The following is a 55,735-nucleotide window of genomic DNA, read 5'->3' on the forward strand; positions in this document are numbered from 1 at the left end:
ATTAAATTCCGAAACCCCTATCTGCGTATGCAGGTAGGGGTTTTGTTTTGTCCGGAATAAAAGCACGCTCTGGACGAGCACAAATTTGCACAGTTATTTTCGACTCATGACACTAGAATAGGTCCAACTTTTTCGGAGTCAGTGCCTTTATGCCAGATCCGGTTGACGCCCCCGGGCTGTCAGAATTACCGCTGGACGACTTGGTGGCGTGCCATGAGTGCGACTTGCTGATGCGCAAACCCGAACTCGCCCATGGTGAGAAAGCCCTGTGTCCGCGCTGCGGCTACGAGCTCTATGCCCATCGGCACAATGTTGTGCAACGCAGTCTCGCCTTGGTCATCGCCGCGCTGTTGTTGTACATTCCGGCGAACTTTTTACCCATCATGCAGCTCAATCTACTCGGGCAGTCGTCGCAAGATACTGTCTGGAACGGCGTTGTCGGCCTGTTCGATACCGGTATGCAAGGTGTCTCGGTGATTGTGTTTCTATGCAGCATGGGGATCCCGCTGCTTAAACTGCTTTGCCAATTGGCCGTGCTGTTGAGTATTCGTTTTGATATCGGCCGTAGTTACGGTTTGTTGCTCTATCGGATTTATCACCATCTACGCGATTGGGGAATGCTCGAGGTTTACCTCATGGGCGTACTGGTGGCGATCGTCAAACTGGCAGATATGGCAGCAATCACCGTCGGTCTCGGCCTGGCGTGTTTTATCAGTTTGTTGTTGGTCCAGGTCTGGTTGGAGGTTGTGATGTCGCCTCATCAGATCTGGCAGGCTTTATCAGGAGAGGATGCCCATGCGGGCGATTGATGCAGGCATTCTGATTTGCACCGAATGCCATGAATTGAACAAGCAGGAAGCTGACACCGACTCGCAGGTTTGCACCCGCTGCGGTGCGGTGGTTCACGCCCGCCGCCCGAACAGTCTCGTTCGTACCTGGGCCTTGCTGGTCACCGCCGCCATTCTCTACATTCCAGCCAACGTGCTGCCGATCATGACTGTCAGCTCTCTCGGTCAGGGTGATCCAAGCACCATCATGTCCGGTGTGATCCAGCTGGTTCAACACGGCATGATTCCCATCGCCGCCGTAGTTTTTATCGCCAGTATCCTTGTGCCCACTTTTAAATTGGTCGGCATCGCCTTGCTGCTGTTTTCGGTGCAGCGCCGCCAGCCGCTTTCGGCTCGCCAACGGATCTGGATGTACCGCTTTATAGAGTTTATCGGTCGCTGGTCAATGCTCGATATCTTTGTGATTGCCATCCTGGTGGCGGTTGTGAATTTTGGACGGCTTGCCAGTGTCGAAGCCAATCTTGGCGCCATCGCTTTCGCCAGTGTGGTGATTCTGACGATGCTTGCCGCAGTAACTTTCGATCCCCGACTGATTTGGGATAACACGGAGTCGGACGACGACCATGACTGATTTGCCTACAGCGAAAACCCGACCGGCCTCGAACTGGTCAGCCATTTGGGTGTTGCCCCTGATCGCCTTGATCATCGGTGGCTGGCTCGGCTGGCGTGCCTACAACGAGACTGGCATCGAGATTCAGGTGCGTTTCGAAAGCGGTGAAGGCATTCAGGCCAACAAGACCGAAGTCGTCTACAAAGGCATGTCGGTCGGCAAGGTGAAAACCCTCACGCTCGACGACGAAGGCGCCTCCAAAGGGGTGATTGCCACCGTCGAGATGAACAAGGACGTGGAGCCATACTTGCGTACCAGCACACGCTTCTGGCTCGTCAAGCCGAGCGTGACCCTGGCCGGTATCACGGGGCTGGAAACCCTGGTCTCCGGTAACTATGTCGCGATCAGTCCGGGGGAAGGCGAGCCCACACGCAAATTCAAGGCCCTGGCCGAAGAACCGCCGCTGTCGGATGCCAAACCCGGGTTGCACCTGACCATCAAGGCTGACCGTCTTGGGTCGCTGAACCGCGGCAGCCCAGTGTTCTACAAGCAGATCAAAGTCGGCCAGATCAAAAGTTACTTGCTGTCCGAAGACCAAAGTACGGTTGAGCTTAAAGTATTCATCGAACCCACCTACGCCAAGCTTGTGCGCAAACACACACGATTCTGGAATGCCAGCGGCATCAGCATCGACGCCAACCTGTCCGGTGTGAAAGTGCGCAGTGAGTCCCTGGCCAGCATCGTCGCCGGCGGCATCGCGTTTGCCACCCCGGAAAACCGCAAGGACAGCCCGCCCACCGACCCGAGCCTGCCGTTTCGTCTCTATGAAGACTTCGATGCGGCAGCCGCCGGTATTCGGGTCAAGGTCAAACTCAGCGATTTCGAAGGTCTGCAGGCCGGCCGCACGCCGGTCATGTACAAAGGCATTCAGGTCGGCAATCTGAAAGCCCTGAAGATCGATCCCGATCTGTCTGGTGCTACCGCTGAACTGACCCTTGATCCACTGGCCGAAGATTACCTGGTCGAAGGCACTCAGTTCTGGGTGGTCAAACCGTCGATCTCCCTCGCCGGTATCACCGGGCTTGAGGCGCTGGTCAAAGGCAACTACATCGCCGTGCGTCCCGGCGATAAAGGCGCTGCGCCGCAACGTGAGTTCGTGGCACGGCCCAAGGCGCCGCCGCTGGATTTGCGTTCGCCGGGCCTGCACCTGGTGTTGTTCACCGAAAATCTTGGTTCGCTGGAAGTCGGCAGCCCGATTCTCTACAAACAGGTCAAGGTCGGTTCGGTCCAGAGCTATCAGTTCTCGCGCACCAAAAAACAATTGGTGATTGGTGTACACATCGAGAAGGAATACGAAGGGCTGGTCAACGCCTCGACCCGATTCTGGAATGCCAGCGGCATTACGCTCACGGGCGGATTGACCGGCGGAATCCAGGTCAAGAGTGAATCGTTGCAAAGCCTGATGGCCGGCGGCATTGCCTTCGAAACCCCGGAAGCCAAAGCCCCGCTGCAAAAGAAAATCCCGCGTTTCCGTCTGTTCGCCAACCATGACGAGGCCAACCAGAAAGGCACTGTGGTCACGATCAAGGTCGATCGTGCCGATGGCTTGCGTAGCGGCACACCGGTGAGATTCAAAGGCCTGGATGTCGGCAAGATTGAAGACGTCGACCTCACGGATGACCTGCAATCGGTGATGCTCACCGCGCGGATCACCGAAGTGCCGGAGCGTATCGCCCGGGTCGGCAGTCAGTTCTGGGTGGTCAAACCCGAGCTGGGGCTGATCAAGACCTCGAACCTGGAAACCCTGGTGACCGGCCAATACATCGAAGTACAGCCGGCCGCGAAAAACCTCGGCGCGCAGAAGAACTTCGTAGCACTGGCCAATCCCCCGGAAACTGCCAAACAGGAAGCCGGTTTAAGTCTGGTGCTGAGCGCCGCTCGCCGCGGCTCGTTGAAAACCGGCGTGCCGGTGACGTACCGCGAAGTCACTGTGGGCAAGGTGACGGGCTATGAACTGGGCCAAACCGCTGACCGTGTGCTGATACACATCCTGATCGAACCAAAATATGCGCCATTGGTACGCAGCGGCACCCGGTTCTGGAACACCAGCGGTTTCGGGTTCGACTACGGTTTGTTCAAAGGTGCGACGGTGCGCACTGAGTCGCTGGAGACACTGATTCAGGGTGGTATCGCTTTCGCCACACCGGATGGGGACCGTATGGGTAGTTCGGCACGGCCCGAACAGACGTTCCCGTTGTTCGACAGGTTTGAAGATGAATGGCTGACCTGGGCGCCGAAGATTCCCCTCGGCAAATAGCTGGTACTTGATTGGGTGTCTGTGAGGACGCCTTCGCGGGCAAGCCCGCTCCCACGTTTGATCGCATTCCCATGAAAGAACGCGGTCACTGTGGGAGCGGGCTTGCCCGCGAAATGGCCCTAAAATTCACTAAAAATCCCACGCCATAAAAAAGGCCGCGATCCATTTGGATCGCGGCCTTTTTATTGCCTTCGATTAACGCCGATCAAACCGCATCCAGCTCCGGCTCATCCGCTTCAACGTTAACCACGGCCTTCACCTCATCGTGGCGACGGATGTATTTCCAGTCCGCCTCATCAATGTAGATCCCGTTCGGCCCACTGCCACCTTCCAGGTCAATCGCCACGCTGGCGCAGACCTGCGGCTTCACACTCGCCAGAATCGGCACGAAGCCCAGTTGCAGACTGGTTTCCAGCAGCGCTGCCTGGTTTTTTTCGTCGATGTCCGCCGCCTCGTCGAGGTAGTACGGCAGGCGCACGCGACCGGCCTGGTCGCGGTCCATCAAGTGCAGCAACAAGTACATGTTGGTCAGCGCCTTGATGGTCATGGTGGTGCCGTTGGAGGCTGCGCCGTCAATGTCGGTGTGGATCACCGGTTGACCATTGACCTTGGTGATCTCGAATGCCAGTTCGAACAAGTCCTTGAGGCCCAGCTGGTTGTGGTTCGCCGCTACCAGCCGCGCCAGGTATTCCTTGGCTTCTTCGTTCTTGTTGTCTTGATCGGCGCTTTGGCTCAGGTCGAATACGGAGAGGGTTTCACCTTCTTCGTACTGGCCGGCGCTGTGAATGATCTGGTCAATGTGCTTGAGCGCTTCCTTGTTCGGCGCCAGCACGATGCGGAAGCTCTGCAGGTTGGAGACCTGACGCTTGTTGATCTCGCGGTTGAACAGCGCCAGTTGATGTTCGAGGCTGTCGTAGTCGCTGCGGATGTTGCGCAGGGTCCGGGCGATGTCGGTAACCGCCGCACGACGTGCCTTGCCGAGGGTCAGCGCTTCATCGGTGCGGTGCGCGTACGCGTTGATCAGCAGTTGCAGGCGACGCTCCATATCGTCTTCGCTGTCGAACTTGGCGACGCCCTTGAGGCGTACCTGAGCGTACAACGCGTCGATCTGGCCATCGCTGCGCAGCAAACCCTGCCAGCTGTCCTGATAGTCATTGAGCAGCGGCAGCAGGTTGTCCATGGAATCGTCGATCGGGTCCATGAACGGTGTGCCGAACGGCATATCTGCCGGCAACAACTGGCGGCGGCGCAAGGCGTCGTCGAGGGTGCGTTGCTTGGCTTCCATGTCGCCGATCTGCCGGCCGACCAGTTGCAGCTTGGCCGACAGTTGCTGGACGCGTTCGGTGAAGGCGTCGCTGGAACGTTTCAATTCTTCCTGCGCCGCTTCCATTTGCGCCAGTTGCTCAAGCTTGTCGTCTTCCTCGGCGCTCAGGGTTTGCGCGCGACGGAAATCCTCCAGGGCTTTCTGCGCATCCAGCACTTGCTGGTAAAGCGCTTCGGTCTGGGTTTTGCTCGCCGCGCGGTCAGCGACCACGGCGGCCTGGGTTTTCAGTTGCTTGAGTTCTTTTTCCAGACGCTCTTTCTGATCGCGCAACGCGGCACGGTCGGCCAGAGCTTGCAGGGCTGGCGGCTCGATGTGGGAGATGTCGATCGACAACCCCGGCACGTCGAAACGTTCACCTTTGAAGCCATCGAGAATCAGCTCCAGAGATTTGACCCACTGGCCGTCCTCGTCCAGCGTGATGCCGTGTTCACCCAGTGGCAGGCTGAACAGCGCGCTGTTGAACAGACGCATCAGGCGCTCGACATCCTGCTGTGAAAATTCTTCGCGCAGGCGGGCGTAGCTGTTGTTGTCGGCGTGATCGAGTTGTTGTTTGACCGACTTCAGGCGTTTTTCCAGATCCCGCAGACGTTCTTCCAGGTCTTCGGCAGAGAACTGCCGCGACTGTGCCAACGCACCGGCCAGTTCATCGTGAGCATCCTTGGCCGCGAGCAGTTGCTGCTCCAGCACTTTGACGTCGGTGACCAACGCGAAGCGATGCTTGAGCACCGACAACTCGCCGAGCCAGCGCTGGATGCCGGTGATTTCCCGCTCCAGGCGCATCAGTTCCTGAGTACCGCCGCGCTGATCGTTTTGCAGCGCGTCCTGCTCGCTGCGGTAGTGCTCGGCCTGGATGGTCAGCTCTTCCTTGCGCGCACTGGCGTAGTCCGACCAGGTGCCTAGCAACGAGTCGAGCAGCGGCGAGATCCGGTGCAGTTTGCCGCGCAGAATATTGCGCTGAGCAACGCCAGAGGCCAGCGCTTCAACCAACGGGCCGGCGGTGACCAGTGAGTTGTAGTCCTGTTCCATGCGTCGTACATCGCGGAACGCTTCTTCGCACGCGGCGATGTAATCGACACTGCCGGAACGCAGGCTGTGTTCGAACGCATCAAGGAACAATTGCTTGAGCTTGGCCGCAGTGATTTCGCGCATGTGCAGCAGGTTGATAAACAATGCGCGGAAGGTCTTCAGGCTCTGCTCGCTGGTGGAGCGCAGCGGGATCAGCGTCAGGTCCAGGGGAATTGAGGTGTGGCCGCCGACCAGCAAGCGACGCAGTTCATCCGGCTTCAGTTCGTAGGCTTTCAGGCCTTCGCGCTCAAGGTTGGTGAACAGTTCTTTCTGGCGCAGGCAGGTGTCGTTCTTCTGGTAATGCGCCAGGTCCAGTTTGCCGGCGTAGGCAAAGAACTGGTGACCGAAACCACCGCCGGGGCCGCGACCGACCACGCCAATCACGTGCGGGCCGTGGGGCAGCGAGACTTCCACGAGGATGTAACTGGTGTCCGAGGCGAAGTAGAATCGCCGGGATTGTTCCAGGCTGTACTTGCCGAAACTCATGTCCGACATGCGCGCCAGAATCGGGAACTGCAAGGCGTTGATCGAGGCGGATTTGCCGAGGTTGTTCGCGCCGTAGACCGACAACGGTTCTTCCAGCGGAAACAGGCCGAGGCTGTAACCGGCGGTGTTCAATAGGGCAAAGCGGCGAATGCCGTAGCGTTCCTTGCTCATGCGTCGGTCTCCTGTTCTTCGGCAATGGCGCGCGCCATGGCGTCTTCTTCGCTTTCTTCTTCGAAGTCACTGAGGTCCAGCGGATCGTCGGTTTGCAGCAGTTTTTCGTCGCTATCGTCGTCGATCAACACTGGAACCGGCAGCGGCAACACGCTGTGCAGGCTGGCGGCCAGGTCGCGGTCCTGCTGAACCGACAGGCACACGTCGAGGAAACGGTGCATCGGCGGCAGGAAACGGTAGATGCCGTTTTCTTCACCGGCAAAACCGAGTTGAGTCATGCGGCGCATGATTTTTTCTTCGAGTTCTTCGACGGTCTGCACTTCGGCCTGGATGAACAGGTCGCGGTACTTCTCCAGCAACGACGGCAATTCATCGCGACCGAGGCTGCCGCCGTCGAGCACGGCAATCGGGTCACGGCCCTGATCGGCCAGATGCTCGACCAGGATGAAGGTGAACAGCGCCAGCCGCTGCGCGGTCTTGTTCACCGCAGCAGCGGCGAGGTCCGGCACAAAGTAATAGAAACCACGGGTGTCGCAGACCAGTTCAAAACCCAACGCCTTGAACAGCGTGCGGTACTGGTCCTGAAAGTTCGACAGTTGCGCGTACAGCTCCGGGTCACGGCGGCTGACGTGGTAACCCTTGAACAGCTCGCGAAAGATCGGCGCCAGCTGGGACAGTTCGGATAGATCAAGATGCATTTGGGATGCTCGCAGAATCCTCGGCGGCGGTGTCGCGGGCCGAGAGCAGGGCGAAGGAGCGCAGGCTGACCTGGTGCTCATGAGTGTGGTAATCGCGGCGTTCCAGACGCTCGCGTTTGAAGCGTTTCTCCCGCGACAGGCGCGAGAACCAATAAAGCAATTCGTCGGTGGCGCCGTCCGGTTCCTGCTCCAGCAGCCAGGTCATCAGGTCCGGCATCGGCAGGGCGTCTTCGCAGCGTTCGAGCATTTCCCGAACCGTGCGTGGCGCGCGCGGTGCTTCGCCTTTTTGGGTCTTGTGGGCCTTGGGGAAGCGTGCCGGTTTTGGCTCGAAACGGGCCAGGGCGTAAACGTAAGCTTCGACCTGACTGGCGCTGCCGAGGAAGGTGCTTTGCGGCCGGGTGAACATCGGCATTGCCGCTTGCGGCACCGCATCGATCCCTTTGCGACGGATGGCCGCCAAGGCCAGCGCCGCGCCACGGGTCACGGCGTTGTGGCGGCGGGCCTCTTCACGCAGCGGCAGGAGCAATTCGCGGGCATGACGCAAGGTCAGTTGGGCGCTGGTCTGCATTTCGAGGATGCGCGCGTGGGTGCGCAGCAGCATGTCGTCATCGACCAGGTGGCCGAGACGTTGCTGTTCGGTGAGCATCTTCAACAGAACGTTTTCGACCTTGCGCACGCCTTGCTCGAAGGCGCCGTCGGCGTTCACCAACTGAATCATCGGTTCGACGTATTCGTCCCAGGTCGCCAGTACTTCAGCGTAGCGCTGACGCAGCGGAATCTGCCGGTCGCTGGTCTTGGCGCGTTCGGCGACGGCCACCAGGGCCTGTTCGTCGTTGGCGAGTTTTTTCAATACATCGCGTACGCGCATGTCGAGCAGGCGCAATTGGCGCGCGAGGTCGTGGCCATCGCGAATGTCGAAGGCGTCCTGGATGTAACCGGCCAGGCGTTCGAGGTGGCGTAGATAGGCTTCGATTTCCAGGCACAGGCCCAGGCGGTGCTCACGGCGCAGGTAAGCGAGGAAGTCGTGGATCTGCGCGTTGAGCTCGAAACGGTTCGGGCTTTTCGCCACGGGAACCAGAATGTCGAGGCGGATCCACACGTCCAGCAGGCTGGTGATGTCCTGCGGCGTGCCGTCGAGTTGCTGGGCGGCCAGTTGCGTGCGCAGTTCGTTGAGGCTCAGGGTGCCTTGGTCGAAGTGCTCGCACAGTGGCTCCAGAAGTGCCCAGTGTTCAGCGAGGGCGCGCAAGACGCGCTTGGGTTCGATCATCGGAATGGCCGGCTGGTTGTCGAATAAAAGCAGCGATTGTACTGCATCACGCCCGTTGCGATTCACTCTCGGGACGGGCTGTCGCTGTTTCTATGGGGAAGAGTATCGATCAACAGCGGGCGATCTTGAGCGAAGGGCGGTAGAATCAGCGCACTTTAGTTATCCACAAGTGGCCGACCTTTGCTAATCGAGTCCCGTCGCCGCGCTTATTTGACCGCCATGCAGGTGGTCAACTGGCTGCCGCGCACCGAATTGCCCTTTGCCGCGCCTTCGCGGCCCGAACTGCTGGAGATGCCCGAGCCGTTGGTTGTCGCCCCGGTGGTGCCGGCGCCAGTGGTCGATGCGCCCGCAGAACCTGTGGTCAAACCGGCCGAACGGGTAAAAATCGAGGTGCCGCGGCCATCGTTGGCCAGTACGCGTACCAATGCCAAGGTCGAAGAAGTAGAGGCACCGGTCGCGGTCAAGGCGCCGGTCGTGCCTCCTCCGCGCTTCGCCCTGCAATTGCTGCGCGCCGGTCGTTGCCTGCTGCTGGTGGAGTTACCCACAGGCGAAACCTTCCAGACCCGCGATCCTGCCTATTTATTGCTCAAAGACATGCTGCGCGCCGCCGGTCTGCCGGACAGCCCGCAAATTGTCGGCGAACCGGTGCGCTGGCCGCTGCTGGCTCGCGGCACCATGGATCAAGGCCCGGAAGCGGCTCGTGACTTCGTACAAGGTTTTCTCTCGGCCCGACTGGAAGATGCACCGTGCGTCTGCGTGTGGTTGATCGGCCTGCCGGCAGTGCGTTTTGCCGGCGAGGCCAACGCCGAATCCTTCAACCGTGAACTCGAGGTCGAAGGCCTGGGCGCGGTCTGGGCCCTGCCGGGTCTGGAATTATTAATGGAAGAGCCACAGCGTAAGGCTGATGTCTGGCAAGCCATGCGTCGGCTGATGGCGCGCTGGAAAGAATCGAATGAGTGACGCTGTATCGTTTCGCCCGATGACCGAGGCGGACCTGGACGCTGTGCTGAAAATTGAATTCGCGGCGTACAGCCATCCCTGGACCCGCGGGATTTTTCTCGATGGGCTGGGCAAGTACCAGATCTGGCTGATGTTTGAAGGGTCGCAGCAGGTCGGGCACGGCGTGGTGCAGATTATTCTGGATGAAGCGCATTTGCTTAACATCACCGTCAAACCGGAAAATCAGGGCCGTGGCCTGGGTTTGACGTTGCTGGAACACTTGATGTCGATTGCCTATAAGGCCGAGGCGCGGGAGTGTTTTCTGGAAGTGCGCGACAGTAACCGGTCGGCGTTCCGGTTGTATGAGCGGTATGGGTTCAACGAGATTGGCCGGCGTCGGGATTATTATCCGGCGGTGGGTGGGCGCGAAGATGCGGTAGTCATGGCCTGCACTTTGGTGGATTGAGCCTTGAAAGCTTCGCGGGCAAGCCCGCTCCCACAGGGAGTCATGGCATTCACACATTTTGTGTATGACCTAATTCCTGTGGGAGCGGGCTTGCCCGCGAAAGCGTCCTGTCAGGCGCTACAAAATCACCGATTACCATCCATCGGATCCCGCCGCGCCAATTCCTCTTCATCCAGACCATTGCCCCCGCCGATGTCGTCTGCATCGACAACACTCAAATCCCAATCGGCCTGATTACCTTCCCCCGCCTCGTGCGCATCTCGCGCCCCGTCTTCATGGATCAACGTTTCCGGGCTCATGTCATCGTCTGTGGATTCATGGTCAGCGGTCGAGGCGCCGGTCTTGCCGGCTTCAAGCACGCGCTCGCGGGGCATCAGTCGCTCACGTTCTGCTTGCGTCAGCTCGTCGCCGATTTTCGCGCTGGGTTCTTCCTCGTCGAAATCCAGCTCATGCATCGAACCCATGCGGTCTTCGTTGTCGTCGATGGGCTCGGGTTGTGTAGCATCGTACGGGCGTCGTGAATCAGTCATGGCAATTCCTCATACTGTGGGCCTTACTAGGGTGGACCCACTGAGCTCCTCAGAATTCAGCCGGAATGGAACCCCGGTAATATGCATCAGCGGCAATCTGCATCTCGCGCGTGACCCCGACGGGCGGTTGTCTGTCAAAGCAGCGCATCATTCTCGAGGCTTCATTGCATGAACGACTTACAAGATCTGATTGATAACAACGAGCGCTGGGCTGACGCGATCACCAAAGAAGATCCTGATTTCTTCGCCAAACTGGCCCGTCAGCAAACGCCGGAATTCCTCTGGATCGGTTGCTCCGACGCCCGCGTGCCGGCAAACGAGATTGTCGGGATGCTGCCCGGCGACCTGTTCGTCCACCGCAACGTGGCCAACGTGGTGCTGCACACCGACCTCAACTGCCTGTCGGTGATTCAGTACGCGGTGGACGTGCTCAAGGTCAAACACATCCTCGTCACTGGCCACTACGGCTGCGGTGGTGTGCGAGCCTCGATGCAAGACCGCCAATTTGGCTTGATCGACGGCTGGCTGCGTTCTATTCGCGATCTTTATTACGAAAAGCGTGAAGAGCTCTCCAAACTGTCTACCGAGGAGGAGCAGGTTGATCGCCTCTGCGAACTCAACGTGATCCAGCAAGTGGCCAACGTCGGGCACACCAGCATTGTTCAAAACGCTTGGCACCGCGGGCAGAAACTGTCGATTCACGGCTGCATCTATGGCATCAAGGACGGTCGGTGGAAGAGCCTGAACGCCACCATCAGTGGTTTCGAGCAGTTGCCGCCGCAGTACCGCCTGCGTCCGTTCGAGCCGCTGTAAATAACATCAGCACAGGCGTCATCGACGCCAATTCTGGAAAAACAACTGGCCATCGACATTCGGTGCTTCGTCGTAGCCGGTGATCCAGCCTCGGCAGCAGGGACAGGCGCAGCGGCAGGCGAATTGCCGCTGCAGCTTGTCTTCGGTCATGGCTAAATCAATCGTTAGCCGATCGCCTTTCCTGATGTCCTTCAACGCCCACAACCACAACTCACTCATGTCGAGAAAGGTGTTGGGGTCGCAGGCGTGGCTGAGCAATCCGCAGAACCGTGGGTCGTACACATGAATGCCCGGCGCCAGTTGTCGGGTATGTCGACAGCGATAGGGCAATAGATGTCCGGAAACCCGGCAGATTCGACTCAGACGTGGAAACTCCCGTAGAGCGCAAACGGCTTTTGCCTTCGCCTGAGGGCTAGCGACGATCTGAAAATCTTCCATGGACGGGAATCCAAGGCTCAGTGGCAACTCGACAAACGGGTAGATGCCATTGGACGGTGGTGGGGATACTGCTTGTTCGGCGTGGGCTTTCATAACAATCCTTGTCAGCTGGGTGCTGCGACCTCCGTCGGCTGACATCCTGTCAGCCCTGCAGCACATGGGTACCCCTCAAGCCTCTCGCAAAAAAAACCATCGGTCTACTGTCATAACTGACAGAGGAAAAGCGCGCGTTCCCACGTCAGTCAAGGCTTACGCAAGAACGCTGGCCAGCTGTCTACAGATGCGGCGCAGGCAACGCGGTCGCAGGCGCCGGGACCTTGAGCTGTTTGAGTTGAGACTTGATCGGTGTCGTCGCGCATTTGGCCGTGGCTTGCCCAGGCGTCAGGTTGCGGATCGAGGTGTAGAACAGTTCGCAGGTTTTTTCTGTCTGGGCCACTTGCCAGGTTTGGGTGCAACTTCTCAGTTCAATGTCTGGATTGCTGTCCGGATCGCGGCCCATGGCGGCCTGCCAGCATGCCGCACTCAAATCCTGGCCCATGACTTTCAGGCCCGCCGCGTCGGCCTGGGCCTGGGCATCTTTACCGGTGTAGCTGGCCGGGTCGGCGGCGTACCAGATGTAGCTCGGGTGGTTGGAACCCAGCACCGGCACTTTCACCCCGTCCTTCGGACTGATGGTTGCCAGGCCCAGCACGTTCACAGTCGGCCCGTATTGTTGCTTGATCCAGTTACGCACCGGCGCACCGAATGCGACCATCGGCAGCGCATTCCCGCTGGCGTTCTGGCTGACTTCCTTGACCATGGTGGTCTGGTAGTCCTTGAAGTAGTCGTAGACGCCTTCCAGATCCTTGCCGGCGTTGGAGGGCGCGGCGATCGGCGCGATGTCGATGATGGTCTGGAAGGCCGGGGTCTGATCGGCAGCGATCCCGTTGACCGTCAGCAGCGTGGCCCAACGATCAGTGGTGGCCGACTTCAAGTAATCCTGTGCCTGGGTCAGCGAATAATCCGGCGGGAAGTGCAGCAACTCGACACTTCGACGGTTCTCCAGGGCCATGCCCAGCGGCAGGAACAAGTACCAGCTATAAGCCCACTTGCCGTCGGCATTCAGCTTGCTGGCGCCGTTGTACGCCAGATCGCCGGCATCGAGCAGCGCCGCCAACGGCTTTTCATAGCCTCGGGGTACCCCGGTGATGGCGGCATAGAGCTGATCGTTATCGGTTTTGACCTGCACCTTCGCGTCGCTGTAACCATCGCGCTGCACGCTTTGTGTCAGGTAATGCTCGACGGTTTGCTCCAGCGTCCAGTTGCGAAAGCAGATCACGTTGCAGTTGTTGGGGTAGGCGAACAGCCGGGTGACGCGCTCGGTGCTGCCCAGCTTCAGATCGGCATCCGCGTGGGCGGCGTTGCTCAGGGTCAGGGCGGCAAGGGTGAGTGCTGCGAGTTTGAACATGCTCAGATCCTTTTCAGCGTGGTCCCCACAAAGGGAGTACGCGCCATAGTGGATCAGAGGCGTTACACAGGAAAGTGGATGCACACACTTTTTTCATCGGCCTGCTTGGAGTTTTCGCAGGGCTTGGGGAAAGGAGGCCGGCCCTCGACGGATTGTCTGCGAGCCGGACTGGCATTGCCGATTACAACAGTTTCAGCGCCAGATGGGCGCCAGCACGCACGTACTCTATTTGAGCAATGATCGCGTCCTTCACGATGGCTTCCCCGGTATCGGTCAACTTGGCTTTTTTGGCATCAATGATGGACGTCTGGGTCAATTGCATCACGACATCCATCGCTTTTTGAAGGGCGGTCAGGTTGTTGTGCAGGCCGAACTCCCGGATGACAGCGTCCATGCGGCGGTCTGCCTCATCACGCAGTTGGGTGTATTCAACGACCGAAACCCTACCGTCCTGGTACGTTTCGTTAATCATGTTTTCCAGCGTTTTTGAAATTAAAGACATTATGGATTCATCCTTGGTCAGTGCTGTTTTGACTGCAAAAGTGTGTGCGCTTTTAGAGTCTACGCAGTGAGTCAAGGCTTGGAGATAGGAACCGACCGGGATGTATGTCAGGCGCAATCGAGCCTGTTCGTAGGACAAATCAGGGGGAGTGACGATCAGCTTCAAAACGGCAAGTGATCGCAATTGGCATGAGCGAATCGCACCTGCCTCGCAGCAGGTGCAATCACGTGTATTACGGCATTACCGGCGCCGTATACGTCAGCGTCGTTCCCAACGCCCACAGCAGAAACAGCACCAGCGGCGTGTGCACCAGCAGTTGCACGAACGAGAAGCCGATCAAGTCCCGCGCCTTCAGACCCAGCACGCCCAGCAGCGGCAGCATGTAGAACGGGTTGATCAGGTTCGGCAGGGCTTCGGCGGCGTTGTAGATCTGCACGGCCCAGCCCAGGTGGTAGTTCAGGTCGGTGGCCACTTGCATCACATACGGCGCTTCGATGATCCACTTGCCGCCGCCCGACGGAATGAAGAACCCGAGGATCGCCGAGTACACGCCCATCAGCAGCGCGTAGGTGTCGTGGGACGCGATCTGTACGAAAAAGGTCGAGATGTGGTGCGCCAGGGTCTGCGCGTCAGAGCCTTTGACCGTGGTCATCAACGCAGCGATCGAGCCGTACAACGGGAACTGGATCAGCACGCCGGTGGTGGTCGGTACCGCGCGGGACACCGCATCGAGGAAACTGCGTGGGCGCCAGTGCAGCAAGGCTCCGAGCATGATGAACAGGAAGTTGTAGGTGTTCAGCCCGGAAATCGCACTGATCGCCGGTTTGGTCGAGAACTCGTGGAACAGCCACCCGGCCGCCAGCAGCACCAGCAAAATCGTCAGCAGCGGGCTGTGTTCCAGCCATTCGCCGGGGCGGGTGCGCGGTTGCAGTGGCGGCAGATTGAAGCTGGGGTCGATGCCACAGGCTTTCGCGTCACGGGCCGAGTTCGGGCCGGGGGCGGTGGCGTAGGCAATGATCAGCGAGACCACGATCAACGCCAGCAACATCACCCCGGACTGCCAGAGAAAGATCGTTTGGGTGAAAGGGATCACCCCGGTGATCGACAGAATCGACGGCGGCAGGCTGGCCGGATTGGCCTGCAATTGCGCGGCGGACGACGACAGGCCCAGGGCCCACACGGCGCCAAGGCCCAGGTACGCAGCAGCACCGGCGGCGCGGTAATCCATTTTCAGATCGGCGCGGCGGGCGAGGGCACGCACCAGCAAACCGCCGAACACCAGCGACAAACCCCAGTTCAACAGGGACGCGACCATGGAAATCAGCGCCACCCACGCCACGGCGGAACGGCCGTTCTTGGGGATTCGCGCGAGGCGGTCGATCAGTTTCACGGCGGGCGGCGAACTGGCGACCACATAACCGCCAATCACCACGAACGCCATCTGCATGGTGAACGGGATCAGGCTCCAGAACCCGTCACCGAACGCCATCGCCGCATCGGTGGGTTTGGCGCCCATGAACAGGGTGGCCACGGCGACGATAATTACCGCCAGCGCAGCAAACACCCAGGAATCGGGAAACCAGCGTTCGGCAAAACTTGAACAGCGCAGGGCAAAACGAGCGGAGCGGGTATCTTCGATATCAGCAGCCACGGGAGTACCTCGATTTTTATGTTTATTGTGGTCTTCAAGGCCGCAGAGGCCCGTCTGGACAGGTGCCAACAGTAAATCAATCGGTCACGATTTGTGACGAAGTTTTACCCAAACCGGACTATGGTCTAACGGGTTGTCCGCTGGGGCGTTTGCGTAGACCATGGGCGCCTTGGTTTTTTGCCTACGCCAGAGTTCTTTTGATGACTGCCCATAACGATTCGCGCCCGGCACCGTTCAGCCGTTCGGACTACAAGACCCTCGGCCTTGCAGCCCTCGGCGGTGCGCTGGAAATCTACGATTTCATCATTTTCGTGTTTTTCGCCCTGACCCTCAGTCAGCTGTTCTTCCCGCCGGAAATGCCCGAATGGTTGCGCCTGCTGCAAAGTTTCGGGATTTTTGCCACCGGTTACCTGGCGCGACCGTTGGGCGGAATCCTGATGGCGCATTTCGCCGACCGGCTGGGGCGCAAGAAAGTCTTCAGCCTGAGCATTCTGATGATGGCGCTGCCGTGCCTGTTGATCGGCATCATGCCGACCTACGCTCAGATCGGCTATTTCGCACCCTTGCTGTTATTGGCCCTGCGGATTCTGCAAGGCGCGGCGGTGGGCGGGGAAGTGCCGAGCGCCTGGGTGTTCGTCGCCGAGCACGCGCCGGCCGGGCATCGCGGTTATGCGCTGGGTTTCCTGCAGGCCGGGCTGACCTTCGGTTACCTGATCGGCGCACTGACGGCGACCTTTCTGGCGCAAGCGTTCACCCCGGCGGAAATCCTCGATTACGCGTGGCGTTACCCGTTCCTGCTGGGCGGCGTGTTTGGCGTGATCGGCGTCTGGCTGCGTCGTTGGCTCAGCGAAACCCCGGTGTTCATGGCGATGCAGGCCAAACGCGATGCCGCAGTCGAACTGCCACTGCGCACAGTCCTGCGTGAGCATCGACTGGCGATGCTACCGGCGATGATTCTCACCTGCGTGCTGACTTCCGCCGTGGTGGTGTTTGTAGTCATCACCCCGACCATGATGCAGAAAACCTTCGGCATGACCGCCAGCCACACCTTTGCCCTGAGCGCGCTGGGCATCGTGTTCCTGAACATTGGTTGCGTACTCGCCGGGTTGCTGGTCGACCGTATCGGCGCCTGGCGCACCGTGATGCTTTATAGCCTGCTGTTGCCGTTGGGCATCGGCGTGCTTTACACCAGTCTGATTGTTGGCAGCCACTGGATCGGCCTGGCGTACGCGATTGCCGGCCTGAGTTGTGGCGTGGTTGGCGCGGTGCCGTCGGTGATGGTCAGCCTGTTCCCGGCGCGGATTCGCGTTTCGGGGATTTCCTTCACCTACAACATTGCCTACGCCGCGTGGGCGAGTATCTCACCACTGTTGCTGATCGGCCTGATGCCGTGGAGTCCCTGGATCTGCGTGATTTTCTGCGCTGTGATGGGCGCGGTTGGCGTGAGCAGCGCGCTGTATTTCGGCGCGCGCATGCCCCAAACCGGCAGTTGCCCAGCGGCTGGCGCCATCTGATTGAAGGTGGCGCGGCGCATATGACAACTATTTTTGTAGGACAAGACTGAAACACTCTTCAGAAAATATCCCCAAGGCCGATGGTTAGGCTGCATGCCGCTTTCTATCTCTGTCCATCGGTGCTTTCCCATGTTCAACAAACGCTTGAAGCAAGAGTTGTCGGCTCTTCGCGAAGAACTCTCCAGCCTTCAGCAAGTGAAGGAAAGTCTGGAAAGCGAGATGCTGGTGCTGACCCTGGCTCCCGACGGGCGGATTCAATCGGTCAATCAGAATTTTCTCGGCGAGATGCTCTACAAGAGCCACGACCTGATTGATCGTCCTCTCGAAGACATTGTTCCGTCTCACGTGAAGCCCGACGAGTTCCATCACCGCTTCAAGGCTGCATTGACCCGTGGCGAGCACTTTGCCGGCGCGGTGCGCTTGTTGCGTGGCGATGGCCAGGAAGCCTGGTTGCGCTCGATCGTGCAGCCTGTGCGTTCCTCGGACGGGCGGATCAAGCATTTCTCGATTTTTTCCAGCGACCTGACCCGCACCATCGAGGCGTCCCGTGAGCACGAGAACCTGATCGGTGCGCTGGTGCGCTCGACGGCGGTGATCGAGTTTGACCTCGCTGGCAACGTGCTCGCAGCCAATGAACGGTTCCTCAACGGCATGGGTTACAGCCTGGCGCAGATCAAGGGCAAACATCACCGTACCTTCTGTGACGCGCAGGAACACAACAGCACCGAGTATCAGGATTTCTGGCGTCGCCTGAACGCCGGTGAATATATCGCCGGCCGCTTCAAGCGCGTCGACAGCCACGGGCGTACGGTCTGGCTGGAGGCGTCCTACAACCCGGTGATCGACGCCAACAACAAGCTCTATAAAGTGGTGAAGTTCGCCACAGTGATTACCGATCAGGTCAATCAGGAACAAGCCGTCGCTGAAGCGGCGAACATTGCTTACGGCACCTCGCAGCAAACCGACCAAAGCGCCCAGCGCGGTACGGCCGTGGTGACGCAAGCGGTGAACGTGATGCGCGACCTGGCCAAGCACATGCAAACGGCCGGCGAAGGCATCGAGGCCTTGAACGAACAGTCGCTGGTGATCGGCACCATCGTCAAAACCATCAGCGGCATCGCTGAACAGACCAACCTGCTGGCACTCAACGCGGCGATCGAAGCGGCCCGTGCCGGTGAGCAGGGGCGAGGTTTTGCCGTGGTTGCGGACGAGGTCCGGCAGTTGGCTTCGCGCACCAGTCAGGCCACCGATGAAATTGTCCTGGTGGTGCGTCAGAACCAGGACATGGCGCGTAACGCGGTGTCGCTGATGACTGATGGCAAACTTCAGGCGGAGCAAGGGCTGGCGCTGGCCGCCGAGGCGGGTACGGTGATTGTCGAGATTCAGGACGGCGCGCAGAAAGTAGTGAGCGCGGTCGGGCAGTTTGCCAATCAGTTAACGACTTGATGCCTGCGAACCGGGCGGATATCGCTACAATCGGCTCTTTTCCCAGGAGCAGATTCCATGAGCGCTTCCCACCGCCGCCCGGTTCCCTTGTCCAAGGCTTATCGTCTGCTTAATCATGGGCCGACCGTGCTGGTCAGCGCTGCCCATGACGGGCAGCGCAACATCATGGCGGCTGCCTGGGCCATGCCGCTGGATTTTGAACCGCCGAAAATTGCCGTAGTGCTGGACAAGTCCACCTGGACCCGGCAACTGCTGGAAGCGTCGGGCACGTTCGTGCTGAACGTACCCTGCGCCGTCCAGGCCGATATCGTGCAAACCGTTGGCTCGACGTCCGGCCTGGAGCTGACTCAGGGCCAGGGCCGGGACAAATTCCAGACCTATGATTTGCAGACCTTCAGCGGCGAGTTGATCGACGCGCCGATGCTCGAAGGCTGCGTGGCCTGGCTCGAATGCCGGTTGCTGCCGGAACCCGACAACCACCAGCAATACGATTTGTTCCTGGCCGAAGTGATTGCCGCCCAAGCGGACGAGCGCGTGTTCAGCGACGGTCGCTGGCACTTCGAGGGGCACGATGCGTTACGCACCTTGCACCACGTGGCGGGTGGGCATTTCCTGACCATCGGTGATCCGGTGGACGGCAAGACCCTGCACGCGCGCGAGTAGAAAATCGAAGGCAAATGTTGCACTGTGTGGCACATCCTCTGAAGCCAAGAAGGCGACCCACATCATGGAACTGTCCCACCTGAGCTACGCCGCACCGTTGTTGTCGCTGGCACTGTTGTGGACGGTTGCGGTGGTGACGCCGGGACCGAACTTCTTCAACATCGCGCAACTGGCCGCCAGCCAATCCAAGCGCCACGGCGTAATGGCCGCACTGGGCGTGGCCACTGGCACAGTGCTGTGGGGGCTGGCGGGCGGGCTGGGCATCAAATCGCTGTTCAGCGCGGCGCCGACGCTTTACCTGAGCTTCAAGGTTGCCGGTGGCTGTTACCTGATCTATCTGGGCTTGAAGCAGTTCCGGCGTAAACCGCCCGTTGTTGCGGGCAAGCCCGACTCGATTGACGGCGCGGGGCGCACGTTACTGTCGGTGTATGGTCAGGGCTTTCTGGGCAACATGACCAACCCCAAATCCGCGCTGTTCGTGGCGACGATCTTCGCGACAGCCATGCCTGCGACGGTGCCACCGCCATTGCTGGCGCTGGCCGTACTGACTATGGCGACGTTGTCGTTCAGTTGGTATTGCAGCGTGGCGCTACTGTTCTCCAGCCGTCGGATGGCGCGGGTGTACGACCGTTCGCGCACATGGCTGGATCGCTTTGCCGGCAGTTGCTATTTGTTGTTCGGTGCGCATCTGGTGGCCAATCGTTGAGGAATCCTGAATGAGCAAACTGCGGGTAGGCATTATTTTTGGCGGCCGTTCGGCTGAGCATGAGGTTTCGCTGCAATCGGCGAAAAACATCGTTGATGCGCTGGACCGGTCGCGCTTTGAACCGGTACTGATCGGCATTGATAAACAGGGACACTGGCACCTGAACGATCCGTCGAACTTCCTGCTCAACCAGGAAAACCCGGCGTTGATCGCCCTCAACCAGTCCAACCGCGAACTCGCCGTGGTGCCGGGCAAGGCCAGTCAGCAATTGGTGGAAACCTCGAGTCAGGAACTGCTGGGCCACATCGACGTGATCTTCCCGATCGTCCACGGCACCCTGGGTGAAGACGGTTGCCTGCAAGGATTGCTGCGCATGGCCGATCTGCCGTTTGTCGGCTCCGATGTACTCGGATCGGCGGTGTGCATGGACAAGGACATCAGCAAACGTCTGCTGCGAGATGCCGGGTTGGCGGTCACGCCGTTCGTGACCCTGACCCGCGCGACTGCGGGGCGCATAGGGTTCAACGAGGTCCAGGGCAAGCTCGGCCTGCCGCTGTTCGTCAAACCGGCGAACCAGGGCTCCTCGGTGGGCGTGAGCAAGGTTAACGATGAGGCTGAATACCGGACGGCGGTTGAGCTGGCACTGGGTTTCGATGAGAAAGTGTTGGTCGAATCCGCCGTCAGTGGCCGCGAGATCGAATGCGCGGTGCTCGGCAACGAAGACGCCATCGCCAGCGGTTGCGGCGAAATCGTCATCCGCAGCGGGTTCTATTCCTACGACAGCAAGTACATCGACGCACAAGCCGCTGAAGTGGTGGTCCCGGCTCACATCAGCAGCGAAGTTAGCGAGCGCATTCGTGCCCTGGCCGTCGAGGCGTTTCAGGTGTTGGGCTGTTCCGGGCTGGCGCGGGTCGATGTGTTCCTGACCGACAGCGGCGAAGTGCTGATCAACGAGATCAACTCGCTCCCCGGTTTCACCCGCATCAGCATGTACCCGAAACTTTGGCAGGCCACCGGCATGACCTACAGCGAACTGGTCAGCCGTCTGATTGAGCTGGCGCTGGAAAAGCACAAGGCGCGGCAGTTGCTGAAGATTTCCCGCTGAGAAAAATTAACTAACCTCATGAAGGTCCGCGCACGTCACGTGTTCATAGAGGAAAACGCTGCGCAAGCTGGACGATCAGGGTGGGGTTTCCGTAAAAAAAGCCTACCTCGCGGTAAGCCTTTTCCACGCCATGCAGGACTCAATCCCCCAACGCTTCTCCCTCTCGTCGCGGATCTGCCCCACCCACCAGCGACGCTTTCCCCTGCGCATCCTTGACTCGGACAATCGCCTGCGTCCCGCTGGTCATGTCGATCTCGGTCACGCTGTGCCCCTTGTCCTTCAACGCTTGAATCAGCGCTGCGCTGAATTGCCCCTGTTCCAGCTCGGTCGGGCCGTTGCGGCTGCCGAAGTTGGGGAGATTGATAGCGGCTTGCGGGTCGAGGTTCCAGTCGAGCAGGCCGACGGTGGATTTGGCGACGTATTCGATGATTTGCGAGCCGCCGGGGGAGCCGAGGGTGGCGAGGAATTCGCCACTCTGGCGGTCGAAGATCAGGGTCGGCGCCATGGACGAACGCGGGCGTTTGCCGGGTTCGACGCGGTTGGCGACTTTCTGTCCGTTTTCTTCGGGGATGAATGAGAAGTCGGTCATCTGGTTGTTGAGCAAAAAGCCCTGAACCATCAGGTGCGAGCCGAACGCGGATTCGACCGTGGTGGTCATCGATACGGCACCGCCCAGGTCATCGACCGCCACTACCTGCGAGGTGGAAATGCGCAGCGGCGAGCGGTCCGGTGCGTAGGCGACCTCAATGCCTGGCGGTGTGCCGGGTTTGGCCACGCCCATGCTGCGATCGCCGATCAGGGCGGCGCGGCTGGCCAGATAGGTCGGGTCAACCAGACCTTTGACCGGGACGGGCACGAAGTCGCTGTCGGCGACGTACTGTGCGCGATCGGCGTAAGCGAGGCGCTCGGCTTCGGCGATCAGGTGCACGGCTTCAGGGGGCGGTTCGATGCCGGCAGGTTGGGGGCTTTTGACCGGCTTCAGTGGCGCCAGGGCATAACGCGGGTCGCGGGTTTCCAAGGCTTGCAAGGTGCCGAGAATCTGCGCCACGGCGATCCCGCCCGACGACGGTGGCGGCATGCCACAGACTTGCCAGCGTTTGTAATCGCTGCACAACGGCGCGCGTTCCTTGGCGGTGTAGCCGTTGAGGTCGTTCAGCGACAGGCTCCCGGGGTTGGCGTGGCCCTGAACCTTGGCGACGATTTCCTGCGCGATGGGGCCTTTGTACAGCGCATCGGGACCTTCCTTGGCGATGCGCTTGAACGCGGCGGCCAGCGCCGGGTTTTTCAGTGAGGTGCCGACGGCTTTCGGGCTGCCATCGGCGTTCAGGAAGTACGCCATCATGTCTGGCGAACGCCGCATGGACGAGTCCGAAGCAATCAACTGATGCAGGCGCGGTGAGATGGCGAAGCCTTGTTCCGCGAGTTTGATCGCCGGTTCGAACAGCTGCGCCCAAGGCAGGCGACCGTGTTTCTGATGGGCCAGTTCCAGCGCCCGCAATACGCCGGGCGTGCCCACCGAACGACCGCCAATCTGCGCCTGAGTGAACGGCATCGGTGTGCCGTCGGCCTGCAGGAATAGCTTCTCGGTGGCGCCGGCCGGCGCGGTTTCGCGACCGTCATATGTGCGCACGGCTTTGCCATCCCACAACACAATCAACGCGCCACCACCGATGCCTGAGGATTGCGGCTCGACCAGTGTCAGCACCGCTTGCATCGCAATCGCCGCATCGATTGCCGAACCGCCCTGGCGCAGCATCTCTCGCCCCGCTTGCGCCGCGAGCGGGTTGGCTGCTGCCGCCATGTGTTTCGAGGCATGGCGGTTTTGCAGGTCGGTGCGATAGCCCGAGGCGGCTTCCGGTGCGACCGGTAATGCCGAGGAGGGCGGGGCACTGCACGCCGCTAGGGTTAAAGCGCTGGCAATCAGCGAAAGGGCTGACAAGCGATAGCGACTTAAGTGAAAGGTTGAGAACACGCGGGGCACTCCGTCCGTGGGAAAAGATCAGGGGACTTTATCGGCCGACAGGAAGCGACGCAAACCACCGGACGTTTAGTCCTTCATCCATTGACCGATTTTCTGTAGGGTCGAGGACAACAGGCAGGCCAGAAAATAAACAAGAGGCAGACATGCAGACCGACTTTCCCACCCAGCCCGGCTATCGTACCCAGCGTGAACAATTTCTGGCAGCGGCGACCACGGTCGGAGCGACGCTGACCGAGTATCCGCACCCGCTCAAAGGGCCGTTCGATGAACCGTTGAGCACCGATGTGGCGGTGCTCGGCGATCCGGGTGCCAAACGCGTGCTGATCGCGTTGAGCGGCACTCACGGGGTCGAAGGTTTCTATGGTTCGGGCTGTCAGATCAAATGGCTGCAGGAGTTGGGCAAGCGTTCACTGCCGGCCGATGTCGCGGTGGTGTTCGTTCATCTGATCAATCCCTGGGGCACGGCGTGGTTGCGCCGGGTTAACGAAGACAACATCGACCTTAACCGCAATCACCTGAACTTCGAACATCCGCTGCCGGACAACCGGGCCTACGCCGCGCTGCATGAAATCTATGCCTGCACTGAGCTGAAAGGGCCCGAGCGTGATCGTGCCGATGCGCTGCTCGAGCAGCAGATCCGCGAACACGGCTGGCCGGCGGTGATGTCGATTGTCGAGGGCGGTCAGCACAGTCATCCCGATGGGTTGTTTTATGGCGGGCGGGCGCCGAGCTGGTCGAACCGCACGTTGCACCGGATCCTTCAAAAGCATGTCGCCCACGCCGACGTTGCGATGTGCTTCGACTTGCACACTGGCGCCGGGGAATATGGCCATCCGATGTTGTTGACCATCACCGAGTCCGCTTATCCCGCGTTACCGGATGCACAGGCGATCTATGGGCCGTGGCTCTACACGCTGCTGACCGGTGCCAACACGCTGAGCGAAACCGGCGTGGCGGCGACGGCCACCGGCTACACCTCGCAGGCGTTGATTGACGCCTTGCCGCAGGTGCGATTGATGCCCTTCGTGATCGAGTGCGGGACCTATCCGGGGGCCGAGGTTCATCGTCATTTGCGCGACGACCATTGGTTGCATCTGCACGGCAATCCCGGCGATGCCGTGGGGCGCGAAATCAAACTGAATCTGCTGGAACAGTTCTATCCCGCCGACAGCGACTGGCAGGCGATGGTCTGGTTGCGTACGTGGCAGATATGGGAGCGGGGGTTGTCGGCGTTGACGGTGATAAATTGCTGACCGACGTCGTGGCCCGGCTAAGGTTTTGTTGTGCCGTCAGGCCGCCATCGCCGGCAAGCCGGCTCCTACAGGTTTTGTGTCGGGCAAAGAGTTAGCGCACGATAGATGCCCGTGTAGGAGCTGGCTTGCCAGCGATGGCGAGCTCGCAGTCGATACAAGGCTCGAGGCCCTCATCGCCTGCAAGCCGGGCTCCTACAGGATTTGTGTCGGCACAAAGAATCTGTGCAGTTTTCTCCGGGCATAAAAAAACGGCCTACCTTTCGGTAAGCCGTTTTTAGTACTTGGTGGCTACACAGGGACTTGAACCCCGGACCCCAGCATTATGAATGCTATGCTCTAACCAACTGAGCTATGTAGCCAAGTGGCGCGCATTATTCACCGGTAATGCAGATGCGTCAAGCGTAAATCTAAAATATTTCTCTACGCTTTCAACCGCTTATCCATCTGAGCCAAAAAACCGGATCGGGGGAGGGCGTCAGCCGAGCTGAAATCTCCCGGTATTGGCACTCAAGGCCTTGCTGCCCTGGCTCAAGGTGTCCGCAGCCAGGTTCACTGCCCGCGCGCCTTCGAGCAAGCGGACAGCCGCCTGATCGACTTGCTGGATATTGCCGCTGACTTCGTCGGCAGTGGTGGCTTGCTCATCGACCGCCGTGGCGATCTGCGCCAGGGTGTCGGTGACGCTCTGCACGGCGCTGGCGATTTCTCCCAGTCGCTCGCCGAGGCCGGTGACTGCTTGCGCATCGGATTGCGCTTGGCCGCAGGCAGCTTCCATCAAGCTCACGGCTTCATTCACCGTGTTACGCAAGCTGTCGACGGTGCCGGCGATCTGCGCAGTGGACGTTTGGGTGCGTTGCGACAGGCTGCGCACTTCATCGGCCACCACCGCAAAGCCACGGCCCTGTTCACCCGCACGCGCGGCTTCGATGGCCGCGTTGAGCGCCAACAGATTGGTCTGCTCGGCGACGCCGCGAATGGTGTCGACCACCAACTGAATCTGCTGGCCTTGTTCGCTGACCCGCCCAAGTGCGGCAGCCGTTTCGTTCAAACGCTGGTTGAGCTGCTGAATGCTCGCCGTGGTGCGTTGGCTGTCACGGCTGCTGTCGGCGGCGATGCGCTGAGTGTGCTGAGCGCTGCCGGAGGCCTGTTCGCAACTCTGGGCAACCCCTTGAGAGGTCGCGGCCAATTGTGTTGCTGCCGCCGCGATCTGGCTGATCTGCAATTGCTGGGCTTCGACCTCGCCCAAGGCGCCACTGGAATGGTGGTTGAGCGTGCGCACCGCATTGCTCAGCTGCAAGGTTTCGTGATCGACCCCCAACAGACTGTTGCGCAGTTGCACCACGGCGACGTTGAGCGCGGTGCTGATCGCCGCCAGTTCGTCGCGGCCTTCAATCGGCACTTGCAGGCTCAGATTGCCGTCGCGCAAGGCTTCGGCCAGCAGCGTGATGCCGCTGGCGCTGCGGCGGATCGAAGCCTGCAAGCAGATGAACAGGTACAACGCGGCCAGCAGCAGGCAACCGAAAATCGCCGCCACCACAATGAACTGGCGGATCGCCGAGCCATGGTAGTAATCCAGACGCTGATCCAGCGAGACCAACGATTGCTGACGCAATGAAGCGAGGTCGGTAAGCAGGCTGTCCAGGCTGCGTTCGAACTCCTCGGGCTTGAGTTTGATGCTGCCGCCGAACACGCCGTCATCAAGGACTTTCAACTCGGCGTCGAGGTGTTTGAGGCTGTCATGGTATTGCCCGGCCCAAGTCTGCAAGGCACTGGGCAGACGCGCTTCCAGCAGGCCAGCAGTTTTGACCAGTTGCTCACGGGCGTCGCCGATGCGGCTGCGCAGGTCGCGCAATTGCAGACGGCTTTGCAGGGTGAATTGCCCGGACACCACCGACGCCTGGCCGACGCTGGCCAGACGGCCGACGCGCTCGATCAGGTCGGGCGCGTGTTGGGTCGAGATTTGCGTCAACAGGTAGGTTTCCAGCCATGGCGCGAGCGTCAGGCGATTGTCCATGGCGATCTGCTCGCGCAAGGCTTGCAAAGCGCTCAAGGCATTGGTGAAACGGTCGTAACCGTCCGGCCACCAGCCGACGCTGCTCAGGCTTTTCGAGTCGAGGCCGTTGAGCGCGGTTTGCAGGGCTTGAAAGCGGGCCAGGGTTTCGCCCTCGGCGCCTTCGGTTTGCAAGGCGTTGCCGAGGCCCGTGGTGGCTTGCGCGACAGCCGGCTGAACCGAGTCAAACGCGGCCATCGCGGCGAGGGTGGCCGGTGTCGGCTGGCGATTGGTCTCGGTGGCACGCCAGCGCGCGGCGCGGTCACGCTGGGCGGCGAGCAGGTTATCCAGTGCATCCAGTGCGAGCAGTTGCCGAACCCCGGCACGCTCGCCGGAAATCAGGTTCAGTTTGGCGCGATAGTCCTGACCGATCATCAGCAGGCTACCCGCCAGCGGCAGGATAAACAGCAGAAACAACAACTGAAATTTACGGGCGAAGCCGAAACGCCCCAGCAACCCGATCCCCGGAGATAAAAAAGCCTGCATGCCCCATGACTCCTCTGGACACCACGCACCGATGGCGTGCGTCGAAGTCGTTGCGACCGCGACTCGTGCCCTTTTTAAAGGCCTCGAAAGTTCACCCTCGTCAGCTCTGTAGGCCGACTCTGTAGCGAAACTTCCCATTCTCGGTGCCCTTTGTAAGGGCGCCGCGTTGAAGCGGATAAACAAGGCAAGATTCAGACCATGGCGTTGCGCTATTACTCACGGATTTAGTTCGTTAGCTGGCTAAGGGGATGGCGCTGCTGCACTGAAAAATGGCACATTGACGCACCTGCCCGTGTGCACCCATCTGTTGTACGGAAACTCCCATGGCTATTAGTAATGCCCAGAACGGCGCGACGTCGGCATCCGCGACTTCACAAAGCAGCCCCTTGGTCATGCGCATCATCGGTGCGGTGGCGCTGGCTCATTTGATCAACGACCTGATTCAGTCGGTGCTGCCGTCGATCTACCCGATGCTCAAGGCCAACTACGGCCTGACCTTCACCCAGGTCGGACTGATCACCCTGACCTTTCAGTTGACGGCCTCGCTGTTGCAACCGTGGGTCGGTTACCACACTGATCGTCATCCCAAGCCTTGGCTACTTCCGGCCGGGACGGTGTGCACGTTGATTGGTATTTTGATGATGTCGGTGGTCGGTAGCTTTCCGATGATCCTGTTGGCGGCGGGGTTGATCGGCATCGGTTCCTCGACGTTTCACCCGGAAGCTTCTCGCGTGGCGCGACTGGCTTCGGGTGGGCGCTTCGGTCTGGCGCAATCGACTTTCCAGGTCGGCGGTAACGCGGGTTCGGCCTTCGGTCCCTTGCTGGCGGCGGCGATCATCATTCCGTTCGGTCAGGGCCATGTCGCATGGTTCGGCTTGTTCGCGGTGTTTGCGCTGTTCGTGCTCTACCGGATCAGCCGCTGGTACGCCAATCACTTGAACCTGTTCAAGCTCAAGCAAGGTCAGGCGGCGACGCATGGTTTGTCGAAGGGCCGGGTCATCAGCGCGCTGGTGGTGCTCGGGTTGCTGGTGTTCTCCAAGTATTTCTACATGGCCAGTTTCACCAGCTACTTCACCTTTTACCTGATCGAGAAATTCGACCTGTCGGTGGCGAGTTCTCAGCTGCATTTGTTCCTGTTTCTGGGGGCGGTGGCGGCGGGGACTTTCTTCGGCGGGCCGATTGGCGACAAGATCGGGCGTAAGGCAGTGATCTGGTTTTCGATCCTCGGCGTGGCGCCGTTCACGTTGATCCTGCCGCATGTTGATTTGTTCTGGACCAGCATTCTCAGCGTGGTGATCGGCTTCATCCTGGCCTCTGCATTCTCAGCCATCGTGGTTTATGCACAGGAATTGGTGCCGGGCAATGTCGGGATGATCGCCGGGGTGTTCTTCGGACTGATGTTCGGTTTCGGCGGGATTGGCGCAGCGTTGCTTGGGCACTTGGCGGACGTGCATGGCATTGAGTACGTGTACTTCCTGTGTTCGTTCCTGCCGCTGTTGGGTGTGTTGGCGATCTTGCTGCCAAGAACCAAAAAGGCCTAAGCCACACACATTGGTTCTATGCTGTGAGTGGGATTATTTCAGGCACAAAAAAGCCGCGTATCAAACGCGGCTTTTTCTTGGGCGGGTGCTTCGTCCTGAAAACTTAGACGTTGAAACGGAAGTGCATCACGTCGCCGTCTTTCACGATGTAATCCTTGCCTTCCAAACGCCATTTACCGGCTTCTTTGGTGCCGGCTTCGCCCTTGTACTGGATGAAGTCGTCATACGCGATGACTTCGGCACGGATGAAGCCTTTTTCGAAGTCGGTGTGGATCACGCCAGCGGCTTGCGGTGCAGTGGCACCGACGCGGACGGTCCAGGCGCGGACTTCTTCGACGCCGGCGGTGAAGTAGGTCTGCAGGTGCAGCATTTCGTAGCCGGCGCGGATCACGCGGTTCAGGCCTGGTTCTTCGAGGCCCAGGGCTTCGAGGAACATGTCTTTTTCTTCGCCATCTTCCAGTTCGGCGATTTCGGCTTCGATCTTGTTGCAGACCGGAACCACCATGGCGCCTTCTTCTTCGGCGATGGCCTTGACGATGTCCAGCAGCGGGTTGTTCTCGAAACCGTCTTCAGCGACGTTGGCGATGTACATGACCGGCTTGGTGGTCAGCAGGTGGAAGCCACGAATCACTGCTTTATCGTCGGCACCCATGTTCTTCATCAGCGTGCGCGCAGGCTTGCCGAGAGTGAAATGAGCGATCAATTGCTCCAGCAGGCCCTTCTGGACAACGGCGTCCTTGTCACCACCCTTGGCGTTGCGGGCGACTTTCTGCAGTTGCTTCTCGCAGCTGTCGAGGTCGGCGAAGATCAGTTCCAGGTCGATGATTTCGATGTCGCGTTTCGGGTCGACGCTGTTGGAGACGTGAATCACGTTCTCGTCTTCGAAGCAGCGGACTACGTGGGCGATGGCATCGGTTTCACGGATGTTGGCGAGGAATTTGTTGCCCAGGCCTTCACCTTTCGAGGCGCCGGCAACCAGACCCGCGATGTCGACGAATTCCATGGTGGTCGGCAGGATGCGCTTCGGATTGACGATGGCTGCCAGGGCTTCCAGTCGTGGATCCGGCATCGGCACGATACCGGTGTTCGGTTCGATGGTGCAGAAGGGGAAGTTCTCGGCCGCGATCCCGGATTTGGTCAGGGCGTTGAACAGGGTGGACTTGCCGACGTTAGGCAGGCCGACGATGCCGCAATTGAATCCCATGGTGTTTTCCCCGAGGAGTAGAGTCAGGCCTTCTGGCTGTGCAGGTTTTTCATCGCGCGGTTCCATTCCCCGGCGAGGATATCCGGCAGCACGCCGAGGGCAAAGTCGATGCTGGCATCGAGTTTTTCCTGTTCGGCGCGTGGCGCACGACCCAGGACGAAATTTGAAACCATACTGGCTACGCCCGGATGGCCAATGCCAAGCCGCAAGCGGTAGAAGGTATTCTGATTGCCCAGTTGCGCGATGATGTCGCGCAACCCGTTGTGACCGCCATGGCCGCCGCCCTGTTTGAGTTTGGCAACGCCCGGAGGCAGGTCGAGTTCGTCATGCGCCACGAGTATTTCTTCAGGCTTGATGCGGAAGAATCCTGCGAGTGCCGCGACGGCCTGGCCGCTACGGTTCATGTACGTGTTAGGAATCAGCAGACGAACATCCTGACCCTGGTGCGAATAGCGCCCGGTCAGGCCGAAATATTTGCGATCGGCCACAAGGTTGACGCCTTGTGCGTTCGCGATGCGCTCAACAAAAAGGGCCCCTGCGTTATGCCGGGTCTGTTCGTATTCAGCGCCTGGATTTCCCAGGCCAACGATCAGTTTGATGGCAGTCACGATAGGGGCCCTTCCTTGGAGTGGTGGATAACATCGCCGCAATCAGGGTGTGCGGCGAAAGTGGACGACAAGTGCTCATTTACCATTATGTAAACTCCGCGTTCTCGCCCGCTTTCTCGCTACGTTCCAGTCCGCGATGTTACCTGGTCACTCCGGCATCACAGAGTGAATTACTCTGCAGCGCCTTCAGTAGCTTCTGGTGCAACACGTGGAGCGTGAACGTTGGCAACAGCCTTGTCATCGCCGTGAGCCAGAGCAACAAACTCAACGCCTTTAGGGGCTTTGAGGTCAGACAGGTGAATGATCGAACCGACTTCGGCGTTAGCCAGGTCGACTTCGATGAATTCAGGCAGGTCTTTCGGCAGGCAGGAAACTTCGATTTCAGCAACAACGTGCGAGATTTCGCCGCCTTTCTTGATCGGTGCTTCTTCGTTGATGAAGTGCACTGGAACGATAGCGGTCAGTTTCTGGCCAGCTACTACGCGTACGAAGTCAGCGTGCATCACGTGGCCTTTGGCCGGGTGACGTTGCAGAGCTTTGATCACGACGTTTTGCTTGGTGCCGCCAACGTTCAGCTCGATGATGTGGCTGTAAGCCGCTTCGTTTTCGAGCAGTTTGGCAACTTCTTTAGCCAGCATGCTGATGGATTCAGGGGCTTTTTCGCCACCGTAAACTACAGCTGGTACCAGGCTTGCGAGACGACGCAGGCGGCGGCTCGCACCTTTCCCCAGGTCGGAACGCACTTCAGCATTCAGAGTAAAATCGTTCATGTTGTATCTCCAAAATAACCACATTCGCCCCAGCGTTTGCGACCAGCGCTAAAGGCGATATGGGCAAAAAAGCCCCGCCCCGACAGTAATGCCGGGGCGGGGCGCTTTTCGTCAACGAGCTGTGCGAGAAGGGCAGGGCCCTTAACGGAACATCGCGCTGATCGATTCTTCATTGCTGATGCGGCGGACCGCCTCGGCAACTACCGGCGCGATATCCAGTTGGCGGATACGCGAGCAGGCTTGAGCAGCAGCGGACAACGGGATGGTGTTAGTCACCACCAGTTCGTCCAGCATGGAATTTTCAATGTTTTCGATCGCCCGACCGGACAGCACAGGGTGTGTGCAGTAGGCGAAAACCTTGGCAGCGCCATGCTCTTTCAAAGCCTTTGCCGCATGGCACAGAGTGCCGGCGGTATCGACCATGTCATCGACCAGAATACAGGTACGCCCTTCGACATCACCGATGATATGCATCACTTCAGAGTGATTGGCTTTCTCACGGCGTTTGTCGATGATCCCGAGATCCACGCCCAGGGATTTGGCAACGGCACGTGCACGCACGACGCCACCAATATCCGGGGACACAATCATCAGGTTTTCGAAGCGCTGATCTTCAATGTCATCCACCAGAACCGGGGAGCCGTAGATGTTATCTACCGGAATATCGAAGAAACCCTGAATCTGGTCAGCATGCAGATCAACCGTGAGAACACGGTCGATGCCGACTACGGTAAGCATGTCAGCAACGACTTTCGCGCTGATAGCTACACGTGCGGAACGCGGACGGCGATCCTGACGGGCATAACCAAAGTAAGGAATAACAGCAGTGATACGAGTAGCCGAGGAGCGGCGGAAGGCATCAGCCATCACTACCAGTTCCATCAGGTTATCGTTGGTCGGAGCGCAAGTCGGCTGAATAATGAAGACGTCTTTACCGCGGACGTTTTCATTGATCTCGGCTGTAATTTCGCCGTCGGAGAACTTACCGACAGAGATGTCACCGAGAGGGATATGCAGCTGACGTACGACACGCCGAGCCAGATCGGGGTTAGCGTTCCCCGTAAAGACCATCATCTTGGACACGCGCAGTACCTAGAGGCTGAGGGTAACCTGGATGAGTATAGAAAATGGCAGGGGCGGCTGGATTCGAACCAACGCATGGCAGGATCAAAACCTGCTGCCTTACCGCTTGGCGACGCCCCTGTATCTGTTGCAACGATTACCCAGTAATCGGTTCCTTTAGAGCAGACTTTGCAGCTTGCGATGCAACATCGAAATGTTGCTTCCCTTTGCTACAAACCCTGTAAGGGTCTCTGTAAGAAGGGCCGAGACTTTATCAGCTTCAGCTTTGCTTGGGAAGCCCCCAAACACACAACTTCCAGTTCCGGTGAGTTTTGCTTCGGTAAATTTACCTAACAAATTCAATGCGTTACGTACATCAGGATAACGCCTTGCTACCACCGGTAAGCAGTCATTTCGACTGTTTCCCTTGGGAACGGGGCGCACTTTAATGGGAGAAGAGTTACGTGTCAACAACGGATCTGAAAAAATTTCTGCTGTACTTACAGATACTTGCGGAACAAGCACGAGATACCACGGTTCTTCGGGGTCTACAGGAGTAAGTTTCTCTCCCACTCCCTCGGCGAAAGCCGCGTGGCCACGTACGAAAACCGGGACGTCGGCGCCCAGCGTCAGGCCCAGCGCGGCCAGTCGATCTTCATCCCAGCCCAGTTGCCAGAGATGATTCAGGCCGAGCAAAGTCGTCGCGGCGTTTGAACTGCCGCCACCGATTCCGCCGCCCATGGGCAGAATTTTTTCGATCCAGATGTCGATGCCGAGCGAACAACCGGATTGCTCCTGAAGTTTTTTCGCGGCTCGAACAATCAGATTGCTGTCGTGAGGCACGCCGTCGAATTCGGTGTGCAGTTGAATCACGCCGTCGTCGCGCACGGCGAAGGTGATTTCATCGCCGTAATCAAGAAACTGAAAAATCGTCTGCAACTCGTGGTAACCGTCTTCACGGCGACCGAGGATGTGCAGCATCAGATTGAGTTTGGCCGGGGAGGGCAGCGTCAAGCGTGGGGCAGTCATGTTCATTGCCCCAGTTTGCGTGGTTGCCATTCCTTGATCACCAGCGTGACGTCAAGGTCGGTGCCATGCAGTTTGATCCGCTCGGGCAGCCAATAGCCGTTTTGTTCGGCGTAACTCAGGTATTCGACTTGCCAGCCATCCTGTTCCAGGCTGGCCAGGCGGCTATCGGTATCCAGGGTCAGGCGGCTCTTGCTGTCCGGCGCCGGGAGTCCGCGGACCCACCACGCCAGATGGGACACCGGCAACTTCCAGCCGAGCTGTTCTTCAAGCAGCACTTCCGGCGTCGGCGCTTCATAGCGCCCCTGATTGGCAACTTCCAGCGAGACCTTTCCGGGGTGCCCGGTCAGGCGTGCGGCGCCGCGACCCAGAGGGCCCGAAAGGCGAATGTCGTAATAAGACTGGCGCTGTAACCAGAACAGTGTGCCGCTGCCCGAGTCTTTTGGTGCGCGAATGCCGATCTTGCCGTTGATCTGCCAGCCGTCGAGGCCGGTCAGTTGCTCTTTGTGAACACGCCACAGAGCGGCGTCGCCCTGGCCCTGTACCGATTCGCGGGCACCGAAGCCCGCGCAACCGGCGAGCAAGGCAATGAAACTGAAAACGATGAAGTGGCGCAAAAACATAATCTTAAAGAGTCTCTGATCCGGTCAGGCGCTTGATGGTGCCGCGCAGGATTGGGCTATCGGGTTGTTCCTTGAGGAACTTGCCCCAGATTTGTTTGGCTTCCCGTTGCTTGCCATTGGCCCACAGGACTTCGCCGAGGTGAGCGGCCACTTCCTGATCGGGAAAGCGATCGAGTGCCTTGCGCAGCAGCTTTTCCGCTTCGTCGAGATTGCCCATGCGGAAATTCACCCAGCCGAGGCTGTCGAGTACCGCCGGGTCTTCCGGGTTGATCTGGTGGGCCTGTTCGATCAGGGCCTTGGCTTCGGCATAACGCGTCGTGCGGTCGGACAGGGTGTAGCCGAGGGCGTTCAGCGCCATGGCGTTGTCCGGGTCGCGCTTGATGATCAGCCGCAGGTCTTTCTCCATCTGCGCCAGGTCATTGCGTTTTTCCGCCTGCATGGCGCGGGTGTACAGCAGATTCAGATCGTCCGGGTATTGCTGCAAGGCTTTGTGCAGAACATTCCAGGCCTTGTCCCCCTGTTTATTGGCGGACAGCGTTTCGGCCTCGATCAGATACAACTGAATCGCGTAATCGGGTTGTTCTTCACGCTCGGTCGCCAGGCGGCTTTGCGCTTCGGCGGTTTTGCCGTTGCTCATCAGGATATCGGCCTGACGCAATTGCGCCGGCAGGTAGTCGTTGCCGGGACCGACCTGGGCGTACTCGAGCAGTGCGCCTTGGGGATCGTTGCGCTCTTCAGCGATACGGCCAAGGTTCAGGTGCGCCGAATCGACGTGGCTTTCCCGGGTGATCAGGTCTTCCAGATAACCCTTGGCCTCGTCCCAGGCCTTGGCTTCGAGGCACACCAGCGCCAGGGAATAACGCAATTCGTCGTCTTCCGGGTATTGCTGAACCAGGCTCGAAAACTCGACTTTGGCGTCGTCCATGCGGTCCTGTTCGACCAGCATGCGCGCGTAAGTCAGGCGCAGGCGTTTGTCGTCCGGGTACTTCTTGATGCTTTTTTGCAGCAGTGGCAGCGCTTCATCGCCACGACTGAGCGATTGCAGCAGGCGTGCGCGCAGCAGGATCGGGGCGATTTCACCGTCGTCCGGCGGGTTGTCTTCCAGCAACGCCAGTGCGCCTTTGCTGTCGCCGTCCTGTTGCATCAACAAGGCCTTGCCGAAAATCAGCTGGCTGTTGTTGGGATGACGCTGCAACAAACGGTCAAAACTTTTCATCAGGCCGTTGCGGGTTTCCTGATCGGTATCGGCCGCGGACAGTGCGAGGAAATCGAAATGCGTGTCGCCCTTGCCTTGCAGGACTTTCTCCATATAGACCATGGAGTCGTCATAACGCCCGGCACGCGCCAGTTGCACGGCCGCGGCTCGTTGCGCCTCGAGGTCCTCCGGGGCGTTTTTCGCCCAGATCAGCGCAGTGTCCAGTGCCGCCTGATCGGCGCCCAGGTATTCGGCGATGCGGAAGGCCCGTTCGGAGATGCCCGGATCCTGGGTGTTGATGGCCTGGGTCACATAGTTGTCCAGCGCAATGTCGAAACGATTGCGTTGGCCAGCCAGTTCGGCGCTCAACAGGCTGAAGATGGTTTCTTCACTGAATGAGCTGTAAACCTTGGGCTTTTCAGGGGCCGGAGTGCTGTCTTCGATCGGCGGCGTACCGTCCGACGAAACGGGTGCCAAGGCCTGGCAGCCGCTGAGGAAGACAAAAGCGAGGAGCAACGCGGAGGATCTATTCATATAGGAAGAGGACGACTAACCTGCGGTCGGATCATCATGACACAAGCCTTCGGCCAAACATAACCGGCCGGCCAATTTACCCTTGCACCCCGGAATGTGTCGGACCACCCCCCCTGTAGGAGCCGGCTTGCTGGCGATGGACTTGCAGGCGCCGCATCCTTTCCAGGATAAATGCGCCATCGTTAACGACCATCGCCAGCAAGCCGGCTCCTACAAGGGCGTGAAAGTCGGGTAAACGAGAACCGCTCGCAAACCCGGGCATCGCCTGCCAAGGCAATAGAGATCGAGTGGTTGTTCTGAATCTGTCGAAGTAGGACAATTGCCGGCTTCACGTCACCATCAGCGACCTTGAATGGCCTTCCTTGCACTCGGTATTAACCACAAGACTGCTTCAGTAGGCGTCCGCGAGCGCGTGGCCTTTACCCCTGAGCAGCTGGTGGAGGCCTTGCAGCAGCTCTGCCGACTCACCGACAGCCGCGAAGCTGCGATCCTCTCCACCTGCAATCGCAGTGAACTCTATATAGAACAGGATCACCTTTCGGCTGACGTTGTGTTGCGCTGGCTGGCCGATTATCACCATTTAAGCCTCGAAGAGCTGCGCGCGAGTGCTTATGTGCACGAGGATGATGCGGCAGTTCGTCACATGATGCGCGTCGCCTCCGGGCTCGATTCGCTGGTGCTGGGCGAACCGCAGATCCTCGGCCAGATGAAATCCTGCTACGCCGTGGCCCGCGAGGCCGGCACCATCGGTCCGCTGCTCGGGCGTTTGTTTCAGGCCACGTTCAACGCGGCCAAACAAGTGCGCACCGACACCGCCATCGGTGAAAACCCGGTGTCCGTGGCGTTTGCCGCAGTCAGCCTGGCGAAACAGATTTTCAGCGACCTGCAACGCAGCCAGGCTCTGCTGATTGGCGCTGGCGAGACCATCACCCTGGTCGCCCGCCATCTGCATGAGCTGGGGGTAAAACGCATCGTTGTCGCCAACCGCACCCTCGAACGCGCGAGTATTCTGGCCGAGCAGTTTGGCGCGCATGCCGTGTTGCTCTCGGACATTCCGGCCGAACTGGTGCGCAGCGACATCGTCATCAGTTCCACCGCCAGCCAGTTGCCGATCCTCGGTAAAGGCGCGGTGGAAAGTGCCTTGAAACTGCGCAAGCACAAACCGATCTTCATGGTGGACATCGCCGTACCGCGCGATATCGAGCCTGAAGTCGGCGAGTTGGACGACGTTTACCTGTATAGCGTCGACGACCTCCACGAGGTGGTCGCCGAAAACCTCAAGAGCCGTCAAGGCGCTGCGCAAGCGGCGGAAGAGATGGTTTCGGTCGGTGCCGAAGATTTCATGATCCGTCTGCGCGAACTGGCGGCGGTGGATGTGCTCAAGGCCTATCGCCAACAAAGCGAGCGCCTGCGTGACGAAGAATTGCAAAAGGCCCAACGCATGCTGGCCAACGGCAGCAGCGCCGAAGACGTGCTGGTGCAACTGGCGCGCGGCTTGACCAACAAACTCTTGCACGCCCCGAGCGTGCAGTTGAAAAAGCTCTCTGCCGAAGGTCGCCTCGACGCACTGGCCATGGCCCAGGAACTCTTTGCCCTCGGTGAGGGCTCATCGGATAGCTTTTCGGATAAAAAACCGTAATGAAAGCGTCACTGCTCAATAAGCTGGACATCCTCCAGGACCGTTTCGAAGAATTGACCGCGTTGCTTGGCGACGGCGAGGTCATTTCCGATCAGACCAAGTTCCGCGCCTATTCCAAGGAATACGCGGAAGTCGAGCCGATTGTCGACGCCTATAAACAGTTGCTCAAAGTACAGAGCGACCTCGAAGGCGCCCAGGCATTGCTCAAGGACAGCGACCCGGACATGCGTGAAATGGCCGTGGAAGAAGTCCGCGAAGCCAAAGAGCAACTGATCGACATCGAAGCCAGCCTGCAACGCATGCTGCTGCCCAAGGACCCGAACGACGGGCGCAACGTGTTCCTTGAAATCCGCGCCGGCACCGGCGGTGACGAGGCGGCGATTTTCTCCGGCGACCTGTTCCGCATGTATTCGCGTTACGCCGAGCGGCGTGGCTGGCGGGTAGAAATCCTCTCGGAGAACATCGGCGAACACGGTGGCTATAAAGAAGTCATCGCCCGTGTCGAAGGCGACAATGTTTACGGCAAGCTGAAATTCGAATCCGGCGTGCACCGCGTGCAGCGGGTTCCGGCCACTGAATCCCAGGGGCGGATCCACACCTCGGCGTGCACCGTGGCGGTATTGCCCGAGCCGGACGAGCAGGAAGCGATCGAGATCAACCCGGCGGATTTGCGGGTCGATACCTACCGTTCTTCCGGCGCCGGTGGCCAGCACGTCAACAAGACGGACTCGGCGATTCGCATCACGCACTTGCCGTCGGGTATCGTCGTCGAGTGCCAGGAAGAGCGTTCCCAGCACAAGAACCGCGCCCGGGCGATGTCCTGGCTGTCGGCCAAACTCAATGATCAGCAGACCAGCGCCGCCGCGAATGCCATCGCCAGCGAGCGTAAATTGCTGGTCGGTTCGGGTGATCGCTCCGAGCGCATCCGCACCTACAACTTTGCCCAGGGCCGGGTCACCGACCACCGGGTCAACCTGACGTTGTATTCGCTCGACGAAATTCTCGCGGGCGGTGTCGACGCAGTGATCGAACCGTTGCTGGCCGAATACCAGGCCGACCAATTGGCAGCGATAGGTGACTAAATGACGATCATTGCCAGTTTGTTGCGCGCCGCTGATTTACCCGACTCGCCGACGGCGCGCCTGGATGCCGAATTGTTGCTGGCGGCGGCCTTGGGCAAGTCCCGCAGCTTTCTGCACACCTGGCCCGAGCGCATCGTTCCGAGTGACGCCGCGCTGAAGTTTGCCGAATACCTGCAACGCCGTCGTGGCGGTGAGCCGGTGGCCTACATACTGGGCCAGCAAGGTTTCTGGAAGCTTGATCTGGAAGTCGCGCCGCACACACTGATCCCGCGCCCGGACACTGAATTGCTGGTGGAAGCCGCGCTGGAATTGTTGCCCGCTCTCCCCACGAAGGTGCTCGACCTCGGCACCGGCAGCGGCGCCATTGCGTTGGCGTTGGCCAGCGAACGTCCGGCGTGGAACGTCACTGCGGTGGATCGCGTGCTCGAAGCCGTGGCGCTGGCCGAGCGCAATCGTCAGCGTTTGCACCTGAACAACGCCACCGTGCTGAGCAGTCATTGGTTCAGCGCCCTGGAAGGTCAGCGTTTTCACCTGATCATCAGCAACCCGCCGTACATTGCATCCGCCGATCCGCATCTGGTGGAAGGCGATGTGCGCTTCGAACCGGCCAGTGCCTTGGTGGCTGGCGTCGACGGGCTCGACGATCTGCGTTTGATCGTCGCCCAGGCGCCGGATCATCTGGAAGCGGGCGGCTGGTTGATGCTCGAGCACGGTTACGATCAAGCCGAAGCCGTGCGCGATTTGCTGCAGACGCGCGGTTTTGAAGAAGTCCACAGCCGCACCGATCTGGGCGGTCATCAACGGATCAGCCTGGGGCGCCTGCCGTGCTGAATGATCAGGAATTGTTGCGCTACAGTCGGCAGATTCTGTTGCAACACGTCGACATCGACGGGCAGTTGCGACTGAAAGAAAGCCGCGTGTTGATCGTCGGTCTGGGCGGGCTCGGTTCGCCGGTTGCGCTGTATCTCGCCGCCGCTGGCGTTGGTGAGTTGCATCTGGCGGACTTCGACACCGTCGACCTGACCAACCTGCAACGCCAGATCATTCACGACACCGACAGCGTCGGCCAGACCAAGGTCGATTCGGCCATTCGCCGACTGAGCGCAATCAACCCCGAGATCACCTTGGTTGCCCATCGCACTGCGCTGGACGAGGATTCTTTGGCGGCAGCGGTTGCCACCGTGGATCTGGTGCTGGACTGCTCCGATAATTTTTCCACCCGCGAATCGGTCAACGCCGCCTGCGTGGCCGCGGGCAAGCCCTTAGTCAGTGGCGCGGCGATTCGTCTCGAAGGTCAGTTGTCGGTGTTCGACCCGCGTCGTCCGGACAGTCCTTGCTACCACTGTTTATACGGGCACGGCAGCGAAGCTGAACTGACGTGCAGTGAAGCAGGAGTCGTCGGGCCATTGGTGGGACTGGTCGGCAGCCTTCAGGCGTTGGAAGCAATGAAGCTGCTGGCGGGGTTCGGCGAGCCACTGGTAGGACGGCTGCTGTTGATCGATGCCTTGGGCTCGCGCTTCCGCGAATTGCGCGTCAAGCGTGATCCGGGCTGCAGCGTCTGTGGGCCGAAACATGCGTGAAGCGCCCATTGGCGTGTTCGACTCCGGGGTCGGTGGGCTCTCGGTGCTGGCCGAGGTCCAGCGTTTGCTGCCCAACGAGTCGCTGTTGTACGTCGCCGATTGCGGCAATATTCCTTACGGCGAGAAAACCCCGGAATTCATTCGCCATCGTTGCAGTGTGATGGCCGAATTTTTTCAGCAGCAGGGCGCCAAGGCCCTGGTGCTGGCGTGCAACACGGCGACGGTTGCCGGTGTTGCCGATTTGCGGCGCGACTATCCCGAGTGGCCCATCGTCGGTATGGAACCTGCGGTCAAGCCAGCCGCCGCCGCTACCCGCAGCGGTGTGGTTGGTGTGCTCGCCACCACCGGCACCTTGCAGAGCGCCAAGTTCGCCGCGCTACTCGACCGCTTCGCCACCGATGTACAGGTGATCACGCAACCGTGCCCGGGCCTGGTGGAGTTGATTGAGAACGGCGATCTGCACAGTCCAGCCCTGCGTGAGTTGCTGGCCCGCTATGTCGGGCCGCTGCTCGCCGCCGGCTGCGACACGATAATTCTCGGCTGCACCCATTACCCCTTCCTAAAGCCGTTGCTTAAGCAGATGATCCCCGAGGACATCTGCCTGATCGACACCGGCGCCGCCGTAGCGCGCCAACTTCAGCGGCTGTTGGCCGAGCGTGAATTGCTCGCCGATGGGCCTGTTCGCGCAGCACAATTCTGGACAAGTGCCGATCCGGAACATTTCAGAAATATCTTGCCGATACTGTGGAATACCGCTGGCGTTGTGCAAAGCTTCAAGGGGTAAACAAAATCCTGGGGCGAACGAATAATTGGGGTGAACTTCTGATTAAGCGTCGACTTCTATAGCGGTGAGCAACAAAAAAACCTTACGAAATCGTTCGGAAAAGGATGTTTCTAATGAAGCGACTATTCTGCTTGGCCGCGATTGCGGCCGCACTGATGGGGCAAAGTTTTACCGCACAGGCGGCAGGCGTGGAGTTCGGGGTCGGCCAGACCAGCGATTCGACCATGACCTATCGACTGGGTATGCAGTTCGACTGGGACAAGAGCTGGCTGAAAAGTGACGTCGGTCGCCTGACCGGTTACTGGAGTGGCGCTTACACCTATTGGGAAGGCGACAAGACTTCCAGCAACAACAGCCTCTCGTTTTCGCCGGTGTTTGTTTATGAGTTTGCCGGGCAGAACGTCAAGCCCTATTTAGAACTCGGGGTTGGTGTGGCGTTGTTCTCGAATACCGAACTTGAAGACAACAAACTGGGCAGTGCCTTTCAGTTCGAAGACCGTTTCGGCTTCGGTCTGCGTTTTGCGGGCGGGCATGAAGTTGGGGTTCGTGCGACGCATTATTCCAATGCGGGGCTCAGCAGCCCGAACAATGGTGTAGAAAGTTACGCGCTGCACTACACGATGCCGTTGTAAGACAAAACGCCTCGTCCGTTATAGGCGCTGGCAAGCCAGCTTCAATAACGGACGAGGCGTTTTCGATTTCAGCGATACGCCGTAGTAATCCCTTGGCGCTCTTCAATGCACTCCGGTGCGCCCATCTCGAACTCCCGGCAGATCAGCGGGCGTTTTTCGTAGATGGTGCACATCATCGTGTTGCGATCCAGCGCGGCGCACCAGCCGTCGTCCAGGCGCAGCATGACTTCCCCACCCCAATCATCGGTGTCGATAAAACGCTCAGGCACGCCCGTGTCGGTGATCAGCATCACTTCGAGTTGGCAGCAGCAGGCCGCGCAGGTCGAGCACGTGACCGCAGGCTCGGCAATTTGCGTGTGGGGAATGGTTTTCATGGCGCGCAGTGTAAGTCAGTCGGTCAGCGCTGTGTGAAAGGCCTGACGGACGTTCAGCCGTGGGTGTCGTCAGACGCCAGCCGTTGGGCCATGAAATGCAGGGTGGGAAACAGCAGCGCCCAGAGTAATCCGATACCGATCAGCGTCGGTAATTGGCCGTAAGGGAATTGCACCCCCGCCAATTGTCCTCCTGCGTAGTACGACAGCGGTCCACACACGGCGCCCAGCAAACTGCCCAGCCACCAAGGCGTCGCGGTCCATTGCAGGCAATGGCGCAACGTCGTTGCCAGCAGCGCCCATAGCAGCATCAGCCACAGAGGAATCAGCGGCGCGACATCGTTGAACTCGAACACCCCCAGCCAGCGCAATGAACTGTCGACGGTCGTGCCTAGCAGCACAACGCTGAGAATCAGCCGGCCTTCATCTGCCCAACGACTTATCCACAGCAGATGAATCATCAAAGCGCCCAGCGGCACCAATAACCACAAACTGTTGCCGCCGATCACGCACGCAAGCCAGCCGAGCTGGAACAGCGCAGCGTTAGCCAGGCGTTCAAGCATCGAAGCGGCCGAGCAGGGGCGCGGTGATTGCCGAAGGTTTGGCCAGCAGTAACTGCGCGGTGCCGATGCTGCGCTCCAGGAAACCACCTTCGCAGTAGCACAGGTAAAACTCCCACAGCCGCAGGAAATAATCGTCGTAGCCCAATTCGCTCAAGCGGCCTTGGGCGCGGCGAAAGTTCTCATGCCACAGGCGCAAGGTTCGCGCGTAGTGCAAGCCGAAATCCTCCATGTGCAGCAAGTTCATATCGGTGTCGCGGCTGACGATCTCGAGCATTTTCTGCACGCAGGGCAGGGCGCCGCCGGGGAAGATGTAACGCTGAATGAAATCGACGCTGCCCTTGGCCTGCTCGTAGCGCTGCTCGCGGATGGTGATCGCCTGCAACAGCATCAAGCCATTGCTCTTGAGCAAGTGCGCACACTGCTTGAAATAGGTCGGCAGAAAGCGATGGCCCACCGCTTCGATCATCTCGATCGACACCAGTTTGTCGTACTGCCCGGTGAGGTCGCGGTAATCCTTGAGCAACAACGTGACCTGGTCTTGCAACCCGAGAGCTTCGATCCGTTGTGCGGTAAAGGCGTACTGCTCCTTGGACAGCGTGGTGGTGGTGACTTTGCAGCCATAATTCTGCGCGGCGTACAGCGCCATGCTGCCCCAGCCGGTGCCGATTTCCAGCAGGTGGTCGCTGGGTTTGAGGTCGAGTTTCTGACAGATCCGCTCCAGTTTGTTCAACTGCGCCTGTTCCAGGCTGTCCTCGGGGCTCAGGAATTGCGCCGCCGAATACATCATGGTCGGGTCGAGAAACTGTTCGAACAGGTCGTTGCCGAGGTCGTAGTGCGCGGCGATGTTTTTCTGCGAGCCCTTACGCGTATTGCGATTGAGCCAATGCAGGCCTTGAACGAATGGCCGGCCGAGTTTCGCCAGGCCGCCTTCCAGCGCATCCAGCACTTGCAGGTTGCTGACGAACACGCGAACCACCGCCGTCAGGTCCGGCGAAGTCCAGTAACCGTGGATAAACGCCTCGCCCGCGCCGATCGAACCGTTGCTCGCCACCAGGCCCCACGCGGCGGCATCGAGGATGTGAATTTCCCCCAGCACATGACTGCCTGCGGTGCCGAAGACCTGCCGCTCGCCGTCTTCGACGACCACCAGTTGCCCGTGCTTGAGGTGCGCCAGTTGCCGCAACACACCGCGACGCAGCAACGTCCCGGTCAGGCCATTGGTAAGTCGCGTTGTGGCTTTGGCCGAGACACTAGAGGATTTCATGGCGGCGATCCTTGGGCGGAACGGTGGCGGTTTGAAAGCTGCCATCGGCAGCTTGATGAGCAAATATCGGCGCGCGTTTGAGCAGCAGGCGCAGGGCTTGCCAATAAATCGCCAGACAGGTTTTCGCGGTCATCCACGGAAAGCGCCGCAAGTAGCGGTGCAGGCTGGCGCGACTCAGGGCTTCGCGTTCCAGGTTGAGCGTGGCGTCGAACAGCTTCAGTTCGCCCTGCCAGTCGGCCATGTGCACGCCGAGTTTTTTGGCGACGGGGCTGAAGCTCATGCGGTGTTCGAGATCGCGTGGCAGAAACGGCGACACATGAAAGGCCTTGGCCACGGCGAAATGCTGATGGAAGTCGCGCAGGTCTTCCGGCGTCCTGGCCGGCAGCACATAGTGATAACGCTCGCGCCACGGGGTATTGGTGACTTCGGCAAGAATCGCCGCCAGTTGGCCATCGGCTTCGTAACAATAGAAAAAACTCACCGGGTTGAACGCCAGGCCCCAACTGCGAGGCTGGGTCAACAGACACACCGAGCCTTGTGGCGCATGACCAATGGCCTGGCGGACCTGTTCGCGCACCGCGTCGATCAGGCGTACGCCGTTGCCGGTGAAGGCTTTGAGGTAGTCGCTTTCGCGAAACGAAAACGGTGAGAAACGGCCGTTGCCCGAGAGCGGCGACAACCCGAGCACGGCGTCCTGTTCGTCGAGATCGAGGTACAGCAGGCCGATCCGGTAACGGAATTCATGGCGTCTTGGGGCAAACCGCCGATGGGCGATCCAGCCGCTGTAGAGGGCGCTGTTCATAGCACTTCCCCGAACGAGCGGGCCACGCGCAATGCACTGACCACGCCGTCTTCATGGAAACCGTTGGCCCAGTAGGCGCCGCAATAAAAGCTGTGTTGCGCGCCGTTCAATTCTTCCCAGCGCGCCTGCGCGGCCACTGCCGCCAGGCTGTATTGCGGATGGGCGTAGGTGAATCGGCCAAGCACCATGGACGGGCTGATGCGGGCGCTCTGGTTGAGGCTGACGCAGAACGTGGTGTCGCTCTGGATGCCTTGCAGAATGTTCATGTCATAGGTCACGGCGGCCAGCGTATGGCCGGCGCCACCGAGGCGGTAGTTCCAACTGGCCCAGGCAAGTTTGCGCGACGGCAGCAGGCGCGTGTCGGTGTGCAGCACCACTTCGTTGTCGGCGTAGGGCAGGGCGCCGAGGATCGACAGTTCGGCTTCGCTCGGTTCAGCCAGCAGTTTCAGCGCCTGATCGCTGTGACAGGCGAACACTACTTTGTCGAAGCGCTCGCTGCCTGCGCTGCTGTGGATCACGACGCCATCGGCGTCGCGCTCGACGCGTATCACCGGACAGTTGAGGCGGATTTTCTGGTTAAAGGTCGCGGTCAACGGTGCGATGTAAGCACTCGAACCGCCCTCGATCACCCGCCATTGCGGGCGATTGCTGACCGACAGCAAACCGTGATTCTTGAAAAAACGCACAAAGAATTGCAGCGGAAAATTCAGCATCTGCGCCATCGACATCGACCAGATCGCTGCGCCCATCGGCACGATGTAATGCAGGATGAACCGCTCGCCGTAACCGCCGGCCTTGAGGTACTCATCGAGCGTGGTGTCCGCCGCGATCCGCCCCTCGGACAGGTCGAGTTGAGCGCGCTTGTTGAAGCGCAGAATGTCCCGCAGCATGCCCCAGAATCCCGGCGACAGCAGATTGCGGCGCTGGGCGAACAGGCTGTTGAGGTTGTTGCCGTTGTACTCGAGGCCGCTGTCCGGGTCAGTGACCGAGAAACTCATCTCTGTCGCTTTGAAACCGACGCCGATCTGGCCCAGCAGGCGAATGAAATTCGGGTACGTCCAGTCGTTGAACACAATGAAACCCGTGTCCACGGCATAGCTGCGGCCATCGACCTGCACGTCCACGGTGTGGGTATGACCGCCGACCCGGTCGCCGGCCTCGAACAGGGTGATCTCGTGGCTGCGATTCAGCAGATAAGCGCTGGTGAGCCCCGAGATGCCGCTGCCGATGATGGCGATCTTCACGGTACGTCCTTGATCGGCGGACTGCTGCGCAGCATGCGTTTGCCGATGGCGAGCTTCACCCGGTTGGGCATTTTCGACAGCGGCCAGAGCGCCGCCATGAATAGTGCGGGGAAGGCGATCTCCAGTGGCCGGTTCTTCAGTTTGGCGAAGATGTGTCGTGCAGCTTTACCCACCGGCCAACTGAGCGGCATCGGGAAATCGTTTTTTGCCGTCAGCGGTGTGTCGACAAAACCCGGGCTGACCACGGTAACTTCGATGCCTTCGGGCGCGAGGTCAATGCGCAACGATTCGAACAGATAACGCAGCCCGGCCTTCGACGCGCCATACGCCTCCGCCCGTGGCAGCGGCAGGTACGTCACCGAACTGGCGACGCCCACCAGATGCGGCGCGAGGCCTTTGCGCAACAGTGGCAGCGCGGCTTCGATGCAGTAACTGCTGGCCAGCAGATTGGTGCGCACCACGTGCTCGATGAGCGACGAATCGAACTGCTTAACATCGACGTATTCGCAGGTGCCGGCATTGAGAATCACGGTATCCAGCGAGCCCCAGTCATGCGCGATTTGCTCACCGATTTCGCGAACGGTCTGGCTGTTGGTCAGATCACCCGCGACCACCAGCACTTGCCCGGGATAGCGTTGCGACAATACTTTCAGCGGCGCCAGCGAGCGAGCACTCACCGCCAGGTGGGCACCGGTTTTCAGAATTTCCTCGGCCAGCGCGGCGCCAATGCCGCTGCTGGCCCCGGTCAGCCAATATCGTCGTGGAGGTGTAAGACTCATCCCATTCTCCTTTTCAGCCAGGCGATTGCCCGGCCCAACACGGGTACATGTTCGTAAAGCAGTGCCCCGGCATCAAAGTAATCCCGGTGGCGATAAACCTTGTCACGCCAGAGCAGGTGTGAGCAGCCATCCACCCGAATCAAGCCCCCGCCGGCGAGGTGTGGATGGCGGTAGCTCATGACCCAGCGCAGATAACCTTCGCCTTCGCCGGTCTGGTCGAAGCCGTAAAAATCGAAACGCAGCTCTTTGACGTTGGCGTAGAGCTCACCGAAATAGCTGCGCAGATGCGCGATGCCCTGTACGTCGTGCAGCGGATCGGTGAAGTGCACGTCGTTGCTGTACAGTTCATTCAGGCGCTGCAGGTTGTCTTTGTTCAGCTCGGCAAACTGCAGGGCGAAGCGGCGCAGAAAATCACTCATAACCGCCTCCGGCATTTTGTCGCGATGGCAGGTTTTTGAACGCGGCCAATGCGCGCGTGCGACTCGTACTTAGATTGACGATTGGCGAGGGATAACCTGCCACCCCAAACAAACCGCCAAGGTTCGCCGGGTTGTGCACGTCTTTTTTGTTCAGCCCGGCCAGCTCCGGCAGCCAGTGCTTGATGAACAAGCCTTCGCTGTCGAATTTTTCCGATTGGCTGAGCGGGTTGAAAATCCGGAAGTAGGGCGCGGAGTCGGTGCCGGTGGATGAGCTCCACTGCCAGCCGCCGTTGTTTGCCGCGAGGTCGCCATCGATCAGGTGCCGCATGAAAAAACGTTCGCCTTCACGCCAGTCGATCAACAGATTCTTGGTGAGGAACATCGCCACGACCATGCGCAAACGGTTATGCATCCAGCCGGTTTCGAGCAGTTGGCGCATCGCCGCGTCGATGATCGGCAGACCAGTGCGCGCTTCTTGCCAGGCCGCCAGTTCATCGGGGGCGTCGCGCCAGGCCAGGGCTTCGGTTTCCGGGCGGAAAGCGCGGTGACGGGAGACGCGGGGGTAGCCCACTAGAATGTGTTTGTAGAACTCGCGCCAGAGCAATTCGTTGATCCAGGTGACGGCGCCGACTTTGCCGCTTTCGAACTCACCCTGATTGCTTTGCAGGGCGGCGTGCAAGCACTGGCGTGGTGAAATGACGCCGGCCGCGAGGTAGGCCGAAAGCTGACTGGTGCCGGGTTTGGCCGGGAAGTCGCGTTCACTTTTGTAGTAGTCGATCTGCGCGTCGGCGAAGCTATCGAGGCGGCGTCGGGCTTCGGCTTCACCGGCGGGCCACAGCGCGCGCAAGGTGTCGCCGGGCGTGGCGAAGCCTGCAACGCTTGAGGGGATTTCATCGCTGTCGACGGTCAGGGGCGATTGAGCCATTGGCGCGCTCACGAGGCTCGGCAACGAGCTGTGCAGGCGGTCGTAGCAAACCTTGCGGAACTGACTGAAGACCTGGAAGTAAGTGCCGGTTTTGGTCAGCACGGTGCCGGGCTTGAACAGCAGCTGATCGAGGTAGCTATGGAAGTCGATACCCTTGGTTTTCAGTGCGTCGGCTACCGCCACATCACGACGGCTTTCGTGAATGCCGTACTCCTCGTTGACGTGCACCGCGTCGATCTTCAACTGCTGGCACAGATCGAGCAAAACCTTCGGCGCTTCATCCCAGCGAGAGGCCGTACGGATCAACAACGGGATGTGCAACTCGCCAAGTGCGCGGCTCAGTTCGCGGAGGTTGCGCAGCCAGAAATCCACTTTGCACGGCGCGTCGTCATGCTCGTGCCATTGTTCCGGGCTCAACAAGTACACCGCCACGCTCGGCCCCCGGGAAGCGGCGGCCGAGAGGGCGGTGTTGTCATGCAGGCGCAAGTCGCTGCGCAGCCAGATCAATTGCATGGTGGTGTCCGTACGATTCATTTAAATAAGCCCGCGCTGAGCAAGTTCCTGATGCGCCGATAACGGATCTTCGGCCAGAAACAATTCAGCAATCTCTGTGGTTTTTACGGACAACTCGGCGTGGTGGATGCACACCGTTGGTCCGGCAATCATTTTTGGGCAACCGACGCCGTTGAAAAGTTTCGGCAGCTGCGCAAGGTTCATGGCTTTGCTGGAATACAGCAGGACGCCGCGGGCTTGCAGGTGATCGACCGCCAATGCGAGTTCGCCCGCCGGCAGCGGCCAATCGAATACTTCCACCGGGCAATCGGCGCTGCTGATCAACCACGCGGTGAGCCACAGATGCGGTTCCAGCGGCAGGTCGGAGTGATTGATCAACAGCAGCGGTTCGGTGCGTAACTGACGGTTGTTATGGTAGATGCGCGCGCCGAATTTGCTGCGTAACCAGGAGTAAAAAAACACGCGCTCCATCTGCGCACCAAACTGGCCCTGCCAGCGTTGTTCAAGCTCGGCGAGCAACGGCATCAGCAATTGTTCGCACAAGGTCCGCGGCGGGTACAACGCGATCGCCTGGTTGACGGTGTCATCGAGGGTACGTTCGTTGAGCGAAGTGACCGCTTGCAGCAGCGTGGTGCGCAGCACCTGCCAATCGTTTTCCACCGATTCGCTAATGGCTTGCGGGGAGTCGAGCAGTTGCTTGACCTGGCTGACGGCCACGCCGCGATTGAGCCAGGTGAGGATCGTCAGGATGCGTTGCACGTGCTCGGCGCTGAACAGCCGATGCCCTTTGGGCGTGCGTTGCGGCACGATCAGCCCGTAACGTCGTTCCCAGGCGCGCAAGGTGACGGCGTTGACGCCGGTCTGCCGGGCCACTTCACGAATCGGCAGCCAGCCTTCATCGAGGGCTTTTTTGAAGTCGGCGCCGAGGTCTTCGCGGGCACTGGTGTCGAGTGGGGTTTTCATCAGATCGCGTTTCGCAGGCTGAGGTTTTCCGGGTGCGGTTGCAGGTAAACCTGCTGCGCAATGTAGGGGTCCGGGTGTTGGCGAAAGTGATGTTTGAGCAGCGTCAGCGGCACCACCAGCGGCACGATGCCGTGAAGGTATTGGCCGATGACGTGTTGCACTTCCTGTTTGTCTTCAGCGCTGATGACCTGCTTGAGGTAACCGCTGATGTGTTGCAGAACATTGGTGTGGGTGCGACGCGTTGCGCATTTGCTCAAGGCCGCCATCAGTTCGCTGAAATAGCGTGGGCCGAGTTCTTGCGGGTCGATCTGGCCCATGTTGCCCAGCAGATTGCCCAGGGTTTTGTACTGCACCGGGTTGTGGGCCATCAGCAGGTATTTGTAGCGCGAATGAAATTCCGTCAGTGCGCGACGCGTGAGGCCTGCTTGCAGCAACTGTTGCCAGGCGCTGTAGGCGAATACGCGGGTAATAAAGTTTTCCCGCAGCACCGGGTCGTTGAGCCGACCGTCTTCTTCCACTGGCAGGTCGGGGTGCAGCTCGCAGAAGGCCTGGGCATAGATGCCTCGGCCACCACCGTCTACCGGTGCACCGTTGGCGTGGTAGACCTTGACCCGATCCAGTCCGCACGACGGTGATTTCTGCATGAAGATGTAGCCGCAGATATCGTCCAGCTCGGCGGCCATCTTCCGGGCGTAATCGGCCAGCGGCCGGGTGACATTCAGTTCAGGGTTAACAGTGCCGATGGCTTCAGGGTGTTCAGCATCGCCGACCAGCCGAATGGGCTGGCGAGGAATTCCCAGGCCGATGGCGACTTCCGGGCACACCGGGACGAAATCGAAATGCTCAGTGAGGGTGCGGCTGCACAGCCGCGATTCCTTGTGCCCGCCATTGAAACGTACCTCGGCGCCCATCAGGCAGGCGCTGATGGCGATTTTCGGTTTCGCGCTGGCGTGGGACATCGGAGCACCTCGAATCCAAACCTGTACAGAACTCAGTTTCTGTACAACATGACCTCATCATAGATTCAAAGGTGTACAAGTCAATTTATTTGTATAGGTTTTATGCCGAGTAGGTCTCCTGTAGGAGCCGGCTTGCCGGCGATGAACGATGACGCGGTTTACCTGCTAAAACCGCAGCGCCTGCATCGCCAGCAAGCTGGCTCCTACAGGGATCTATTTCCAGCCGAGGATCCAGGCGTTGCTGTTTTTCAGGGTTTGCCAACTCAGGCGTTGATTGCGTTGGGTCAGCACCGCCTGCAATTCGACGTCCAGCACCGTGCCTTCCTCGTCGCGGAACAACTCGGTAACCAGGAAATGTTTTTCGCGGTTTTGCGGGTCGGCTGCTGTCCATTTCGACAGCAGCAATTTGCTCGGGTTGATGCGGTTCATTGCAGGTGTTCGTGCAGGCGGCGGGCGGCTTCCTGACCACTGAGCCATGCCCCCTCGACACGACCGGAAAGGCACCAGTCGCCACAGGCGTACAGACCCAGATCGGCATCGGCTAACGTGCCCCATTCATGGCTGCTGGCGGGGCGGGCGTAGAGCCAGCGGTGCGCCAGACTGAAGCTCGGCGCCGGCATGGCGCTGTGGAGCAGCTCGGCGAACGCGCCGTGCAATTGCTCGATCACGGCTTCCTTGGACAGGTCGATATGTTGTCGGCTCCAGGTGCTGGTCGCGTGCAATACCCAGGTGTCCTTGGTGTTGTCGCGCCCCGGTTTACTGCGATTGCGCGCCAGCCAGTCGAGTGGGCTGTCTTGCACGAAGCAGCCTTCGATGGGCGTATCCAGCGGTGTATCGAAGGCCAGTGCGACGGCCCAGGTCGGGTCCATTTTGACCCCGGCGGCGGCACCCGCGAGTTTCGGCGCGGAGGCCAGCAGGGCGGTCGCTTGCGGTGCCGGCGTGGCGACCACCACGTGACTGAACGGGCCATGGGTAAAGCCTTCGGCATCCTGCAGATGCCAGTGCTCTTCACCGCGATAGACCTCGGTGATGCGGCAGGCAAAATGCACTTCCAGATCGCCAAGCAGGCCACGGGTGATAGCGCTCATGCGTGGCGTGCCGACCCAGCGCGTCTGTTCGTCCGGCGACAGGTTGAGCTGGCCGCCTTGGTAGGTGTAGAGCTGCGGCGTCCACTCGGCGACCCAGCCTTGGGCTTGCCAGCGCTGGACTTCCGTGACAAAGCGGCGATCACGCGCAGTGAAATATTGCGCGCCCATGTCTAGCGCACCGGCATCGCTGCGCTTGCTCGACATGCGTCCGCCACTGCCGCGGCTCTTATCGAAAAGTTGAACGACATGCCCTGCGTCCGTCAGGGCCTGGGCGGCAGAGAGCCCGGCGATGCCGGTGCCGATGATTGCGATAGGTACAGTCATAGGGGCCTCGTTTACCTTTCTGTACAGACTACGCCGTGGATGAAACCTGTACAATATTGTTTTTTGGTATAACTTTTAGCGTTCTCGTTCTGACAGCTTGGCCTATTGTTAAACATAGACCCTGCCCGATATCAAAGATCCCTGCTTATAAAAATAGACTAGTGATCAGGGTAAAACGCCACGCGAGGAAGAAGTCATGCACATATTGCTGACCGGCGGTACTGGTTTGATAGGACGTCAGCTCTGCCGCCACTGGTTGAGTCAGGGCCATCAACTGACCGTCTGGAGCCGGACCCCGGCCAACGTCGCGAAAATCTGTGGCGCCCAAGTGCGCGCGGTCGCCCGACTCGAGGACCTCGCTCAGGAGCCGGTGGATGCGATTATCAACCTCGCGGGTGCGCCGATTGCCGACCGGCTCTGGACTCACCGGCGTAAAGCTTTGCTGTGGAGCAGCCGCATCACCCTGACAGAAACTTTGCTGGCGTGGCTCGAAACCCGCGAACAGAAACCGCAGGTGTTGATTTCGGGATCTGCCGTTGGCTGGTACGGCGACGGCGGCGAGCGCGAGTTGACTGAACAATCACCTCCGGTGATCGATGATTTTGCCAGTCAGTTGTGCATTGCCTGGGAAGAAACCGCGCAACGTGCCGAGGCCATGGGCATTCGCGTGATCCTCGTGCGGACCGGGTTGGTGTTGTCGGCCGAGGGCGGCTTTTTGTCGCGGCTGTTGCTGCCGTTCAAACTGGGGCTGGGCGGGCCTCTGGGCAGTGGTCGGCAGTGGATGCCGTGGATCCATATCAAGGATCAAATCGCCCTGATTGATTTTCTTCTGCATCAGAAAGGCGCCAGCGGTCCCTATAATGCCTGCGCGCCCAAACCGGTGCGCAATCGCGAATTTGCCAAGACGCTGGGCAGCGTGCTGCATCGCCCGGCGTTCATGCCCATGCCGGCCCTGGCCTTGAAGGTGGGCCTGGGCGAGTTGTCATTGCTCTTGCTGGGTGGCCAGAAGGCTTTACCGGCGCGCTTGCTGGAAGCGGATTTCACCTTCCAGTTCACTGACCTGCGTGCGGCTCTGGACGACTTGTCCGGCCGCCTCTGAAATAGGACGTTGCATGACCGATCACGCGTTGCTTCTGGTCAACCTGGGTTCACCTGCCTCCACGTCGGTGGCGGATGTGCGCAGCTACCTCAATCAATTTCTGATGGACCCGTATGTGATCGACCTGCCATGGCCGGTGCGCCGTTTGCTGGTCTCGCTGATTCTGATCAAGCGCCCGGAGCAGTCGGCCCACGCCTATGCCTCGATCTGGTGGGAGGAGGGCTCGCCACTGGTGGTGCTCAGTCGTCGCTTGCAGCAGGCCATGACCGCACAGTGGAAACACGGGCCGGTGGAGCTGGCGATGCGTTATTGCGAGCCGTCGATTGAGTCGAAATTGCTGCAGCTCGCTGCCCAGGGCCACAAGCGAATCACCCTCGCGCCGCTGTACCCGCAGTTCGCCGACAGCACCGTGACGACGGTGATCGAGGAAGCCAAGCGGGTAGTGCGGGAGAAGAACCTCGACGTGCAGTTGTCGATCCTTCAGCCGTTCTACGACCAGCCGGAGTACCTCGACGCATTGGTGGCCAGTGCCAAACCTTATCTGGAGCAGGATCACGATCATCTGCTGCTGAGCTTCCACGGTTTGCCGGAGCGACACCTGAAGAAAGTCGACCCTACCGGTCACCATTGCTTCCAAAGCGAAAATTGCTGCCTGAACGCTTCGCCAGAAGTATTGGCGACCTGCTACCGCGCCCAATGCCTGCGCACTGCCGCCGAGTTTGCCAGGCGCATGGGCTTGCCGGACGGCAAGTGGTCGGTGGCGTTTCAGTCGCGGCTGGGCCGGGCCAAATGGATCGAACCCTACACCGAAGCGCGCCTCGATGAGCTGGCGGGAATGGGCGTGAAGAAGGTGTTGGTGATGTGCCCGGCGTTCGTGGCCGATTGCATTGAAACGCTGGAAGAAATTGGTGATCGGGGGCTGGAGCAATTCCGCGAAGCGGGGGGCGAGGAGTTGGTGCTGGTGCCGTGCCTCAACGATGATCCGCAATGGGCGAAGGCGTTGAGCACATTGTGCGAAAGAGCGCCGTTGGCGCTTTAAAAGCATCGCCGGCAAGCCGGCTCCTACAGGTTTCGTGTTGATCACGCGACCTGTGTAGGAGCCGGCTTGCCGGCGATAGCGTCATAAGCCGCAATAAAGAACTTCGGTTTACAACAACGGCTCATCCGCCTTCTTGTGCTTCCAGCTGTCATTGCCCGGCAGCAACAGGTTCAGCGCAATCGCCACCACCGCGCACAGCGCGATGCCTTTGAGGCCGAAGTCGTCCGGACCGGTGCCGGTGCCGACCAGCACACCGCCAATCCCGAACACCAGCGTGACCGAAACGATCACCAGATTGCGCGCCTCGCCCAGGTCGATCTTGTGGCGAATCAGCGTGTTCATTCCCACCGCCGCAATCGAACCGAACAACAGGCACAGAATCCCGCCCATCACCGGCACCGGAATGCTTTGCAGCAGCGCGCCGAACTTGCCGACGAACGCCAGGCTGATGGCGAAGATCGCCGCCCAGGTCATGATTTTCGGGTTGTAGTTCTTGGTCAGCATCACCGCGCCCGTCACTTCGGCGTACGTGGTGTTGGGCGGGCCGCCGAACAAACCGGCGGCGGTGGTGGCAATGCCGTCACCGAGCAGGGTGCGGTGCAGGCCTGGCTTCTTCAGGTAGTCGCGACCGGTCACGCTGCCCACGGCGATCACGCCGCCGATGTGCTCGATGGCCGGGGCCAATGCCACTGGAACGATGAACAGAATCGCCTGCCAGTTGAATTCCGGTGCAGTGAAATGGGGGATCGCAAACCACGGTGCAGCGGCAATCTTCGCGGTATCGACCACGCCGAAATAGAACGCCATCGCAAAACCGACCAGCACGCCGGAGATGATCGGCACCAGGCGGAAAATGCCTTTGCCGAACACCGCGACGATCAGGGTGGTCAGCAGGGCTGGCATCGAGATCAGCATGGCCGTCTGGTAGTGAATCAGCTCGCTACCGTCGCCCGCCTTGCCCATCGCCATGTTGGCGGCGATCGGCGCCATGGCCAGGCCGATGGAGATGATCACCGGGCCAATCACCACCGGCGGCAGCAAACGGTCGATGAAACCGGTGCCTTTGATCTTCACGGCGAGGCCGAGGAAGGTGTAGACGAAACCCGCCGCCATCACGCCGCCCATGGTCGCCGCGAGGCCGAACTGGCCTTTGGCGAGAATGATCGGGGTGATGAAGGCGAAGCTTGACGCCAGAAAGACTGGCACCTGACGCCCGGTGACGATCTGGAACAGAATCGTCCCCAAACCGGCGGTAAACAGCGCCACGTTCGGATCGAGGCCGGTAATCAGCGGCATCAACACCAGCGCGCCGAACGCCACGAACAGCATCTGCGCGCCCGACAGCACCGTGCGCCAGAGCGGATCGTTGAACTCTTGCTGCATGCTCAAGCGTCCTTCTGCTTGGTGCCGAAGATCTTGTCACCGGCATCGCCCAGGCCAGGGATGATGTAACCGTGTTCGTTGAGTTTCTCGTCAATGGACGCGGTGTAGATGGTCACGTCCGGGTGAGCCTTCTCTACGGCGGCGATGCCTTCCGGCGCGGCGACCAGTACCATGGCGCGGATGTCGCGGCAGCCGGCTTTTTTCAGCAGGTCGATGGTGGCGACCATGGAGCTGCCGGTGGCGAGCATCGGGTCGATGATCATTGCCAGGCGTTCGTTGATTTCCGGAACCAGTTTTTCCAGATAAGTGTGGGCTTGCAGCGTCTGTTCGTTGCGGGCCACGCCCACGGCGCTGACTTTGGCGCCCGGGATCAGGCTCAGCACGCCTTCGAGCATGCCGATACCGGCGCGCAGGATCGGCACCACGGTGATTTTCTTGCCGGCGATTTTCTCCACCGACACGGTGCCGCACCAGCCTTCGATGTCGTAGGATTCCAGCGGCAGGTCTTTGGTGGCTTCATAGGTTAAAAGGGCACCGACTTCCTGAGCGAGCTCGCGGAAATTCTTGGTGCTGATGTCTGCGCGGCGCATCAGGCCGAGTTTATGACGGATCAGCGGATGGCGGATCTCGAGGATGGGCATGGGAAAGGCTCCGGCGGCGGGCAAAAAAACCGGCCTAGATTAATCTATCCGAGGGTGTTGTCCTATAGACATAAGGTACGTTAGTCCACAAACGCTTGATTCGGCCGTGCGGGATGCGTACCTTTGCCCGCTTTTCCTTAATCAGTCCCCCCTGGAGAGCGCCATGTCCGCTGATCTCGAGCATATCCGTCAAATCATGCGAGAGGCTGACTGCCTGTACACCGAAGCTGAAGTCGAGGCGGCCATCGCCCGCGTCGGTGCACACATCAACGAACAACTGGCTGACACTAACCCGGTGGTGTTCTGTGTGATGAACGGCGGCCTGATTTTCGCCGGCAAGCTGCTCACCCATCTGCAATTCCCGCT

The 55,735-nt window shown here is 59.7% G+C and carries 52 protein-coding genes, 2 tRNA genes and 2 pseudogenes (1 of these 56 cut by a window edge); 23 read left to right on the forward strand and 33 right to left on the reverse strand.

Translation table 11 applies throughout. The features are described from left to right. The first annotated feature begins 149 nt into the window (after window positions 1-149). From ACI77H_RS08900 to ACI77H_RS08910, 3 genes are read left to right on the forward strand one after another with little or no spacing between them, the layout of a single operon-like run. Window positions 150-809, forward strand: a complete 660-nt coding sequence (locus ACI77H_RS08900; protein ID WP_407011566.1) for a paraquat-inducible protein A — start codon at window positions 150-152, stop codon at window positions 807-809. Next, window positions 796-1,419: a paraquat-inducible protein A gene (locus ACI77H_RS08905; protein WP_407011568.1), complete on the forward strand. Its 624-nt coding sequence runs from the start codon at window positions 796-798 to the stop codon at window positions 1,417-1,419. Before ACI77H_RS08900 ends, ACI77H_RS08905 begins: the two co-directional genes overlap by 14 nt. After that, window positions 1,412-3,715, forward strand: a complete 2,304-nt coding sequence (locus ACI77H_RS08910; RefSeq protein ID WP_407011570.1) for an MlaD family protein — start codon at window positions 1,412-1,414, stop codon at window positions 3,713-3,715. The genes ACI77H_RS08905 and ACI77H_RS08910 overlap by 8 nt, the downstream gene beginning before the upstream one ends. A gap of 205 nt (window positions 3,716-3,920) precedes the next feature. Here ACI77H_RS08910 and mksF read toward each other — a convergent pair whose 3' ends face one another. The 3 genes from mksF to mksB are packed head-to-tail and all read right to left on the reverse strand — an operon-like array spanning window position 3,921 to window position 8,726. Beyond that, window positions 3,921-6,761, reverse strand: coding sequence for an Mks condensin complex protein MksF (gene mksF, locus ACI77H_RS08915; RefSeq protein ID WP_407011572.1), 2,841 nt, complete (start codon window positions 6,759-6,761; stop codon window positions 3,921-3,923). After that, window positions 6,758-7,459, reverse strand: coding sequence for an Mks condensin complex protein MksE (gene mksE / locus ACI77H_RS08920; protein WP_407011574.1), 702 nt, complete (start codon window positions 7,457-7,459; stop codon window positions 6,758-6,760). Before mksE ends, mksF begins: the two co-directional genes overlap by 4 nt. Then, window positions 7,449-8,726: an Mks condensin complex protein MksB gene (gene mksB, locus ACI77H_RS08925; RefSeq protein WP_407011575.1), complete on the reverse strand. Its 1,278-nt coding sequence runs from the start codon at window positions 8,724-8,726 to the stop codon at window positions 7,449-7,451. The genes mksE and mksB overlap by 11 nt, the downstream gene beginning before the upstream one ends. 219 nt (window positions 8,727-8,945) lie before the next feature. Here mksB and ACI77H_RS08930 point away from each other — a divergent pair, with 219 nt between their 5' ends. Both ACI77H_RS08930 and rimI read left to right on the forward strand, forming a co-directional pair. Further along, complete coding sequence (locus tag ACI77H_RS08930) at window positions 8,946-9,686, forward strand: energy transducer TonB (RefSeq protein ID WP_407011968.1); 741 nt, start codon at window positions 8,946-8,948, stop codon at window positions 9,684-9,686. Then, entirely contained in the window at window positions 9,679-10,131 is a 453-nt protein-coding gene (rimI, locus tag ACI77H_RS08935; protein ID WP_008025817.1) for a ribosomal protein S18-alanine N-acetyltransferase, read from the forward strand. Before ACI77H_RS08930 ends, rimI begins: the two co-directional genes overlap by 8 nt. Window positions 10,132-10,256: 125 nt before the next feature. Here the strand turns inward: rimI and ACI77H_RS08940 are convergent, their stop codons facing one another. After that, a complete protein-coding gene (locus tag ACI77H_RS08940) occupies window positions 10,257-10,661 on the reverse strand; it encodes a serine kinase/phosphatase (protein WP_407011577.1) in 405 nt (134 codons plus the stop codon). A gap of 168 nt (window positions 10,662-10,829) precedes the next feature. Between ACI77H_RS08940 and can the strand changes: the two genes are divergently transcribed. Next, a complete protein-coding gene (can, locus tag ACI77H_RS08945; protein ID WP_407011578.1) occupies window positions 10,830-11,474 on the forward strand; it encodes a carbonate dehydratase in 645 nt (214 codons plus the stop codon). Window positions 11,475-11,492: 18 nt separating this feature from the next. Here the strand turns inward: can and ACI77H_RS08950 are convergent, their stop codons facing one another. The 4 genes from ACI77H_RS08950 to ACI77H_RS08965 form a co-directional block, all read right to left on the reverse strand. Then, window positions 11,493-12,005 (reverse strand): lysine methyltransferase, encoded by a 513-nt coding sequence (locus ACI77H_RS08950; protein WP_407011580.1) that lies wholly within the window; start codon window positions 12,003-12,005, stop codon window positions 11,493-11,495. A 181-nt stretch (window positions 12,006-12,186) separates the two neighbouring features. After that, window positions 12,187-13,359: a hypothetical protein gene (locus tag ACI77H_RS08955; protein WP_407011581.1), complete on the reverse strand. Its 1,173-nt coding sequence runs from the start codon at window positions 13,357-13,359 to the stop codon at window positions 12,187-12,189. A 181-nt stretch (window positions 13,360-13,540) separates the two neighbouring features. Next, complete coding sequence (locus tag ACI77H_RS08960) at window positions 13,541-13,861, reverse strand: hypothetical protein (protein WP_407011969.1); 321 nt, start codon at window positions 13,859-13,861, stop codon at window positions 13,541-13,543. Window positions 13,862-14,093: 232 nt separating this feature from the next. Further along, the gene (locus ACI77H_RS08965) at window positions 14,094-15,512 is read right to left on the reverse strand and encodes a short-chain fatty acid transporter (RefSeq protein WP_407011582.1); all 1,419 of its coding nucleotides are present in this window, start codon (window positions 15,510-15,512) and stop codon (window positions 14,094-14,096) included. Window positions 15,513-15,712: 200 nt separating this feature from the next. Here ACI77H_RS08965 and ACI77H_RS08970 point away from each other — a divergent pair, with 200 nt between their 5' ends. From ACI77H_RS08970 to ddlA, 6 genes and pseudogenes are all read left to right on the forward strand, one after another. Beyond that, window positions 15,713-17,026, forward strand: a complete 1,314-nt coding sequence (locus ACI77H_RS08970; protein WP_407011584.1) for an MFS transporter — start codon at window positions 15,713-15,715, stop codon at window positions 17,024-17,026. A gap of 219 nt (window positions 17,027-17,245) precedes the next feature. Continuing rightward, window positions 17,246-17,884: pseudogene (locus tag ACI77H_RS08975) on the forward strand (PAS domain-containing protein); the annotation flags it as partial. A gap of 153 nt (window positions 17,885-18,037) precedes the next feature. Continuing rightward, window positions 18,038-18,472: pseudogene (locus ACI77H_RS08980) on the forward strand (methyl-accepting chemotaxis protein); the annotation flags it as partial. A 57-nt stretch (window positions 18,473-18,529) separates the two neighbouring features. Beyond that, complete coding sequence (locus ACI77H_RS08985) at window positions 18,530-19,135, forward strand: flavin reductase family protein (protein ID WP_407011585.1); 606 nt, start codon at window positions 18,530-18,532, stop codon at window positions 19,133-19,135. A gap of 64 nt (window positions 19,136-19,199) precedes the next feature. Next, window positions 19,200-19,841: a LysE family translocator gene (locus ACI77H_RS08990; protein ID WP_407011586.1), complete on the forward strand. Its 642-nt coding sequence runs from the start codon at window positions 19,200-19,202 to the stop codon at window positions 19,839-19,841. Window positions 19,842-19,851: 10 nt separating this feature from the next. Further along, complete coding sequence (gene ddlA, locus ACI77H_RS08995) at window positions 19,852-20,946, forward strand: D-alanine--D-alanine ligase (protein WP_407011587.1); 1,095 nt, start codon at window positions 19,852-19,854, stop codon at window positions 20,944-20,946. Window positions 20,947-21,085: 139 nt separating this feature from the next. On the opposite strand, the gene ggt is transcribed toward ddlA, so the two are convergent. Further along, the gene (gene ggt / locus ACI77H_RS09000; protein WP_407011589.1) at window positions 21,086-22,918 is read right to left on the reverse strand and encodes a gamma-glutamyltransferase; all 1,833 of its coding nucleotides are present in this window, start codon (window positions 22,916-22,918) and stop codon (window positions 21,086-21,088) included. 152 nt (window positions 22,919-23,070) lie between these two features. Between ggt and ACI77H_RS09005 the strand changes: the two genes are divergently transcribed. Next, window positions 23,071-24,180, forward strand: a complete 1,110-nt coding sequence (locus tag ACI77H_RS09005; RefSeq protein ID WP_407011590.1) for a DUF2817 domain-containing protein — start codon at window positions 23,071-23,073, stop codon at window positions 24,178-24,180. A gap of 282 nt (window positions 24,181-24,462) precedes the next feature. Here the strand turns inward: ACI77H_RS09005 and ACI77H_RS09010 are convergent. Together ACI77H_RS09010 and ACI77H_RS09015 are read right to left on the reverse strand one after the other, a co-directional pair. Next, window positions 24,463-24,539: transfer RNA gene (locus ACI77H_RS09010), tRNA-Met, on the reverse strand. Window positions 24,540-24,655: 116 nt separating this feature from the next. After that, on the reverse strand, window positions 24,656-26,713 hold the full coding sequence (locus ACI77H_RS09015; RefSeq protein ID WP_407011591.1) for a methyl-accepting chemotaxis protein: 2,058 nt from the start codon (window positions 26,711-26,713) through the stop codon (window positions 24,656-24,658). Window positions 26,714-27,036: 323 nt separating this feature from the next. Between ACI77H_RS09015 and ACI77H_RS09020 the strand changes: the two genes are divergently transcribed. Next, window positions 27,037-28,254 (forward strand): MFS transporter, encoded by a 1,218-nt coding sequence (locus ACI77H_RS09020; protein ID WP_407011593.1) that lies wholly within the window; start codon window positions 27,037-27,039, stop codon window positions 28,252-28,254. 103 nt (window positions 28,255-28,357) lie between these two features. Here the strand turns inward: ACI77H_RS09020 and ychF are convergent, their stop codons facing one another. The 8 genes from ychF to ACI77H_RS09060 form a co-directional block, all read right to left on the reverse strand. After that, complete coding sequence (gene ychF, locus ACI77H_RS09025; protein WP_008011955.1) at window positions 28,358-29,458, reverse strand: redox-regulated ATPase YchF; 1,101 nt, start codon at window positions 29,456-29,458, stop codon at window positions 28,358-28,360. Window positions 29,459-29,481: 23 nt separating this feature from the next. Continuing rightward, the gene (gene pth / locus ACI77H_RS09030) at window positions 29,482-30,066 is read right to left on the reverse strand and encodes an aminoacyl-tRNA hydrolase (protein ID WP_407011594.1); all 585 of its coding nucleotides are present in this window, start codon (window positions 30,064-30,066) and stop codon (window positions 29,482-29,484) included. Between the two features lie 170 nt (window positions 30,067-30,236). Next, entirely contained in the window at window positions 30,237-30,836 is a 600-nt protein-coding gene (locus ACI77H_RS09035) for a 50S ribosomal protein L25/general stress protein Ctc (protein ID WP_407011595.1), read from the reverse strand. Window positions 30,837-30,977: 141 nt separating this feature from the next. Further along, on the reverse strand, window positions 30,978-31,919 hold the full coding sequence (locus ACI77H_RS09040; protein WP_003208392.1) for a ribose-phosphate pyrophosphokinase: 942 nt from the start codon (window positions 31,917-31,919) through the stop codon (window positions 30,978-30,980). A 45-nt stretch (window positions 31,920-31,964) separates the two neighbouring features. Further along, a tRNA-Gln gene (locus ACI77H_RS09045) sits at window positions 31,965-32,039 on the reverse strand. 36 nt (window positions 32,040-32,075) lie between these two features. Then, window positions 32,076-32,927, reverse strand: coding sequence for a 4-(cytidine 5'-diphospho)-2-C-methyl-D-erythritol kinase (gene ispE / locus ACI77H_RS09050; protein WP_407011970.1), 852 nt, complete (start codon window positions 32,925-32,927; stop codon window positions 32,076-32,078). A 2-nt stretch (window positions 32,928-32,929) separates the two neighbouring features. Further along, window positions 32,930-33,547, reverse strand: coding sequence for a lipoprotein insertase outer membrane protein LolB (lolB, locus tag ACI77H_RS09055; RefSeq protein WP_407011597.1), 618 nt, complete (start codon window positions 33,545-33,547; stop codon window positions 32,930-32,932). A 4-nt stretch (window positions 33,548-33,551) separates the two neighbouring features. Further along, window positions 33,552-35,276, reverse strand: a complete 1,725-nt coding sequence (locus ACI77H_RS09060; protein ID WP_407011598.1) for a tetratricopeptide repeat protein — start codon at window positions 35,274-35,276, stop codon at window positions 33,552-33,554. Window positions 35,277-35,628: 352 nt separating this feature from the next. Here ACI77H_RS09060 and hemA point away from each other — a divergent pair, with 352 nt between their 5' ends. From hemA to ACI77H_RS09090, 6 genes are all read left to right on the forward strand, one after another. Continuing rightward, entirely contained in the window at window positions 35,629-36,915 is a 1,287-nt protein-coding gene (gene hemA / locus ACI77H_RS09065; protein ID WP_407011600.1) for a glutamyl-tRNA reductase, read from the forward strand. Continuing rightward, a complete protein-coding gene (prfA, locus tag ACI77H_RS09070; RefSeq protein WP_150633073.1) occupies window positions 36,915-37,997 on the forward strand; it encodes a peptide chain release factor 1 in 1,083 nt (360 codons plus the stop codon). The genes hemA and prfA overlap by 1 nt, the downstream gene beginning before the upstream one ends. Beyond that, on the forward strand, window positions 37,998-38,828 hold the full coding sequence (gene prmC, locus ACI77H_RS09075) for a peptide chain release factor N(5)-glutamine methyltransferase (RefSeq protein ID WP_407011601.1): 831 nt from the start codon (window positions 37,998-38,000) through the stop codon (window positions 38,826-38,828). Next, window positions 38,822-39,577 (forward strand): molybdopterin-synthase adenylyltransferase MoeB, encoded by a 756-nt coding sequence (locus ACI77H_RS09080; RefSeq protein ID WP_407011603.1) that lies wholly within the window; start codon window positions 38,822-38,824, stop codon window positions 39,575-39,577. The genes prmC and ACI77H_RS09080 overlap by 7 nt, the downstream gene beginning before the upstream one ends. Then, window positions 39,570-40,361 carry a glutamate racemase gene (gene murI / locus ACI77H_RS09085; RefSeq protein WP_407011604.1) on the forward strand — a complete coding sequence of 264 codons (792 nt, stop codon included), beginning with the start codon at window positions 39,570-39,572 and terminating at the stop codon, window positions 40,359-40,361. Before ACI77H_RS09080 ends, murI begins: the two co-directional genes overlap by 8 nt. Window positions 40,362-40,474: 113 nt before the next feature. Further along, on the forward strand, window positions 40,475-40,993 hold the full coding sequence (locus ACI77H_RS09090; RefSeq protein WP_407011606.1) for an acyloxyacyl hydrolase: 519 nt from the start codon (window positions 40,475-40,477) through the stop codon (window positions 40,991-40,993). A 68-nt stretch (window positions 40,994-41,061) separates the two neighbouring features. On the opposite strand, the gene ACI77H_RS09095 is transcribed toward ACI77H_RS09090, so the two are convergent. The 12 genes from ACI77H_RS09095 to ACI77H_RS09150 form a co-directional block, all read right to left on the reverse strand. Continuing rightward, complete coding sequence (locus ACI77H_RS09095) at window positions 41,062-41,367, reverse strand: YkgJ family cysteine cluster protein (protein WP_074880229.1); 306 nt, start codon at window positions 41,365-41,367, stop codon at window positions 41,062-41,064. 53 nt (window positions 41,368-41,420) lie between these two features. Continuing rightward, complete coding sequence (locus tag ACI77H_RS09100; protein ID WP_407011608.1) at window positions 41,421-41,927, reverse strand: DUF2878 domain-containing protein; 507 nt, start codon at window positions 41,925-41,927, stop codon at window positions 41,421-41,423. Beyond that, window positions 41,920-43,191 carry a class I SAM-dependent methyltransferase gene (locus ACI77H_RS09105; RefSeq protein ID WP_407011610.1) on the reverse strand — a complete coding sequence of 424 codons (1,272 nt, stop codon included), beginning with the start codon at window positions 43,189-43,191 and terminating at the stop codon, window positions 41,920-41,922. Before ACI77H_RS09105 ends, ACI77H_RS09100 begins: the two co-directional genes overlap by 8 nt. Continuing rightward, window positions 43,178-43,993, reverse strand: a complete 816-nt coding sequence (locus tag ACI77H_RS09110; protein WP_407011611.1) for a DUF1365 domain-containing protein — start codon at window positions 43,991-43,993, stop codon at window positions 43,178-43,180. Before ACI77H_RS09110 ends, ACI77H_RS09105 begins: the two co-directional genes overlap by 14 nt. Then, entirely contained in the window at window positions 43,990-45,237 is a 1,248-nt protein-coding gene (locus ACI77H_RS09115) for an NAD(P)/FAD-dependent oxidoreductase (RefSeq protein WP_407011613.1), read from the reverse strand. Before ACI77H_RS09115 ends, ACI77H_RS09110 begins: the two co-directional genes overlap by 4 nt. Then, window positions 45,234-46,016, reverse strand: a complete 783-nt coding sequence (locus tag ACI77H_RS09120; protein ID WP_407011614.1) for an SDR family NAD(P)-dependent oxidoreductase — start codon at window positions 46,014-46,016, stop codon at window positions 45,234-45,236. The genes ACI77H_RS09115 and ACI77H_RS09120 overlap by 4 nt, the downstream gene beginning before the upstream one ends. Continuing rightward, window positions 46,013-46,435 carry a nuclear transport factor 2 family protein gene (locus ACI77H_RS09125; protein WP_407011616.1) on the reverse strand — a complete coding sequence of 141 codons (423 nt, stop codon included), beginning with the start codon at window positions 46,433-46,435 and terminating at the stop codon, window positions 46,013-46,015. Before ACI77H_RS09125 ends, ACI77H_RS09120 begins: the two co-directional genes overlap by 4 nt. After that, window positions 46,428-47,873, reverse strand: a complete 1,446-nt coding sequence (gene phrB / locus ACI77H_RS09130) for a deoxyribodipyrimidine photo-lyase (protein WP_407011971.1) — start codon at window positions 47,871-47,873, stop codon at window positions 46,428-46,430. Before phrB ends, ACI77H_RS09125 begins: the two co-directional genes overlap by 8 nt. 21 nt (window positions 47,874-47,894) lie before the next feature. Continuing rightward, a complete protein-coding gene (locus ACI77H_RS09135; protein WP_407011618.1) occupies window positions 47,895-48,836 on the reverse strand; it encodes a MerR family transcriptional regulator in 942 nt (313 codons plus the stop codon). After that, the gene (locus ACI77H_RS09140; protein ID WP_407011619.1) at window positions 48,836-49,795 is read right to left on the reverse strand and encodes a YbgA family protein; all 960 of its coding nucleotides are present in this window, start codon (window positions 49,793-49,795) and stop codon (window positions 48,836-48,838) included. Before ACI77H_RS09140 ends, ACI77H_RS09135 begins: the two co-directional genes overlap by 1 nt. 213 nt (window positions 49,796-50,008) lie before the next feature. Next, window positions 50,009-50,224, reverse strand: a complete 216-nt coding sequence (locus ACI77H_RS09145) for a TIGR02450 family Trp-rich protein (RefSeq protein ID WP_407011621.1) — start codon at window positions 50,222-50,224, stop codon at window positions 50,009-50,011. Then, complete coding sequence (locus tag ACI77H_RS09150; protein ID WP_407011622.1) at window positions 50,221-51,207, reverse strand: NAD(P)/FAD-dependent oxidoreductase; 987 nt, start codon at window positions 51,205-51,207, stop codon at window positions 50,221-50,223. The genes ACI77H_RS09145 and ACI77H_RS09150 overlap by 4 nt, the downstream gene beginning before the upstream one ends. A gap of 196 nt (window positions 51,208-51,403) precedes the next feature. Between ACI77H_RS09150 and ACI77H_RS09155 the strand changes: the two genes are divergently transcribed. Further along, window positions 51,404-52,306 (forward strand): TIGR01777 family oxidoreductase, encoded by a 903-nt coding sequence (locus tag ACI77H_RS09155; RefSeq protein ID WP_407011624.1) that lies wholly within the window; start codon window positions 51,404-51,406, stop codon window positions 52,304-52,306. Between the two features lie 13 nt (window positions 52,307-52,319). Then, window positions 52,320-53,345: a ferrochelatase gene (hemH, locus tag ACI77H_RS09160; protein WP_407011625.1), complete on the forward strand. Its 1,026-nt coding sequence runs from the start codon at window positions 52,320-52,322 to the stop codon at window positions 53,343-53,345. A gap of 108 nt (window positions 53,346-53,453) precedes the next feature. Here hemH and ACI77H_RS09165 read toward each other — a convergent pair whose 3' ends face one another. Together ACI77H_RS09165 and upp are read right to left on the reverse strand one after the other, a co-directional pair. Then, window positions 53,454-54,728: a uracil-xanthine permease family protein gene (locus ACI77H_RS09165; RefSeq protein WP_407011627.1), complete on the reverse strand. Its 1,275-nt coding sequence runs from the start codon at window positions 54,726-54,728 to the stop codon at window positions 53,454-53,456. 2 nt (window positions 54,729-54,730) lie between these two features. Next, window positions 54,731-55,369 (reverse strand): uracil phosphoribosyltransferase, encoded by a 639-nt coding sequence (gene upp / locus ACI77H_RS09170; protein ID WP_008025893.1) that lies wholly within the window; start codon window positions 55,367-55,369, stop codon window positions 54,731-54,733. Window positions 55,370-55,532: 163 nt separating this feature from the next. On the opposite strand from upp, the gene ACI77H_RS09175 reads away from it, so the two are divergent. After that, window positions 55,533-55,735 carry the start of a hypoxanthine-guanine phosphoribosyltransferase gene (locus ACI77H_RS09175; RefSeq protein WP_109634772.1) on the forward strand. Its footprint extends 355 nt past the window's final position, so only the first 203 of its 558 coding nucleotides appear in the window; it begins with the start codon at window positions 55,533-55,535; its stop codon lies beyond the right edge, outside the window.

The sequence above is a fragment of the Pseudomonas sp. O230 genome, assembly GCF_045447035.1.
Lineage (GTDB): Bacteria > Pseudomonadota > Gammaproteobacteria > Pseudomonadales > Pseudomonadaceae > Aquipseudomonas.

Excerpts from the sequence above, each read along its gene's own strand:
- ACI77H_RS08900 (WP_407011566.1), top strand. The coding sequence starts at position 150 with ATGCCAGATCCGGTTGACGCCCCCGGGCTGTCAGAATTACCGCTGGAC.
- ACI77H_RS08905 (WP_407011568.1), top strand. The coding sequence starts at position 796 with ATGCGGGCGATTGATGCAGGCATTCTGATTTGCACCGAATGCCATGAA.
- ACI77H_RS08910 (WP_407011570.1), top strand. The coding sequence starts at position 1,412 with ATGACTGATTTGCCTACAGCGAAAACCCGACCGGCCTCGAACTGGTCA.
- mksF (WP_407011572.1), bottom strand. The coding sequence starts at position 6,761 with ATGAGCAAGGAACGCTACGGCATTCGCCGCTTTGCCCTATTGAACACC.
- mksE (WP_407011574.1), bottom strand. The coding sequence starts at position 7,459 with ATGCATCTTGATCTATCCGAACTGTCCCAGCTGGCGCCGATCTTTCGC.
- mksB (WP_407011575.1), bottom strand. The coding sequence starts at position 8,726 with ATGATCGAACCCAAGCGCGTCTTGCGCGCCCTCGCTGAACACTGGGCA.
- ACI77H_RS08930 (WP_407011968.1), top strand. The coding sequence starts at position 8,946 with ATGCAGGTGGTCAACTGGCTGCCGCGCACCGAATTGCCCTTTGCCGCG.
- rimI (WP_008025817.1), top strand. The coding sequence starts at position 9,679 with ATGAGTGACGCTGTATCGTTTCGCCCGATGACCGAGGCGGACCTGGAC.
- ACI77H_RS08940 (WP_407011577.1), bottom strand. The coding sequence starts at position 10,661 with ATGACTGATTCACGACGCCCGTACGATGCTACACAACCCGAGCCCATC.
- can (WP_407011578.1), top strand. The coding sequence starts at position 10,830 with ATGAACGACTTACAAGATCTGATTGATAACAACGAGCGCTGGGCTGAC.
- ACI77H_RS08950 (WP_407011580.1), bottom strand. The coding sequence starts at position 12,005 with ATGAAAGCCCACGCCGAACAAGCAGTATCCCCACCACCGTCCAATGGC.
- ACI77H_RS08955 (WP_407011581.1), bottom strand. The coding sequence starts at position 13,359 with ATGTTCAAACTCGCAGCACTCACCCTTGCCGCCCTGACCCTGAGCAAC.
- ACI77H_RS08960 (WP_407011969.1), bottom strand. The coding sequence starts at position 13,861 with ATGTCTTTAATTTCAAAAACGCTGGAAAACATGATTAACGAAACGTAC.
- ACI77H_RS08970 (WP_407011584.1), top strand. The coding sequence starts at position 15,713 with ATGACTGCCCATAACGATTCGCGCCCGGCACCGTTCAGCCGTTCGGAC.
- ACI77H_RS08985 (WP_407011585.1), top strand. The coding sequence starts at position 18,530 with ATGAGCGCTTCCCACCGCCGCCCGGTTCCCTTGTCCAAGGCTTATCGT.
- ACI77H_RS08990 (WP_407011586.1), top strand. The coding sequence starts at position 19,200 with ATGGAACTGTCCCACCTGAGCTACGCCGCACCGTTGTTGTCGCTGGCA.
- ddlA (WP_407011587.1), top strand. The coding sequence starts at position 19,852 with ATGAGCAAACTGCGGGTAGGCATTATTTTTGGCGGCCGTTCGGCTGAG.
- ACI77H_RS09005 (WP_407011590.1), top strand. The coding sequence starts at position 23,071 with ATGCAGACCGACTTTCCCACCCAGCCCGGCTATCGTACCCAGCGTGAA.
- ACI77H_RS09015 (WP_407011591.1), bottom strand. The coding sequence starts at position 26,713 with ATGCAGGCTTTTTTATCTCCGGGGATCGGGTTGCTGGGGCGTTTCGGC.
- ACI77H_RS09020 (WP_407011593.1), top strand. The coding sequence starts at position 27,037 with ATGGCTATTAGTAATGCCCAGAACGGCGCGACGTCGGCATCCGCGACT.
- ychF (WP_008011955.1), bottom strand. The coding sequence starts at position 29,458 with ATGGGATTCAATTGCGGCATCGTCGGCCTGCCTAACGTCGGCAAGTCC.
- ACI77H_RS09035 (WP_407011595.1), bottom strand. The coding sequence starts at position 30,836 with ATGAACGATTTTACTCTGAATGCTGAAGTGCGTTCCGACCTGGGGAAA.
- ispE (WP_407011970.1), bottom strand. The coding sequence starts at position 32,927 with ATGACTGCCCCACGCTTGACGCTGCCCTCCCCGGCCAAACTCAATCTG.
- lolB (WP_407011597.1), bottom strand. The coding sequence starts at position 33,547 with ATGTTTTTGCGCCACTTCATCGTTTTCAGTTTCATTGCCTTGCTCGCC.
- ACI77H_RS09060 (WP_407011598.1), bottom strand. The coding sequence starts at position 35,276 with ATGAATAGATCCTCCGCGTTGCTCCTCGCTTTTGTCTTCCTCAGCGGC.
- hemA (WP_407011600.1), top strand. The coding sequence starts at position 35,629 with ATGGCCTTCCTTGCACTCGGTATTAACCACAAGACTGCTTCAGTAGGC.
- prfA (WP_150633073.1), top strand. The coding sequence starts at position 36,915 with ATGAAAGCGTCACTGCTCAATAAGCTGGACATCCTCCAGGACCGTTTC.
- prmC (WP_407011601.1), top strand. The coding sequence starts at position 37,998 with ATGACGATCATTGCCAGTTTGTTGCGCGCCGCTGATTTACCCGACTCG.
- murI (WP_407011604.1), top strand. The coding sequence starts at position 39,570 with ATGCGTGAAGCGCCCATTGGCGTGTTCGACTCCGGGGTCGGTGGGCTC.
- ACI77H_RS09090 (WP_407011606.1), top strand. The coding sequence starts at position 40,475 with ATGAAGCGACTATTCTGCTTGGCCGCGATTGCGGCCGCACTGATGGGG.
- ACI77H_RS09095 (WP_074880229.1), bottom strand. The coding sequence starts at position 41,367 with ATGAAAACCATTCCCCACACGCAAATTGCCGAGCCTGCGGTCACGTGC.
- ACI77H_RS09100 (WP_407011608.1), bottom strand. The coding sequence starts at position 41,927 with ATGCTTGAACGCCTGGCTAACGCTGCGCTGTTCCAGCTCGGCTGGCTT.
- ACI77H_RS09105 (WP_407011610.1), bottom strand. The coding sequence starts at position 43,191 with ATGAAATCCTCTAGTGTCTCGGCCAAAGCCACAACGCGACTTACCAAT.
- ACI77H_RS09110 (WP_407011611.1), bottom strand. The coding sequence starts at position 43,993 with ATGAACAGCGCCCTCTACAGCGGCTGGATCGCCCATCGGCGGTTTGCC.
- ACI77H_RS09120 (WP_407011614.1), bottom strand. The coding sequence starts at position 46,016 with ATGAGTCTTACACCTCCACGACGATATTGGCTGACCGGGGCCAGCAGC.
- ACI77H_RS09125 (WP_407011616.1), bottom strand. The coding sequence starts at position 46,435 with ATGAGTGATTTTCTGCGCCGCTTCGCCCTGCAGTTTGCCGAGCTGAAC.
- phrB (WP_407011971.1), bottom strand. The coding sequence starts at position 47,873 with ATGCAATTGATCTGGCTGCGCAGCGACTTGCGCCTGCATGACAACACC.
- ACI77H_RS09135 (WP_407011618.1), bottom strand. The coding sequence starts at position 48,836 with ATGAAAACCCCACTCGACACCAGTGCCCGCGAAGACCTCGGCGCCGAC.
- ACI77H_RS09140 (WP_407011619.1), bottom strand. The coding sequence starts at position 49,795 with ATGTCCCACGCCAGCGCGAAACCGAAAATCGCCATCAGCGCCTGCCTG.
- ACI77H_RS09145 (WP_407011621.1), bottom strand. The coding sequence starts at position 50,224 with ATGAACCGCATCAACCCGAGCAAATTGCTGCTGTCGAAATGGACAGCA.
- ACI77H_RS09150 (WP_407011622.1), bottom strand. The coding sequence starts at position 51,207 with ATGACTGTACCTATCGCAATCATCGGCACCGGCATCGCCGGGCTCTCT.
- ACI77H_RS09155 (WP_407011624.1), top strand. The coding sequence starts at position 51,404 with ATGCACATATTGCTGACCGGCGGTACTGGTTTGATAGGACGTCAGCTC.
- hemH (WP_407011625.1), top strand. The coding sequence starts at position 52,320 with ATGACCGATCACGCGTTGCTTCTGGTCAACCTGGGTTCACCTGCCTCC.
- ACI77H_RS09165 (WP_407011627.1), bottom strand. The coding sequence starts at position 54,728 with ATGCAGCAAGAGTTCAACGATCCGCTCTGGCGCACGGTGCTGTCGGGC.
- upp (WP_008025893.1), bottom strand. The coding sequence starts at position 55,369 with ATGCCCATCCTCGAGATCCGCCATCCGCTGATCCGTCATAAACTCGGC.